A 56,610-nucleotide genomic window follows, 5' to 3' on the forward strand; every position below is an offset into this window, starting at 1 on the left:
CTTGTATGATTTTTTGTTTTTTTTTGAGGTTCCGGCGCCCCCCGAGATCCCCCTTTATGCGCTCGTCGGCAGCGGCAGATGTGTATAAGAGGCGGGGTCACGGGCCATCCGACCACTGTAGGAGGACCCTGGGCGGGCGGGAGGCCCGTGCGAGGATGGGGGCATGCAGCTGCCTGATCCCAAGTCCGCCGTCGACGGCCTCCTGACCTCCCGCGCGCCTCGCCTGTACCCGCCCTTCTTCCGTGCCGTGTTCGGCGGCATGGACGCGGAGCAGGCGCACCATCGGGGCTTCGACGCGATCCGGCTGGTCGAGCGCACCGGGGCGTCCGCCGCCCTGCGCGCCGCCTTCCGCCCGGACCCGCTGCTCGCGCGCACGGTCATGGGCCTGCGGTTCCCGACGCCCTTCGGCCTGGCCGCGGGGTTCGACAAGGACGGCCGGGGGACCGCCGCCCTGGCCGACCTCGGGTTCGGCCACATCGAGGTCGGCACGATCACGGCGCAGCCGCAGCCCGGCAACCCGCAACCGCGACTGTTCCGTCTCGTGGACGACCGGGCGCTGGTCAACCGCATGGGCTTCAACAACGACGGCGCGGCGGCCGTCGCCCCCCGCCTGGCGCGGACCCGGCAGACGCTGGAGCGCCGCTTCGGTCCGACCCGGCCGGTCCTGGGCGTGAACATCGGCAAGACCAAGGTGGTCCCGCTCGAGGACGCGGCGGACGACTACCGGGCCTCGACCCGCCTGCTCGCGCCCCACGCCGACTACCTGACGGTCAACGTGTCCTCGCCGAACACGCCGGGGCTGCGCCAGCTGCAGGAGATCGACGCGCTGGAGCCGATCCTCACGGCGGTGCGCGAGGAGGCCGACCGTGCGGTCCCGGACCGTCGCGTGCCGCTGACCGTGAAGATCGCCCCGGACCTGGCGGACGACGACGTGCGCGCCGTCGGGGCGCTCGCCGAGCGCCTCGGGCTGGACGGCGTCATCGCGACCAACACGACCGTCTCCCGGGAGGGTCTGCGCACCCCGCGTGCCGACGTGGACGCCCTGGGCGCGGGCGGCCTGTCCGGCGCCCCGCTGCAGGAGCGGTCGATGCGGGTGCTGGAGGTCCTGCGGGCGGCGCTGCCGACGGGCACCGCCGTCGTCAGCGTGGGCGGGGTGACGGACGCCGACGACGTCCAGGCCCGGCTCGACGCGGGCGCGGACCTCGTCCAGGGATACACGGCGTTCCTGTACGAGGGCCCGTTCTGGGCCGGCCGGATCACCGCCGGGCTGGCCCGGTCCCTGCGGGGCTGACGGTCTGCTCGCCGGGGACGCGACGGCCCGGACCCACCGGGGTCCGGGCCGTGGCGCGGTGTCGTGTCAGGCGGGGTACTCGCCCCGCTTGACCTGGGGCTTGGGCAGACGCAGGCGGCGGAACTGCAGGGCCCGCATGATGCCGTAGAAGCCGGTCCCGGACTCCGGCGTGCCGAAGCGCTCCGTGAGGCCCTTCTTGATGTGCCGGCTGACCAGGAAGCTCTCGATGAGCACGAGGGCCACGAGGACGTACAGGCTGATCATCAGGATCAGCTGCGCCTCGCGACCGGGGATGAACATGAGCAGGACGTAGGCGAAGACGACGGGCATGAGCCACTCGCCGATCCCGGTCCGCGCGTCCACGTAGTCACGGACCCAGCGCTTCTGCGGCCCCTTGTCGCGTGCCGGGAGACCGCGCTCGTCCCCGGTCTCCAGCGCGGCGCGCTGGCGCATCCGCTCCTGGGCCATCGCCTGGCGCTCGGCCTTGCGAGCCGCTTTGCGATCTTCGGGGACCAGAGTGCGACGGCGCGCAGCCTCCTGGTCGCGGCGCCGCGGAGTCGGGCCCTTCTTGCCCTGCGAGCGGTCGCGCGGCCCGTCCTCGGCCACGGCGGCGCCCTCGGCGGGAGCGGCCGAGGAGCCGTGAGTCGAGGGGGCGGGCGCGGTCTCGGGGGTCTTGTCTCGCTTGAACACCCGTCCAGTCTAGTGGTGGGGCGGGTCCGGACCGCCCGGGGGCACGACCCTCGGCCCGGCCGCCGTCTACGCTGGCCGTCATGACTGACATCACCTCCCGTGCGCCGCAGGACGCGGCCCTCGTCTCCGCCGTCCGTGAGGCCGTCGAGGCCCGTTTTCCGACGACCCTCCAGACCCTCACCGACCTCGTGGCGATCCCGGGCATCGCCTGGGACTCCGCGGACCGCACCCAGCTCGAGCGGTCCGCCGAGGCCGTCGCGGGCCTGCTGCGCGAGGCGGGCCTGCAGGAGGTGGAGATCGTGACCGAGACCCGCGACGACGACCGGCCCGGTGGGCCGGCGGTGATCGGCGAGAAGCCCGGCGCCTCTGACAAGCCCACCGTCTTGTTGTATGCCCATCATGACGTGCAGCCGATCGGGGACGAGGACCTCTGGGACACCCCGCCGCTCGTGGCCACCGAGCGCGGCGGGCGGCTGTACGGCCGCGGCGCCGCCGACGACAAGGCCGGCATCATGGTCCACCTCGCCGCCCTCGCCGCCCTGCGGGACGTCCTGCCCGACGCCGGCGTCGGCGTCCGCGTCTTCATCGAGGGCGAGGAGGAGGCCGGCTCGCCCACCTTCCGCACCTTCCTGGAGAAGCACCGGGCGCGCCTCGACGCCGACGCGATCGTGGTCGCGGACTCGTCCAACTGGGCCGTGGGGGAGCCCGCGCTGACCACCTCCCTGCGTGGGCTGGTGGACGGCACGGTGACCGTCCGGGTGCTCGACCACGCCGTGCACTCCGGCATGTTCGGCGGGCCGGTCCTGGACGCCGTCGTCCTGCTCTCGCGGCTGATCGCCACGCTCCACGACGCGGACGGCGCGGTCGCCGTGCCCGGCCTCGAGCCGCGGCAGACCGCGGGCCTGGACTACCCCGAGGACGTCTTCCGCGCGGACGCGGGCGTGCTGGACGGGGTGACCCTGGCCGGCCGCGGCCCGGTCGCGGACCGGCTGTGGAACGCTCCCGCGCTGAGCATCATCGGGATCGACGCGCCCTCGGTCGCGGAGTCCTCGAACACGATCCAGCCCGCGGCGCGCGCGAAGTTCTCGCTGCGCCTGGGCCCCGGCATGGAGCCCGCGGAGGCCTTCGAGGCGCTGCGCACCCACCTGGAGGCGCAGTCCGCGGCGGTGCTCGGCGCGGAGACCACGGTCACCGCGGGGGAGTTCGGTCAGCCGTTCACGACGGACACCTCGGCCCCCGCCGCGGCCGCGATGATGGCCGCCCTGGAGGACGCCTGGGGCGTCGAGCCCCGGGCGATCGGCATGGGCGGCTCCATCCCGTTCACCGCGGACCTCGCCGAGGTCTTCCCGGAGGCCACCCTCCTCATCACGGGCGTGGAGGACCCGGACACGCGGGCGCACTCGGCCAACGAGTCGCTGCACATCGACGACTTCCAGCGGGCCGTCGTGGCCGAGGCGCTCTGGCTCGCGCGGCTCTCGGCGTGAGCGCCGCCCGGCCCGTCGGTGCGGCGGGCCGGGAATGCCCCGTGGGCGGCTAGTGTTGCCCGGGAGACCACACGCGCGTGACGGCCCCGTCCGCGCCCCATGATCTGAGGAGGTCACGATGGCTCTGTCCGCAGAGGAGACCGGCGTCGAGATCGGCGCGACCCAGGACGCCGAGGGCCTGCCCCCGCACGAGGTCGAGCTGACCGACGTGGCGGCCGGCAAGGTGCGCTCGCTGCTCGAGCAGGAGGGCCGCACGGACCTGCGGCTGCGCGTCGCCGTGCAGCCGGGCGGCTGCTCGGGCCTGATCTACCAGCTCTACTTCGACGAGCGCGTCCTCGACGGCGACACCGTCCGTGACTACGACGGGGTCGAGGTGATCGTCGACAAGATGAGCGTGCCCTACCTCATGGGCGCGACCATCGACTTCGAGGACACCATCTCGAAGCAGGGCTTCACGATCGACAACCCCAACGCAGGCGGCTCGTGCGCCTGCGGCGACTCCTTCCACTGATCTGCGGGCGCCCGGAGCGCCACGGACCGCGAACCGGCGGGTCGGCCTCGGCCGGCCCGCCGTCGTCGTGCCCGGGCACCGCGCCCAGGATGCTCGGACCCGACTCCCAGACACGATCGGCACGTGTCACGGTGCGGAGAATCCGCGTGTTTCGGCTTAGACTGGCTCTGAATCATCAGGGCATACCCGTGCTCCCTGCGAGGACGCTGCGAGAAGCCGCCGAATCGCCGGGGGAGCGGGGACGCCCCTCGCACACGAGATGAAGAGGAAGGCCGTCTGTGAGAGCACAGAATGACGCCGGACGTCGGACCCGCCGCCGCTGGACCGCCGGTGCCGTGGGCACCACGGCGCTCCTGGTGCTGACCGGCTGTTCGGCAGAGGTCCAGCGCGGCTGGTACCCCGGCACCCGGGACACCACCAACCACAACGCCCAGCTCACCGACCTGTGGGTGAACTCCTGGATCGCGGCCATGGTCGTCGGCCTGCTGGCCTGGGGCGCCATGATCTGGTGCATGGTGGCGTACCGCCGCCGCAAGAACGACCAGGGCTTCCCGAAGCAGACGGCCTACAATGTGCCGCTCGAGACCATGTTCACGGCCATCCCGATCCTGATGGTCTTCACTTTCTGGGGCTTCACCGACCGCGTCCAGACCGAGGTCGACCGCCCCGTGGACGACTCGCCGCTGACCGTCACCGTGTACGGCAAGCAGTGGTCCTGGGACTTCAACTACTCCTACGAGCAGGAGAACGGCGAGGTCATCGAGGCCTACTACTCCGGCATCCAGGCCCAGCTGGACGGCACCGAGGGCGTGCGTGACACCCTTCCGGTCCTGTACCTGCCGAATGACGTGCCGGTGCACTTCGAGCTGAAGTCCCGTGACGTGGCCCACTCCTTCTGGATCCCGCAGTTCCTCCAGAAGCGCGACATGGTGCCCGGCAAGACCAACCACCTGTACCTGACCCCCCAGGAGCTGGGCAGCTACGACGGCAAGTGCGCCGAGCTGTGCGGCGAGTCCCACTCCGAGATGCTCTTCAACGTGGAGGTCGTCGACGAGGCGGAGTTCGTCCAGCGCCTCGAGGAGATGGAGCCGGGTCAGGTGGGCGACGAGTACAGCCGCAATCCCAACAACAACCCTGACGGCGCCGGGACGATGGAGCGCGATCTCCAGACCCCCCGCGGTGGAGGTAGCCACTGATGACCACTTACGAGTACGCAACGGATGAGGTGCGCTCACAGGCGCAGCCTCGTGTGGTGCCCCGTTCGCTGGGCAAGATCGTCGTCAGCTGGCTGACGACGACCGACCACAAGGTGCTCGGGTACATGTACCTGATCACGTCCTTCGTCTTCTTCTGCATCGGCGGCGTCATGGCCCTCATGATCCGCGCGGAGCTCTTCGAGCCCGGCATGCAGATCCTGCAGACGAAGGAGCAGTACAACCAGCTGTTCACCATGCACGGCACGCTCATGCTGCTCATGTTCGCGACCCCGCTCTTCACGGGCTTCGCCAACGTGCTGGTGCCGCTGCAGATCGGTGCTCCGGACGTGTCCTTCCCGCGTCTGAACGCCTTGGCGTTCTGGTTCTTCCTGTTCGGCTCCCTCATCGCGACCGCCGGGTTCCTCACCCCGCAGGGTGCGGCCTCGTTCGGCTGGTTCGCCTACGCCCCGCTCTCCAACACCACGTTCTCGCCGGGCGTCGGCGGTGACCTCTGGGTGTTCGGTCTGGTCCTCCAGGGCTTCGGCACGATCATGGGCGGCGTCAACTTCATCACCACGATCCTGACGATGCGTGCTCCTGGCATGACGATGTGGCGCATGCCGATCTTCACCTGGAACACGCTCATCACCAGCATCCTGATCATGATGGCGTTCCCGCCGTTTGCCTCCGCGCTCTTCGCGCTGGGCCTGGACCGTCGCTTCGGCGGCCACATCTTCAACCCGGAGAACGGCGGCGCCATCCTGTGGCAGCACCTCTTCTGGTTCTTCGGCCACCCCGAGGTGTACATCATCGCCCTGCCGTTCTTCGGCGTCGTGTCGGAGATCATCCCGGTGTTCTCCCGCAAGCCGATCTTCGGCTACAAGTCCATCGTGTTCGCGACGACGGCGATCGCCGCGCTCTCCGTGACGGTGTGGGCGCACCACATGTACGTGACCGGCGCCGTGCTCCTGCCGTTCTTCTCCGTGATGACCATGCTCATCGCGGTCCCGACCGGCGTGAAGTTCGTGAACTGGATCGGCACCATGTGGCGCGGTTCGATCACCTTCGAGACCCCGATGCTGTGGACGCTCGGCTTCATGGTCACCTTCCTGTTCGGTGGCCTGACCGGCGTCATCCTGGCGTCGCCGCCCCTGGACTTCCAGGTGTCCGACACCTACTTCGTCGTGGCGCACTTCCACTACGTCATCTTCGGCACCGTGGTGTTCGCGATGTTCGCCGGCTTCTTCTTCTGGTGGCCCAAGTTCACCGGCAAGATGCTGAACGAGCGTCTCGGCAAGATCCAGTTCTGGCTGCTGTTCGTGGGCTTCCACGGCACGTTCCTGATCCAGCACTGGCTCGGCGTCATCGGCATGCCCCGCCGCTATGCGGACTACATGGTGGAGGACAGCTTCCAGGCGATGAACGCGTTCTCCTCGGTCTTCTCCTTCGTTCTCGGCGCGTCGCTGATCCCGTTCTTCTGGAACGTCTACATCACCTCGCGCTATGGCAAGAAGGTCACCGTGGACGACCCGTGGGGCTTCGGCGCCTCGCTCGAGTGGACCACTTCGTGCCCGCCGCCGCGGCACAACTTCCACTCCCTGCCGCGCATCCGCTCCGAGCGTCCGGCGCTGGATCTGCACCACCCGGAGCTCTTCCCGCACTCGCCTCAGAACACGTCTGAGGCCTTCGGAGAGAAGGTGTCCCGGTGAAGGTCGCAGCGAACATCTTCTGGGTGATCGGCCTGTTCTTCGTGGCCGCAGGCACCCTGTACGGATTCTGGATCGAGTGGACTGAGTGGGCTGGCATCCCGGCCCTCTACGCCCTGAGCGCGATGTCCTGGATGATCGCCTGGTACCTGCGGGCCGCCGAGCACAAATACGGCGTCGGCCCTGCAGATGACGAGGACGGTCAGATCGTCGAGTACGCCGGCACCTACGGCACCTTCGCTCCCTGGAGCTGGTGGCCGCTGGGCCTCGGCCTGGGCTGCGCGATCATCGTGACCGGCCTGGCCGTCGGCTGGTGGGTCTTCATCATCGGCATCGTCGCCGCCGCCTACTTCACCTTCGGGTGGGTCTACGAGTTCTCTCGGGGCAAGTACGCCCACTGACCTGGCCGTCGTCGAACGCCGCAGGCCGGACCCCTCGGGGGTCCGGCCTGCGGCGTTTCCCTGGGAGCTGAGTACGGCCAGCCCGCCGTCGCGGCGGCCAGCCCCTGCGCCGCGGGGCCGGTCACGGCGACCGGCCTACTCGCCGCTCGGGGGCCAAGCGTGGTGCCCGGGTGAAGGGTTCGCCTGGTGGCCCGTCCCGCTGTCTCGTGGTCTCCGTAGGCCCGGGCATCGACCGCCGCGCAGAGTCAGCGGCGCGCCAGGAGCGCCTCACCGCGCTGCCCATGACGACGTCTGCGTGCCGCGGCGGCACTTGAATGGGCCGTCCCGTCGCGCGTCCCGTTGATGCCCGTGCCCGCGACTCCTACGCCGCTCTCAGCGGCCGGAACGAGCCTCGTCACGTAGAGACCGGGCAGGGGAGTCGCACGGGGTGCAGGCCAGCAGGGCCGTCGCTTGTGACGGTCCACGTGGCGAGGTGAGGGTGACACTTTCGGTGGGCGCCGGACGAGGCCCCCTCCGCCCCCTCTGCACCGTCCGAGGGGGCGGGGCCGGCCCGGCCTCCGGAGAGCCCGTGGCCGCGTCCGCACGGGCACCTGCCACGCACTGTCGACAGCTCCTCGGTCAGGAAGAAAGGGCTGGCCGGTGGTTGCGGCGATGGGCCTCATCATCACCATCGGTGCATCGGTGCATCGGTGCAGCGGAGTACGGCTTGGCTCTGCACCGGTGCCCACCATGTTGACCGTGACGCCGTGGCCTGCATCCGGGCCGTCGTCCATCTCGGGGCCCAGGGGTGGCGGATGGCCACCCTGCCGGGACAGCCCCCGCCGCCAGGACACACCGTCGGGCACGGGCCCGCGGCACCTGGGAGTCCGGAACCGGGCACGTGGCCGTCAGCAGGGGCCGGGCACGTCCCAGGCTGGCGGGAAACGCTGGGCAGGCCCACGGGGGTGGCCCGGGACCGGCGGGCCTGAACCCTTCGCCGTCCATGCGGGCCGATGCGCGCCGCGGCGTCGGGGCTGCTCAGGGCAGCGCGTCCTCGAGGTCACCCTGGGAACGTCGAAGGGCCCCACGCACCATGGTGCGTGGGGCCCTTCGTCAGGGAATCAGCCGCTCGGGATCAGCGATCCAGGTGAGGGGCGTGCGAGCCGTGCTCGAGCTCGACCGCGGACTCCTCGTGGCCGTGCTGGCCGTGGGTGCGGGCCTCCACCAGCTCCTCGCGGGAGACCGGGGCGACGCGATCCTGGTAGAACATGCGGTTCAGGCCGGCACGGGCCTTCTCCAGCGCGCCCACCTTGCCGTTGCGGCCGGGCATGGCCGGCACCGGGCGGCGGTCCTCGAAGGACACCAGGCGGTACAGCTCGTAGTCGGTGAGCTGGCGGTGACGCTCGTGGAAGCCGCCCTCGGGGGACATCTCGATGACGCCGGCCTCGTGGCCGTGGAGCACCAGCTCACGGTCCTTGCGCTGCAGGGACAGGCAGATGCGGCGGGTCACGATGAAGGCGATCACCGGGCCGAGGAAGAACAGCGCGCGCAGCACGTACAGCACGTCGTTCAGGGAGAGGTGGAAGTGGGTGGCGATGAGGTCCGAGGACGCGGCCGCCCACATGACGCAGTACCAGACGACGGCGGCCACGCCGATGCCCGTGCGGGCCGGGGCGTTGCGCGGACGGTCGAGCAGGTGGTGCTCAGTGTTGTCCTTGGTGATCCACCGCTCGATCCAGGGCCAGGTGCACATGCCGACGAGCAGGACGCCGACCGGGATCAGCGGCACGAGCACGCCCATGGGCAGGGACACCGAGGAGCCCCACGGCATCGGGATGTTCCAGAGGAAGGAGTAGTCGCCGATCATGCCCGGCATGAGGCGCAGGGCGCCGTCGAACACGCCGATGTACCAGTCGGGCTGGGTGCCGGCCTGCACCGGGGACGGATCGTACGGGCCGTAGTTCCAGTTGGCGTTGATCGTCACCGTGGAGGCGATGAGCGCGAGCACACCGAACACGATGAAGAAGAAGCCGCCGGCCTTGGCCGCGTACACGGGGCCCACCGGGTAGCCGACCACGTTGTCCTCGGTGCGGCCCGGGCCCGGGTACTGGGTGTGCTTGTGCACGACGACCATGAACAGGTGGATGCCGATCAGCAGCAGGATGGCGGCCGGCACGATCATGATGTGCAGGGCGTACAGGCGGCCGATGACCGAGTGGCCGGGGAACTCGCCGCCGAAGAAGAAGGCGGAGAGGTACGTGCCCACCAGCGGCAGCGACTTCAGGATGCCGTCGATGATGCGCAGGCCGTTGCCGGAGAGCACCTCGTCGGGCAGGGAGTAGCCGGTGAAGCCGGCGGCCCAGCCGGCCATCAGCAGGAAGCAGCCGACCAGCCAGTTCAGCTCACGCGGGCGACGGAACGCGCCGGTGAAGAACACGCGCAGCATGTGGACGGACATGGCCGCCACGAACATCAGCGCCGCCCAGTGGTGCAGCTGGCGCATGAACAGGCCGCCGCGCACGTCGAACGAGATGTCCAGGGTCGAGGCGTAGGCCGCGGACATCTCGATGCCGCGCAGCGGGGCGTAGGCCCCGTCGTAGACGACCTCCGACATGGAGGGGTCGAAGAAGAGGGTGAGGAACGCGCCGGACAGCAGCAGGATGACGAAGCTGTACAGGGCGACCTCGCCGAACATGAACGTCCAGTGGTCCGGGAAGATCTTGCGGCCGAAGAACTTCACGATCGGCGACATGCCCATGCGAGTGTCGACGAAGTTGGCGATGCGGCCGGTCGTGGTCGCCGGCTGGAACTCATTCACGGTGGTGCTCATAGGTGTCAGCCACGCTCCCAGTAGACAGGCCCGACGGGCTCATGGAAATCGCTCTGGGCCACGAGGTAGCCCTCATCGTCCACGGTGATCGGCAGCTGCGGCAGCGCGTGGCTGGCCGGGCCGAAGATGACCTTGCACTCCTGCGTCAGGTCGAAGGTCGACTGGTGGCAGGGGCAGAGCAGGTGGTGGGTGTGCTGCTCGTACAGGGCGATCGGGCAGCCCACGTGCGTGCAGACCTTGGAGTAGGCGAAGATCCCGTCCACGTTCCAGTCCTCGCGACCCGGGGTGATCTTCACCTTGGCCGGGTCGAGGCGCATGAGCAGGACGACGGCCTTGGCCTTCTGGTTGAGCTTGTCAGGGCCCAGGTCGTTCAGGCCGTCGGGGATGACGTGCACGGCGGAGCCGAGCGTGACGTCCGAGGCCTTGATGGGGGAGCCGGTGGGGTCGCGCACGAGGCGCACGCCCTCGGCCCACATGGTGTGACGCAGACGCTCCGGACCGAAGTTGTGGATCTCCTCATCCGAGAAGTTGTCCGAGTCGTCCAGATCGCGGAACACGGCGATGAACGGCAGGGGGGCCAGCAGGGCGGCACCGATCAGGGTGTTGCGCAGCAGGGGGCGGCGCTTGATCTGCGACTCGTCCAGGATCTCGGAGATCATCCCGGTGGCGGCCACGCGGTCGTCCTCCGAGCGGATCTCGTGACGGTCCTCCACGGTCTCGTGGTCGGGCATCAGGGTCTTGGCCCAGTGCACCACGCCGATGCCGATGCCGAACATGGCGAGGGCGGTGCCCAGGCCGAGCAGCAGGTTCTGCAGGTAGATCTTGCTGAACGCCTCGCCGTTGCCGATCTGCCCCACACCGAAGTAGCCGATGAAGAAGAGCACCGTGCCCACGATGGAGATGAGGAACATGACCGAGACCTGACGCTCGGCGCGCTTCGCAGCCTTCGGATCCTCATCGGCCAGGCGCGGACGGTGCGGAGGCAGGCCCGGGTTGTCGATCGCGTACCGGGGCGCGTCCTCGCCGGCGTGCTCGAGGGAATCCGAGCGGTGCTCGGTCCCTTCAAAGCCTTTCTCGCCCATATGTCCTGTTTCCTTTACTCGAGTGATGAATGTCGATGACGGGTGGTCGGCGCGCCTGCGCCGACGGGATCAGGAGGACCGGCTGGTGAGCCAGACCATGAAGCCGATGATCAGCGCCAGGCCAGCGGTCCAGATGAACAGGCCCTCGGAGACGGGGCCGAGCGAGCCGAGGGCGAGGCCGCCGGGGGAGCCCTGGTTCTCGATGGTCTTCAGGTAGGCGATGATGTCGCGCTTGTCCTCGGGCTTGATGTTCGAGTCGGAGAACACCGGCATGTTCTGCGGGCCGGTCTCCATGGCCTCGTAGATGTGCTTCTCCTCCACGCCCTGCAGAGAGGGGGCGTACTTGCCGCGGGTGAGCGCACCGCCGGCCGCGGCCGCGTTGTGGCACATGGCGCAGTTGATGCGGAACAGGTCGCCGCCGCGGGTGATGTCCACGTCCTCGTGGTTCACATCCAGGTACTCGTCCTCGGGGACGGCGGGGCCGGCACCCAGCGAGGCGACATAGGCGGCGAGCTGGGCCGTCTGCTCGTCGTTGAACTGGTTCGGCTTGACCTGGGCCTGCGGGCCGTTCATCTGCATCGGCATGCGGCCGGTGCCCACCTGGAAGTCGACGGAGGCGGCGCCGACACCGATCAGGGACGGGCCGGAGGGGCCCCCCGCGGCACCCGTGCCGTGGCACGAGGCGCAGTTCGCGTTGAAGAGCTTCTCGCCCTCGGAGATGTCATCAGCCGAGGCGGCCGCGGTGACCTGCGTGGCCGCCTGCGCCTGGTTCACGGTGCTCGCGACGGAGTACAGTCCGCCGGTCACCAGGAGTCCCAGCAGGAGGAGCGCCAGCCCCATCAGGGGATGGCGTCGGTTCTGCGAAAGTGCCTTCACGGGGGTTTCCTATCGTTCTCTTCCGGGGCGGGCCGCTCATGCTGCCGGCCCGGGCCTGAAGTCGGTGCGGTGAGTGGGGGGTCGTCTTACTTCAGGAAGTAGACGATGAAGAACAGGGCGATCCAGACGACGTCCACGAAGTGCCAGTAGTAGGACACGACGATCGCGGACGTGGCCTCGTGGTGGCCGAAGCGGCGGGCCATGTAGGCGCGGCCGATGATGAAGAGGAACGCGATCAGGCCGCCGGTCACGTGGATGGCGTGGAAGCCGGTGGTGATGTAGAACGCCGAGCCGTACGCGTTCGCCGCGACGGTCACACCCTCGGAGACGAGGACCGCGTACTCGTAGGACTGCACCGCCACGAAGATCGAGCCCATGATGAAGGTCAGGATGAACCACTCGACCATGCCCCACTTCCCGAACTGCAGGAAGCCGCCGGTGCGGCGGGGCTGAAGGCGCTCGGCGGCGAGGACGCCGAACTGGGCGGTGACGGAGGAGAGCACCAGGATCGTCGTGTTCACCGCGGCGAGCGGGACGTTGAGGATCGCGGTGTGCTCGGCCCAGAGCTCCGGAGACGTGGAGCGAAGGGTGAAGTACATGGCGAAGAGCCCACCGAAGAACATGAGCTCGCTGGCAAGCCACACCATGGTCCCGACCTGCACCATGTTCGGCCGGCTCGGGAGCCCCGTGGTGGGCTGATGGAGAGTGGGGTTAGCTGTGGTCACCCAGCCATTATGGCCCCAAACACCGCCCGGGCGGTAAATCGAACCTACCGTGTCGCAGGACAGGTCGTCAGCACCGTCGGGGGGGTTTCAGTGGCAGTCGGGGGGTGGCGTCCAGGGGATGTTCAGGTTCGGGGCGTGCGGCGCATGACATGGCGCGGTCCCGGGTGCGGCCGGGCCGCTAGGCTCAGTGCGTGAGCACCCCCGAGAACACCGCAGCAGTCCTGGGGACCTCCTGGCCGGAGGTCTTCCGCGCCCTCACCCTCGGTGAGGACCTCAGCGACGACGTCGCCGCGTGGGCCATGGGGGAGATGATGGCCGGCGATGCCACCGAGGGGCAGGTGGGGGGATTCCTCCTCGCCCTGGCCGCCAAGGGGGTGACGGTGCCGGAGCTGCGCGGCCTGACCGAGGCGATGGTGCAGGCGGCGAACCCGGTGCACGTGCCGGGGGAGACCCTCGACGTCGTGGGCACGGGCGGTGACCGCCTGGGAACCGTGAACCTCTCCACGATGTCCTCGCTCGTGGCCGCCGGTGCGGGCGCGCGGATCGTCAAGCACGGGAACCGCGGCGCCTCGTCCACCGCCGGCGCGGCCGACGTGATCGAGGCCCTCGGCGTGGACCTGTCCATGCCGGCCCGGAAGGCCGAGGAGTGCGCCGAGGCCGTGGGCATCACGTTCCTCTTCGCCCAGAACTACCACCCGTCCATGAAGTATGTGGCCCCGGTGCGCAAGCAGCTCGGCGTGCCCACCGTGTTCAACTTCCTCGGCCCCCTGAGCAATCCGGCCCAGGTCACCGCCCAGGCCCTGGGCTGCTCGAGTGAGGCCATGGTCCCGCTGCTCGCCCAGGTGCTCGCGGACCGAGGGGTGCGCGGCTTCGTCTTCCGCGGGGCGGACGGCCGGGACAAGATCACGACGTCGGGGCCGTCGACCGTCATGGAGGTCCGGGACGGTGTGCGCACCCACGAGCTCGATCCCCGCGAGCTGGGCATCGACCTGGCCCCCGTTCAGGCCCTGGCCGGGCGGGACGGCGCCTACAACGCGACCCTCGTCCGCGCTCTGCTGGCGGGGGAGAAGGGTCCGATCCGCGACGCCGTCCTCCTCAACGCGGCCGCGGGCCTGACGGCCTGGGACCGCGACGCGGACGCGCCGCTGATGGAGCGACTGGCGGCCAACATGACGCGGGCCGCCGAGTCGATCGACTCCGGCGCCGCGCGTGACGTCCTGGACCGCTGGGTCGCCTTCTCCCGGTCCTGATGGTGCGACGACGGGCCCTCCCCGGCGAGATGGGGCCCGTCGTGGAGAGGACGCTCAGGAGTCGAAGCCGAGCGCCCATCCCTCGCCGAGGTCCTCAGACGAGTAGGTCCGGAAGGCCAGCATGGTCTCGGTCTCCTGGATCCCGTCGACCTTGGAGAGGTGGTCGGCGATCACGTCGGCGAGGTCCTCGTAGCGGCGCACCTTGACCATCGCCACCAGGTCCCACGCGCCGGTCACGGAGTAGACCGACCCGACCCCCTCGAGCGCGGCGAGAGTCTCGGCGGTCTCCGGGATGCTGGATTTGTCGGTCTTGATCAAGACGATGGCGGTGACCACGGGCGGTCCTCATTTCCTCGATGCTGCGGGTCCGGTGTCCCCGACGATCCTAGCTGCGCGCCGGGCCCTCACCTCCGGGTGCGGCGCACCAGCCAGGCGGTCACTGCCCGGCGGCCCAGGAGCAGGACGCCCAGCACCCCGAGCGCCACGAGCACGAAGGACACCGGCGCACCACCGAGACCGAAGGCCACGCGCAGGACCATCCCGACCGCCACGGTCCCCAGCCAGACGATCACACCGTGGGGCCACACGCGGGCCCACGTCCGGTGTCCGGCGGTCACCCCGGTCATGAGCAGGAGGCCTGCCAGGAACGGCGCCGCCGCGACCAGCAGACCCAGCAGCCCGCGCTCCGTGGAGTGCTGCCCCTGACCCAGAGCCACGAAGAGGACGGTGAGCAGGAGGTCGACGGCAAGCGCAGGCAGGGCGCCGCGCGGGGCGCGATGCTCGGCGGGCACGACACGACGGGCGGTGGGGGAGGACGTCATGCATCCAGTCTGGCGCACCGAGACGTCCGGACGGAGCGTCCGGCCGAGGACGGCTCGGCAGACGGGCCCCACAACAAGACAGCGCCTTTGTCAGAGGTAGGCTCACTGCATGGTGTCCGTGCATCTGGTGCCCATCCGACCGACCGCCGCCACCGCTGACGACGCGCGGCGTCTGGCAGCCGCGCTGCTCGACGATCCTCGCCCGGACGCGGCTGTGACCGCGGCGGCGTGGCTTCTCGACGAATCCGGCCCGGGCACCGATGCGGCGTCGCACGACGGCGAGCTGGCCGTCGTCGTCGACGGCATGGCGGCCGCGGTCGGCTTGGCGCTGTGGGCCGTGCGGACCGGGTCCTGGGCGGTGCTGTTGGATCCCGAGGATGCCCTCGACAAGGATTCATCATTGTCGTACCTGACAACAGCCGAGCGGCGGCGGGCCCGGCGGGCACCGGGCCGACTCGTGCTGCCGGGCGGAGGTCGCGCGGACCGCGCCTCGGATGCCGGCCGAGAGGCTGATCTGCGCTGTGCGGAGGCCACCCTGCAGCTGGTCGCCGCGGTGGAACGGCGCCGGTCCGCTGATCAGCACGCGGCGGGACGGCTGGTCGAAGCCGGCGCCAGTCAGCGAGAGGCGGCGGCCGAACTCGGGATCAGCCAGCAGGCCGTCCATTCCCGGTTGCGACACGGGCTCTGGCACGAGAGCCGGACGGCGGTGGCGGCTGTCCTGCCGTTGCTGGAGCGGCTGTCCGCAGACCCGGGGGAGTGAACCCCGGCACGCGGTGTCGGTGCCGCCCGGCGCGGCCACCTGGGCCAGTTCACGACGCGGCGCGTGCCGTGCAGGCGGCCTCCGAAGGGGAGGCGAAGAACAGGCTAGTTGACATAATGTACATTATCGGCGCACCACAGGACGGCGGACAGGGGCGCCCTGCACGGCGGGTCTCGCGCGTAGCCTGGACCCATGACGATCATGACTGACCAGCGCGACCGCCCCCTGCACGCGACGATCGCCGTCGTCTTGGCCATCGTTACGGCGGGTTATCTGGCTCCGTGGGCCGTCGCCGCCGTCCGTGGCCGTTCCAACGTGTGGGCGGTGTTCTGGGTGAACCTGCTCACCGGGTGGACCGTCCTCGGCTGGTGCATCGCGCTGTACATGTCGCTCACCAGCCATCGCCGGCTGCGGTCCTGGGGTCCGCGCGGCCTCTGACCGCGCGGACCGCCCCTCAGGTAAGACGCGCGACGACGGCCCGCACACTGTCTCCCTCGGCGATGAGGCACCGCGGGCCGTCGACGTCCGCCTCGTCCGTCTCCGACAGCTCGACCGGCACCTCGAGCTCCCCCGTCGCATCGGCGCCGATCACGCGGAGGGTGAGATCCGGGGCGCGCGTCTCGAGGTAGGTCCCGGACTCGTCGTGCATCTCGAGCCGGGCCTGCGGAATCTCGCCGCGCACGCCCGCCGCGAGGATGCGGCGCGCGTCCGGATCGGTGGCGGCGTCCACGACCCAGCGGCGTCCCAGGACGGAGTGCTCCGCCTCGGCCACGACGTCCCCCTCGGCGGGTGCCTCGCCACGGTAGGCGAACGCGGTCTGGTAGAGCCGATCCCCCACGCGCACGAGCATCGACTCGACGCCGATCTCGCCGGCGGGATCGTCGAGCCGGTACGAGCCGACCTTCTCGGCGGTCACGTCCTCGGGCAGTCCGTGCGCCACGAGCCGGCGGCGGATCCATTCGGGCTTGTCCGGGTCCAGGCGTGCGGTGTAGATGAGAGCCATGCCCCGACCGTAGCCCCGACGTCGCTCGCCCGCGAGGGCCCGCCGGCCCGCGGCACGGCTCAGCCCTGCACGGCCCGCACGGCGTGGTCCATGGCCCGGTAGGCGTCGAGCTCGCGGGCTTCGGCGGCTCCGCCGATCAGACGCACCGACTCCGGCGCGTAGCCCGCGGCCACCAGGTCCCCGACGAGATCCGTCTCGGACTCCTGCCCGGCGCACACGACGACGTCCGTCACGTCCAGGGTCAGCGCCACGCGGGTTTCAGGGTCCTCCGGGGACGGCGCGGTCACGCGCAGGCCGTCGAGGCCGAGGCCCTCGTAGGTCACACCGGAGTGCAGGTGGACCCCGTGCCGCCGCAGCTCGGCGCGGTGCACCCAGCCGGTGGTGGGGCGCAGTCGGACGCCGATCGGTCCGGGGCTGCGCTGAAGCAGGTGGACCTCGCGTCCGGGGTGGGCCGCGGCCGGCTTGGCCAGCTGGCCCGGCGTCTGAGAGGTCAGGGCCACGCCCCAGCGGGCCCGCCAGTGCTCCTGCGTCTCTGGTGTCCCGTCCGGCCGTTCCGTGCCGGCCGCCAGGGCCTCGGCGACGTCCACGCCCACGCCGCCGGCGCCGATCACCGCGACGCGCGGACCGACGTCGACGTGCCCCAGGACCACGTCGTCGTACGCATGGACGGCGGGCGCACCCGGCTCCCCCGCCCCGGGCAGAGCGACGGACCGGGGCCGCACGCCGGTGGTGAGGAGCACCTCGTCGTAGCCCGGCCGCCCGTCGTCGGTCAGGAGTGTCTGTGCGGACACCTCCTCTCCGGTGACGAGCGTCACCCCGGATGCCGCCGCGCGGGCCGCCAGGTGCTCCAGCGCGGGACCGAACTCCTCCTTGCCGGGGATGCGCCGGGCGAGCCGGAACTGCCCGCCGGGCTCGGCGTGCCGGTCGAACAGGGTGACCTCGTGCCCGAACCGGGCCGCACGCTCCGCGGCCGTCAGGCCCGCCGGCCCGGCACCGACCACGGCGATCCGGCGACGGCGGCCGAGGGCCACCGGGACGGGCGCGGCGTACGCCGGCTCCGTCTCCCGCCCGGCGCGGGGGTTCATCAGGCACGAGACCTTGGCCCCGGTGAACACGTGGTCGAGGCAGGCCTGGTTGCAGGCGATGCACGGCGTCAGGGTCCGAGCGCGCGGGTCGCTGATCGCGGCCATCCAGTTCGGGTCCGCCAGCAGGGGCCGGGCCAGCCCGACGAGCGCGGCGGCCCCGGACGTCAGCGCCTCCTCCGCCTCGGCGGGGGTGGTCAGCCGGTTGGAGGCGATCACGGGGATGTCGACGGCGGCGGTCAGGTCAGCCGAGGCGGCGAGGAACGCGGCGCGCGGCACGGAGGTCACGATGGTTGGCACACGGGACTCGTGCCACCCGATGCCGGTCATCAGGACATCCGCTCCGGCGGCCTCGAAGGCCCGGGCGGTGTCCGCGATCTCCGCGCGGGTCTGCCCGTCGGGGACGAGGTCCGCCGCCGAGGTGCGCACCGAGAGCACGCCGCGCTCCCCCAGCGCCTCGCGCACGGCCGCGACCACCGCCACCGGGAACCGGCGTCGGCGCTCGGCGTCACCCCCGTACTCGTCCGCGCGTCGGTTCGTCGCCGGGGCGAGGAACTGGTTGAGGAGGTAGCCCTCCGAGGCCATGATCTCTACACCGTCGTATCCGGCCTCCAGGGCCAGCGTGGCCGCGCGTGCGAACGCGTTCACGGTCCGCTCGATGTCCGCGGCCGTCATCTCCCGGGGCGTGTGCCGGGAGATCGGGGCTTGCACCGCGGAGGCCGAGACCAGGTCGGCACTCGGGGCGTAGCGCCCGGCGTGCAGCAGCTGGGCCAGGATCCTGCCCCCGGCGGCGTGGACGGCGTCCGTGACGACGCGATGGGCGCGCGCGTCCTGCTCGCTGGCGAGCATCCCCCCGCCCAGCGTCACCGTGCCCTCGGGGACGACGCCCAGGCCGCCGGTGACGATGAGTCCGACGCCGCCGCGTGCCCGCTCCGCGTAGAACGCCGCCAGCTGCGGCAGGTCGTCGTGCCGATCCTCCAGTCCCATGTGCATCGAGGCCATGACCACCCGGTTGGGCAGCGTGAGGGGGCCCAGGGTGATCGGCTGGAGCAGGGGCGAGACCGCGACGGGTGTAGATGTCATGCAGCTCACATTACCGGGCGGTAGCCCCCTCCTTCCAGGACCGCCTGGGGACACGCTGTGTCCGGCGCCACTGCGTAGGGCAGGATGGGGATCACACGTCGACGCGCGGCAGACCCGTCCGCGCACCCGACACGGAGGGGAGCGCACGCATGGAGTGGATCGAGGCGAACGCGGGCTGGCTGTGGCTGGTGCTGGCCGCCGGCCTGGCCGGCGTCGAGCTGCTGACCCTCGACCTCGTCTTCCTGATGATCGCCGCCGGGGCCGGCGCGGCGGGGGTGGTCGCGCTCGTGGGCGGCCCGCTGGCGCTCCAGCTCGCGGCGTTCGCCGCCGTCGCCCTGCTGATGCTCGCCGCCGTGCGCCCCGTCGCGCTGCGCCACCTGCGCAAGGACACCGGCGCCGGCGCCTCGTACCTGGACACGCTCCCGGGGCGCCGCATCGCGGCCCAGGGCGCGATCACCGGCGACGCCGGCACGCTCGCCGTCGACGGCGACACCTGGTCCGCCCGCGTCGAGCCCGGGGCGCCCGAGGTCGCCCCCGGCGATGAGGTGACCGTCCTGCGCATCGACGGGGCCACCCTGGTGGTCCGTCCGCTCCCCCGCATCGACTGGGAGGCGGACGGCGCCTGAGCCACCCCACGTCCTCGTTCCGACCGCACCGACCCCAGAAGAAGGGACCCCGATGGAAACCCTCATCGTCCTCGTCGTCCTCGCCGTCCTCGCGGCGGTGATCGTGGCCTCCTCGGTCAAGATCATCCCGCAGGCGCGGACGGCCAACATCGAACGCCTCGGCAAGTACAACCGCACGGCCGGCGCCGGGCTGACCCTGATCATCCCGTTCGTGGACCGCATGCTCCCGATGGTGGACATGCGCGAGCAGGTCGTCTCCTTCCCTCCCCAGCCGGTGATCACCGAGGACAACCTCGTCGTCTCCATCGACACGGTCGTCTACTTCCAGGTCACGGACGCCAAGGCCGCGACCTATGAGATCGCCAACTACATCCACGCGGTGGAGCAGCTCACCACCACCACCCTGCGCAACGTCGTGGGCGGCATGAACCTCGAGGAGGCCCTGACCTCTCGCGACTCCATCAACTCCCAGCTGCGCGGCGTGCTGGACGACGCCACCACGCGCTGGGGCCTGCGGGTCTCGCGGGTGGAGCTCAAGGCCATCGACCCGCCCATGTCCATCCAGGACTCGATGGAGAAGCAGATGCGCGCCGAGCGCGACCGCCGCGCCGCCATCCTCACCGCCGAGGGCACGAAGCAGGCCGCCATCCTCACGGCCGAGGGCGAGCGCCAGTCCCAGATCCTCTCCGCCGAGGGCGAGGCTCAGGCCCGCGTGCTGCGCGCCAACGCCGAGGCCGAGGCGATCGAGGTGGTCTTCGACGCCATCCACTCCGGCGGCGCCGACTCCGAGGTCCTGGCCTACCAGTACCTGCAGTCCCTGCCCAAGATCGCCGACGGCCAGGCCACCACCATGTTCGTGGTCCCCGCCGAGCTCACCCGCGCCCTGCAGGGCCTCGGTGAGGCGTTCGCCCCCGGCGACGGCGACCGCCCCACCCCGGAGCACGCACCCCGGCGTCGGGACTCCGGGGACCGCGCGGGCGAGTCGGGAGCCGAGCACGCCGGCGTCACCCCGGAGCGCGCGCGGCGGCCGCGTGGGTCCCGGCCCACCACCGCGGACGCCCTGCGCGCCAGCGGCGTCATGGACGCGATGACCGCCGGCGCGGTGACGGCGGAGGACATGCCGCAGACCTCGCTCGACGAGGCCCTGGCCACCCCGCAGGAGATCGAGCCCGACCCGTCGGCCGGCCGCACCCCCGGCACCCGCCCGGCCGGCGAGGCGGACGGGAATGCTGTGGGACACTGAATGGTTCCATCAGTGAGGACGACCCGCCGCGCCTCGATCGGCCCGCGCCCCCGCGCGGGCCTCGGCGCGGCCTGACGAGGAGGAAACGTGAGCGATCGCAGCCTGCGGGGCATGCGCCTGGGCGCGCAGTCCCTGGAGTCCGAGGCCGGCGTCGAGCCCGCCGCCCGGCAGCGGGTGGAGTACCGCACGGAGGACGGCGAGCAGGTGTTCGTGACCTTCTCCGTGGAGGCAGACGTGCCGGCCACCTGGACCTCGAAGACCGGCAAGGAGGCGTTCCTCGTCAGCGGCGAGAAGCCGGCTGAGACCGAGGGCAAGCCCGTGCGCACCCACTGGGACATGCTGCGCGAGCGCCGCAGCCTCGAGGAGCTGGAGGAGACCTACAAGATCCAGCTCAACAAGCTGCGCGCCAGCCGCGGCGAGGACGTCAACGCCTGACCCGCCGCTCCCCCATGCACGACGGGGCCGGATCCGCCATGGATCCGGCCCCGTCGTCGTTCGGGGCTGTGCGCCTCAGAGTCCGAGGCGGGCGCGCAGGCCCTCCCAGCGCGCGGCCAGGCCCCAGCGGGTCACGTTGACCACGGCCTCGCCGATGATGCCGCCGCTCATCTTGGACTCGCCGAGCTCACGCTCCACGAACGTGATCGGGACCTCGACGATCCGCTTGCCGAGCCGGGCCGTGCGGAAGGTCATGTCCACCTGGAACCCGTAGCCCTTGGACTCGATCGCGTCGAGGTCGATCGCACGGAGCGTGTCGGCCCGGTAGGCGCGGTAGCCCGCCGTGATGTCCGTCAGGTTGAGGCCGAGCATGATCCGCGGGTACAGGGACCCGGCCCACGAGATCATCTTGCGGGAGGTCGGCCAGTTCACCATCTTGCCGCCCGGCACGCGGCGCGAGCCGATCACCAGGTCCGCGGTGCGGACGGCCTCCAGCAGGCGCGGCAGCTGCTCGGGCTGGTGCGAGCCGTCCGCGTCCATCTCGACCAGGACGTCGTAGCCGCGCTCCAGGCCCCAGCGGAACCCGGCGATGTAGGCGCCGCCCAGGCCGTCCTTGGTGGTGCGGTGCAGCACGTGCACGGAGGGGTCCTCGGCGGCGCGGGTGTCGGCCCAGTCGCCGGTGCCGTCCGGGGAGGCGTCGTCCACCACGAGAACGTCGGACTCCGGGACGGCGTCACGGAGTCGGCCGAGGGTCAGCGGCAGCGACTCGATCTCGTTGTACGTGGGGATGATGGTCAGCACGCGCATGTGCGGTTCTCGCCTTCCGGCCGGGGTCGTGGGGGCGGCCCGCCGGTCGGACGGGCCATCGCATCCGTTCGAGTATAGGAAGCGGAGGTCTCAGGCCGGCGTCGCGCCATCGCGCGCGTCGCGGGCCACGTCCTCCGCGGCGATCCGGCCGTCCACCCAGGTGGCCCGCCAGCGGGGCAGGGCGGTCTCGGCGTCGAGGGCCGGCAGCAGCGGCGTGCCGGCTCGGGTGTCCGTGCTCCACGCCGCCACCCGGCCGTCCGGCGACTGCACAGCCACCGCGTCCGCGTCCCAGACGCCGAACACGGCCGGGGCCGACACGCTCAGGCGCGGGGCGACGGACAGGCCGGCCGCCGGAGCGTCGGGCAGCGCGCGCAGCGGGGTGCGGGTCGCGGCGGCGAAGGCGGAGCGGGCGGAGATGCGCTCGTCCGGGTCGGGGTGGGACAGCGCCGACCGGACGGCGGCCCACGGGTCCCCGGCCGGGCCGGCGCCCAGGCACACGGAGACGGCGTCGGCCAGCAGGCTCGCCACGGGGGCGTGCAGCACGCCGTCCGCGTCGGGGACGACGGTGGCGCTGACCCCGGCGGCGGCCAGGAAGGCGCGGTCCTCGGCGGTGACCGAGTGGGTGACCACGAGCCGATGGCGCACGCGGCCCAGGGCGGCGGTGCCGAGTTCCTCCGCGACCGAGCGCAGGGCGGTCAGGGCCACGTCCTGGGCGGCGGGCCCGGCGTCCGCACCGCCGTCGGGGACGAGGTAGGCCTGCTCCCCCGCCTGGGTCGAGGCCGTCAGGAGACCGGCGAGCGTGGCGGGGTCGGTGCCGGTCCCGACGGGCAGCCACACCCCGGCCGCCTCGGCGTCCACGCGGTCGGCGTGCCGATAGACGACCGTCTGGACGTCCTCGTCGGCGGGCCCGGCGCCCGTGTCCTCGGGCCCGGCCAGGATCGTCACGACGGCGGTGCCGCGGCTCAACGCGTCCCGCGCGTCCGCGGGCCGGGCCAGCGGCTCGACGAACACCGGCACGACGACGGCGCCGTCGAGGTCCCGCCGTTCGTCACCCGGGTCGGCCACGCGGTCCGCGGAGTCGTCCGCGCCGAGCCAGGCGATCACCCCGTCCCGGACCAGCAGCGCCTGTGCGTACGGGTCCGTCGTCGAGTGGATGATGCCGTGGGTCAACAGGTGTGCGCTCACCCGCCCACCCTAGCCCGTGTCAGTCCTCGTCCGCGCGCGGGGCCGAGGCCGCCGGCAGCGAGGTGGCCACGACGCCGCGGGAGACGAGGTCCGCGGCCCGGCGGCAGGCACGGCTGCGACGGGCGTCCCCGGGGACGTTGGCCAGCTGGTCCAGCACGTCGATGACCTGCCGCGCCCAGCGGACGAAGTCGCCCGCGGCGAGGTCCGCGCCCTCGAGGGTGCGGCGCAGGGTGGCCCCCCGCACCCAGCGATGCATGGGCGCCACCAGCCCGGGGTCCGTCCGGGGCGTGGGCTCGAGCCGTGCCTGGGCCTCGTCCGTGCGCAGGCGCTCCTCGATGCGCTCGGCGGCCTCCGCGACGCGCGCGAGCCGCGGGGTCGGCATCGGGACCAGTCCGGGCTCGGCCTCCCCCCTGCCCTGGTACACGAGCAGCGCGGCGACGGCGGCCCACTCCTCCGGCGTCAAGCCGTCCGTGGCCGGATCCTGCAGCACCAGCGAGGTGAACAGGTCCCGCTCGCCGTAGATCCGGCGCAGGGCCTCGCCGCGCTCCGTGAGCGCCGCGCGGGGCGAGGACGCGTCCTCCTGGACGTAGCCGTAGGCGCGCAGCAGACCGACGACGCGGTCGAACGTGCGGGCGATGGTGTTGGTGCGGCCCGCGATGCGCTCCCGCAGGACGGAGACCTCCCGCCGCATGGCCCACCAGCGGTCGCCCCAGCGGGCGTGCTCCTCGCGGTCCTGGCAGCCGTGGCACGGGTGGCGGCGCAGTGCCCGGCGCAGCTCCTCGACCCGGGGCGCGGCCGGGTCCTCCCGGAGGCGGAAGCCCGCCGTGCGGCGGCCTCCGGCGGGCGGGCGGCCCGTGCGCACGGCCTCGCGCATGAGCGCGGCGACGTCCTTGCGCTGCGCGGGCGTCTTCACCTGCACCACCTGGGGCAGGGCGGCGCCGGCCACCGGCTCGACCGGCCCGGCGACGTCGTCCACCGTGATGCGGCGCAGCTGCGCCTTGTCCGTCACGACGCCGACGCGCGGGTTCTGGAGGTTGCCGGCGGGGAACACGACGACGGCCCGGCCGAGCGCGCGGCCGGCGTCGAGCTCGACGACGTCCCCGACCGCGAGGTTCGCGAGCGAGTCCTTCACGGCGGCCAGGTGGGCCCGACGGCGCCCCTGCGAGCCGGACTTCTCCGCGGCCGCGAGCTCCTTGCGCAGGGTGAGGTACTCGGCGAAGTCGCCGAGGTGACATTGCATTGCCTCCTCGTACTTCTCGAGGCTGGCCTGCTTCGAGCGGACCTCGCGGGCCAGCCCCACCACGGAGCGGTCCGCCTGGAACTGGGCGAACGAGGACTCGAGGATGCCCCGTGCCCGCTCCGCCCCGACCTGTGCCAGCAGGTTCGCGGACATGTTGTAGGTGGGCCGGAACGAGGAGCGCAGCGGGTAGGTGCGGCGCGAGGCCAGGCCCGCGACGGCGGCCGGGTCCAGCCCGGGACGCCACATCACCACGGCGTGGCCCTCGACGTCGATGCCGCGGCGGCCCGCCCGGCCCGTCAGCTGGGTGTACTCCCCCGGCGTGATGTCGACGTGGTTCTCGCCGTTGAACTTGACCAGCTTCTCGATCACCACGGAGCGGGCCGGCATGTTGATGCCGAGGGCGAGGGTCTCCGTGGCGAACACGGCCTTGAGCGCGCCGGCGGCGAACAGGTCCTCGACGGCCTCCTTGAACGGGGGCAGCATGCCGGCGTGGTGGGCCGCGAAGCCCCGGGACAGGCCGTCCCGCCACGCCCAGAACCCGAGGATCTCCAGGTCCTCGACGGGCAGCAGGCGCGCCGCCTCCTCGACCCGCTCGGCCACGAGCGCCTTCTCCCGCGCCGTGGTGAGGTCGAGCCCGGCCCGCAGGCACTGCTCCACGGCGGCGTCGCAGCCGGTCCGCGAGAAGATGAAGGTGATGCATGGCAGCAGCCCGTCGCGGTCGAGGACCCGGATCATCTCCGGACGCGACGTGGACAGCCGCGGTCCGCGCCGCGGGCCGCCGTCGTGACCGCCCGGCCGACCGGAGACCGGCCGCTCCCGGTCCAGTGCGGACGAGCCGGTCCGGCCCCGGCCGCCGTCGCGACCCGTGTGCCGGCCGCCCCTGGCCCGCCCCTTCGTGCCGCCCCCGCGCCCGTCGCGGTGCTGCTGCCGCCCGGGGCGCCCCCAGTCGGCGCGCTGGAACCGGCGCTCGGCCTCCTCCCCCAGGCGCTTGAGCTCGGGGTTGAGCAGGGCCTCCCCGTCCCGGTCCGCGGCGTCCTCGAAGGCGATGTCCTCGGCGAACAGGTCGTAGAGCCGGCCCCCGGCCATGATGTGCTGCCACAGCGGCACCGGCCGGTGTTCCGAGACGATCACGGTGGTGGCGCCCCGGACCGTGTCGAGCCAGGCGCCGAACTCCTCGGCGTTGGACACCGTGGCGGACAGGGAGATCAGCTGCACGTGCTCGGGCAGGTGGATGATGACCTCCTCCCACACCGGTCCCCGGAACCGGTCGGCGAGGTAGTGGACCTCGTCCATGACGACGAAGCCGAGGTCGATGAGGGTGTCCGACTGCGCGTACAGCATGTTGCGCAGCACCTCGGTGGTCATCACGACGACGGGCGCGTCCGGATTGACGGAGGTGTCCCCCGTGAGCAGGCCGACGTTCTCCGCGCCGTGCACGCGGGCGAGGTCCGCGTGCTTCTGGTTGCTGAGGGCCTTGATGGGGGTGGTGTAGAACGCCTTCGTGCCGCGGGCCAGGGCCAGGTGGACGGCGAACTCGCCGACCACCGTCTTGCCGGCACCGGTGGGCGCCGCGACGAGGACGCCGTGGCCGTCCTCGACCTCGGCGCACGCGCGGCGCTGGAAGTCGTCGAGGGGGAAGCCCACGCGTGCGGCGAACCGGCCGAGCTCGGAGCCGGCATGGTGCCGGGCCGCCCGGGCACGGGCGTAGCGCTCCGCCGGGCTCAGCTCGGGTTCGTCGTGCGGGGTCGCGGACGCGGGATGGTGGGCCATGGCCCCACCCTACTGGCGGGTCCGGACGCCGTCGTGGTCGTGCGTCCGGGCGGGAGGGCTGCGGCGGGCGCCGCTCAGATCTGATCGAGCGGCTTCGGGCCTTCGGCGAGCTCCGCCTCGACGTCCACCTCGCGCTGCCCCGAGCGGCGGTCACGACGACGGTCCCCCCACAGGCACAGGACGATGGCCACGCCGAAGAGGACGACGAGCGGGATCGCCATGTAGAACATGGAGATGGCGTCCGCACCGGGGGCGGCGATCGCGGCGATCAGCATGATCACGAAGACGGTGATGCGCCAGTGGTGGACGATCGTGCGGCCCGGCAGGATGCCGAGCATGTTCAGTCCCACCAGCAGCACCGGCAGGACCATGGCCACGCCGAACGCGAGGTAGAGACGCGTGACGAAGCTGATGTACACCGACGCCGTCGGGAGATTCGCGCCGCCCTCGGGAGTGAAGCCCACGAAGAACTGGACGGCCTGCGGCATCACGAGCCACCCCAGCGCGATGCCGAAGATGAACAGGGGCACGGCCGCGGCGATGAAGCCCAGGGCGTACTTCTTCTCGGCCTTCTTCAGACCCGGCACGATGAACGCCCAGATCTGGTAGAGCCAGACCGGGCTGGACAGGATGAGCCCGATGAACATGCTGACCTTGAGCATGAGGTCGAACGGCGAGGCCACCGTGTCATAGGCGACGGCCGCCGTGTGCCCCTGGCTGGCGATCTCCTTGACCGGGCGGAACAGCTCCGCCATGACCGGCTGGTAGACGAGGAAGCCGACCACCATGCCGACCGCGACGGCGAGTCCCGACTTCAGCAGTCGGTTGCGCAGCTCCGTGAGGTGCTCGCGCAGCGGCATCTCGCCGGTGGGGTTGTCCCGCCGCTTCCGGCGGCGCCGGGTGCGGCGGGCGACCTCGTCGACCTCGGTCATCGGGTGGGGGTCCTTCCGGCTCAGCGCGGGTCGCGCGGGTCGGTCTCGTCACGCTCGACGACGCGGCCCTCGACCGGCTCGTCCGCGGCGGTGGAGCCGGCGCCGGAGCGCTCGTCCGTGGTGCCCTTGCCCTCGGTGCGCATCTGCTTCACCTCGGAGGAGAAGATGCGCATGGACTGGCCGAGGTTGCGGGCCATCGCGGGCAGCTTCGGCGCCGCGAAGAGCAGGATCGCGAGCAGGATGATGATGACGAGCTGCCAGCCCTGGAGTCCAGCCATGATGAAGGGTCCTTTCGATGGGGTTCCGGGGTCCAGGCTACCGCGCCGGCAGGGCCGCGAGGGCATCGCCCAGCGCGTCCGCCACGGACGCCCGGAGGTCGGCGGGGGCCAGCACCTGGACGGCTCCGCCGTGGCGTCCGACCAGCGCGGCGGCCACGCCGGCGTCGGTCAGATGCACCCGGGTGAGCCGGTCGCCGTCGGGCAGATCGGCCTGGGCGTCCGGGCGGTAGCCGGCGGCCGCGTCGCGGACGGGATGGGCCCAGCGCAGCAGCACGGGCACCCCCGCGGCGTCGTCGGGATGGACCCGCCAGCGCGCGGGCCTTGCCCGGGCGGCGAACGTCTCCCCCGTGGGTGCGGGCGCGCTGATCCGGTCCACCCGGAACACCCGGTGGTCCTCGGCGCGACGGCACCACGCCTGCAGGTAGAGACGCGCCCCGTCCTGTACCAGGGCCAGCGGCTCCACGTCCCGCTCGGTGAGGGCGTCGGCATGCACGGAGCGGTAGGTCAGGTGCACGACGGCCCGCTCCGCCACGGCGGCCAGCAGGGTGCGCACCGTCGCGGGGTCCACGGCCACGTCCCAGTGGGCGGCGACGGCGACCGGGGGCTCGCCGGCGGTGTGCGCCTCGGCCTCCCGGAGGGCGGCGTCGTCCGCGTCGTCCGCGTCCGGGGCCCCCGCGTCCAGGACGGCGGCGCGGATCCGGCGCTGGGCGGAGCGGGCGGCCTCGCGGTCGGCCTCGTCCAACACCGGCAGGTCCGCGACCGTCTGCAGGGCGGCGACGAGGCTGTGCGCCTCGGGGCGCGTCAGCCGCACGGGACCGGCCAGGTCGGCGGCGCGCTCCACGTGGACGCGGCCGGCCACCTCCGCCACCTCGAACTGGAAGCCGGGGAAGTCGCGCTCGGGCATGCCGCAGTAGCGCAGCGTCTCGAGGTCGGCGTCGAGGCGCTCGTCGGTGACCCCGAGACGCGCGCGCAGCTCCGCCCGGTCCACCCCACCGGCCCGGTTGGCCAGCCCCACGATGTCCAGCAGGCGGCCCACGAGGTCCTCGCTCGAGTCGCGGGCGCGGCGCCGGACGGGCGCGGCGAGCGCCACCTCGAGCAGGGCCGGGTCGGCGGGACCGGCGTGGGTCTCCGCCGCGGCGGCCAGGCCCGCGCGGACGCGGTCGGTCAGGTCCGGGTGCGCGGCCGAGGGCACGGCCCGGCCCAGCAGGCCGCCGATCTCCGCGGCGAGGCCGTCCTCGCGCGGCCCGGCGGGGGCCTCCCAGAGCTCCCAGTCGGGTCCCGGTGCGGCGCCGTCCTCGACGCGGGGCTCGGCCGGCTCACCGACCGCGCGGACGCCCTGACCCCGGCCGGGCGCGAGCCACACCCGGACCCGCTCGGCGTCGGCCTGCCCGGCCAGGCGCGCCACGAGGCCGGCGTGGTCGTGGTCCTCGGGACGGCCGGGGGCGTCCGTCGCCCGCTCGACGCGGCGCGGCTCCCCCTCCATCCGGGTGAGCCGGAAGCTGCGCTCGGCGCCGCGGTCGAGGTCCCAGCCGGTGAGGTACCAGCGGCCGCGCACGAGGGTGAGGAACCAGGCCCGCACGGTGCGCCGGGTGGCCCGCCCCCGCGCGTCGCGGTAGGGGAAGCGCAGCACGGCCTCGTCGGCCACGGCCTGGGTGAGGGCCTCGAGCCGGGGGTCGGCCCGGGGCATGAGGGTGTGGTACCCGGCCAGCTCGTCATCGCCCGTGAGGTCGGTGGCCGGCTGGAACAGCAGGCCCACGGCGCGGACGACGTCGGCGCGCAGCGGCGAGTCGCCCCACAGGCGCCGCGCCCGCACGAGGGCGCGGCGCTCGTCCACGGTCAGGTCGAGGTCGCGCAGCAGCAGCGCATCGCGGACGACGCGGTGCCGCACCCCCGCCTCGCCCTCGTCGAAGCCCGCGGGTTCGAGCGTCTCCAGCGGGACCCCCACGGCGCGCAGCACGCGGCGGTCCCGCTGGAAGAGCTTCTCGAAGGCGGCGTCCGTGAGCCCCTCATAGCCGACGACCTGCCGTCGGATCCGGTCACGCTCGAGACCGTGCGGTGCCGAGAGCAGCAGCCACAGCAGCGAGATGATGCGCTCGGCGGCCTCGTCGCCGGCGCGCCGCGGGGCGGGTGGGGTCACGGGGCCCGGGGTCAGTCGACCGAGACGAGGTCGCAGACGAAGATGAGCGTCTCGTTCGGCCCGATCGCGGAGCCGGCGCCGCGGGCGCCGTAGCCCAGGTGCGGCGGGATCTCGAGGCGGCGGCGGCCGCCGACCTTCATGCCGAGCAGGCCCTGGTCCCAGCCGGCGATGACCTGGCCGACGCCGACGGTCAGGGGCAGCGGGGTGCCGCGGTTCCACGAGGCGTCGAACTCCTCGCCGGTGGACCAGGCCACGCCCACGTAGTGGACCTGCACGCGGGAGCCGGCCTCGACGGCCGGGCCGGAGCCCTCGATCAGGTCCTCCACCACGAGCTCGGTGGGCGGGGTCTCGCCCGGGAAGTCGATCTCGGGCTTGGTGCGGTCGTAGTCGCGCTGTCCGAAGGACACGGTGCTCTCCTCTTGGGTTCTCGTGGACGGGGTCAGTTCGCCGACGGGGTGGCGGACGCCTGGGCGTCCAGGATGTCCACCACGAACAGCAGGGGCTCGTTCTCGCCGATGTCCGGCGGGCTGCCCTGCTCACCGTAGGCCTTCTCGGCCGGGATCGACAGGAGGACGCGCGAGCCCACCTTCTGGCCGGCCAGACCCTCCTTCCAGCCCTCGATGACCTGGTTGAGGGAGAACGTGATGGCCTGACCCGTCTCCCAGGACGAGTCGAAGACCTCACCGTCGGACCACGTCACGCCCTCATACTGCACGGTCACGGTGTCGTCCGCGCCGACCTCGCGGCCCTCGCCCTCGATCAGGGGCTGGACCACCAGCTCCTGGGGCGCCTCGCCGTCGGGCTTCGCGATGCTCGGCCGGCCGCTCTCCTCGTCCACGGTGACGTCGGGCAGGCGCTCGTCCCGCTCGGTCACCTCTTCGCCCTCGGCCTGCTTCGGCAGGATGGCGTCGATCTTGTAGACGAACAGCTGGGCGGGCTGCGTCTGGGTGGAGGGGGAGGCACTCGGCGACGCGCTCTCGGTCTGCGGGACGGAGACGTCGTACTGGGGGCTGTACGCGGCGACGATCGTGCCGGCACCGCTGCCCACCAGCATCTCGTGGATCTCCGGGTTCATGGACTTGAGCTGGTCGTCCACGGGCACGGCCTCCGGTTCGCCGCTGAAGTTCTCGGCGACCACCTCGCCGCTGGCCGGATCGACGACGGCGATCGACATCTTCAGGACGTCGCCCTCCTGCACCTGCTCCCCCTCGCCGGCGGTCAGCACCCGCGTGGTGGGCTGGTCGGTGTCGATCTCCCCGTCGATCTCGACCGTCGGCGCCCCGCCGTCGCCCTCCGTGAAGGTGACACCCGTCAGGGCGTCCGGCTCCCCCTGGCCCTCGCCGACGGCCGCCCGCTCGGGGGCGGCCGACGTGGAGGCCGACGCGGCGTCGCTGTGGGGCTGGTCCGCGCCGTCGTCGCCGGTGGCGCAGGCGGTGGCCAGCATCAGGCCCGCGGCGCCGAGGGACAGCAGCGGCAGCAGGCGGCGACGGCGGCGGGCCGTCGGGGGCTGGGGGGTCTCGAACGAACTCATGCGGGTCACCCTAACGGCGCGTCCTGGACGCGCGCTGTCAGGCGATCCGCTCGAACAGCCGGTCGACGGCGGCCGACGACGTGTCGAACGGGTCCTTCGTCACGATCGCGTGCAGCGGATGGTCGGTGAGCTTCAGGGTCGTCCAGTCGACGGCGTAGTCCAGGCCGCGCTCCCGGGCGCGGGCCACGAAGTCCGCGCGCACGCGGGCCCGGGTGGTGGGCGGGGCGGTCTCCACGGCGGACCGGGCGGCGTCCTCGGGCAGCAGGCGCGCGACGGCGCCGCGTCGCAGCAGCATGCGGAACAGCCCCCGGTCGGGGTCGATGTCGTGGAAGGCCAGGTCCAGCTGGGCGAGGCGGGGCGCGTCCCAGCCCAGGTCGTGGCGGGCCCGGTAGTCCTCCAGCAGGCGCAGCTTGATCGCCCAGTCGATGCGGTCCTCGATGCGGGACCGGTCACCGGTGCGGACGGCGTCGAGCACCTCGCCCCACAGGGTGAGGACCTCCCCCACCCGGTCGTGGTGGGCACCCTCCGCGGCGACGAAGGCGCGGGCCCGCTCGAGGTAGTGCTCCTGCAGCTCGAGGGCGGAGGCCTCCCCCTCCCGGAGCGCGATGCGGGCCGTGCCGGTGAGGTCGTGGGAGATCTGCCGCACCGCACGGGTGGGGTGGGCGACGACGCGGTCCCCGAGCGGGAAGCCCGCCTCGATCATCCGCAGCAGCAGGTCGGTGGCGCCGAAGCGCAGCAGGTGGGTGTGCTCGGAGAGGTTCGTGTCCCCCACGATCACGTGGAGGCGCCGGTACTCGGAGGCGTCCGCGTGCGGCTCGTCCCGCGTGTTGATGATCGGCCGGGACCGCGTGGTGGAGGAGGACACGCCGTCCTGCACGAAGTCGGCGCGCTGGGAGAACGCGAAGTGGGCCGGGCCCTCGCCCTCGGGCCACGTGCCGGCGGGCACGACGCGGCCCGCGCCCACGAGGATCTGCCGGGAGACGAGGAACGGGACGAGCGCCTCGGTGAGCCGCCGGTACTCGGTGCGCCGGCGCAGCAGGTAGTTCTCGTGGGAGCCGTAGGAACTGCCCGAGGAGTCGGCGTTGTTGCGGTAGAGGTGGATCCGGCCGCCGACCCCGTCCGCGGCCATGCGCTCCTCGGCCTGGACCACGAGGTCGTGCAGCAGCAGGTCCCCCGCCCCGTCCGAGGCGATGAGCTCGTCGAGCGTCGAGCACTCGGCGGTCGCGTACTCGGGGTGGGACCCGACGTCGAGATAGAGCCGGGAGCCGTTGGCCACGAACACGTTCGAGGACCTCCCCCACTCGACCACGGGCCGGAAGAGGTAGCGGACGACCTCTTCGGGGCTGAGCGGGCGCCCCTGCGGGTTCCAGTGCTGGACGCCGTACTCCGTCTCCAGGCCGAAGATCCGGCGGGCGCGGTCCGCGTCGGTCACTGGCCGCCCTTCTGGACGAAGCCCTTGACGAACTCCTCGGCGTTGGACTCCAGCACCGAGTCGATCTCGTCCAGCAGGCTGTCCAGGCCCTGGTCCTGGGCCGCGGGCTTCACGTGCGCCTGGCCCGCCGCGGCGTCGGTCTCGTCGTCGCCGCCGGACGGGCGTGGGCGGATCTGCTCCTGGGACATGGTGGCCTCCTCGTGCGTCGACGCGGGTCGGTGTGCTCCGTCCGCGTCCACCCATCCTGCCCCACGCGCGGGCCACGTTTCAGCCCCACGTCCCCGGGTTGCCCCACGCTGGCAGGATGGGGGCATGCGCCTGTGGACCCTTCACCCCCGCCACCTCGACCGTCAGGGCCTGACGGGCGCCTGGCGCGAGGCCCTGCTCGCGCAGGCCGTCCTGGCCGGCCGCACGCGCGGGTATCGGGACCACCCGCAGCTGCTGAGGTTCCGGGAGCACCCGGACCCGTCCGGCGCCGTCGGCGCGTTCCTCTCCGGCCTCGAGGCCGAGGCCACGGCGCGCGGCTATCGCTTCGACCACTCCCGGATCGACCGGCCGTGCCCCGCCCCCGACGGCGCGGTGTGCATCCCGCCCGCCGGTCTCGCACCGATCCCGGCCACCACGGGCCAGCGCGACCTGGAGTGGCGTCACCTGTGCGCCAAGCTGGCCGCGCGCAGCCCCGCCTGGCTCGAACGGTGGTCGGACACGCCCGTTCCCGACGTGCACCCGCTGTTCACGATCGTCCCGGGGCCGGTCGCCTCCTGGGAGCGCGCCTGAGGGCGGGCCGCGGTCGGGTCCGGTCTGGCACCGTGGGGGCATGATCCGCGACGAGAGCATCGAGGGATACCTGCGCCGCCTCGCCTCCGGCGAGCCCACCCCGGGCGGCGGCGCAACGGGCGCGCTGGCGATCGCCGAGGGCGCCGGACTGCTGGCCATGGCGGCCCGGTTCAGCGCGGCCGAGGAGGACGCCCGGGCATCGGAGGGCCTGATCGCGGCGTGCCTCGGCCTCGCCGACGGCGACGAGCGGGGCTTCGGCGCCGTGGCCGAGGCGTTCGGGCTGCCCCGCGACACCCCGGAGGCCCGGTCCCGGCGCTCGGCCGCGATCCAGGCCGCCCTGGCCGAGGCCGTCCGGCCACCCCGCGGGATCGTCGACGCCGCCGAGCGTGCACTGGACCTGGCCGAGCGTGTGCTGGACGCGGCGAACCCGAACGTGCTCTCCGACGTCGGTGCGGCGCTCGGCTGCGTCCGGGGCGGCCTCACCGCCGCCGCGGTGACCCTCGAGACCAACCTGGGCCCCCTCCGCGACGAGGGCCTGGAGGGCATCGTGCGCGCCGACGTCGACCGGACGGACCGTCTCGTCGCGCGGGCGGACGCCCTGCTGGGCCGCGTGCGCGCGGCCGTCACGGGCTGAGCGCCCGCCCTCGCCTCAGGCCCGCGCGCCGAACAGCGGCGGCAGCGTGGCCACGAGCGCCTCGTCGTCGGGCCGGGGCGCGGCGGCGTCCTCCCACCAGCCGGGCAGGTCGACGGCGGCGCCGACCAGCGGCTCGGCCAGGTGCAGCCGGTGCACCCGCTCCCCCGCCCCGCGCAGCAGCAGCGTCTCCCACGCGGCGCCGGCCACGCGGTCACCGTGGCGGCCCACGAGGTTGCCGCGGGTCCACGCGCGGGTGGCCCGCGGCGGCGTGGCGACGGCGGCACGGATCTCCGCCTCATCGGCGAGCGTCCGGAGGGCGCCGGCGGCCACGAGGCGGCGGTGCAGGGAGCGGGCCGGGCGCAGGTCGGCGTACTGCAGGTCCACCATCGCGAGGCGGGGGTCGGTCCAGTCCGCGCCCGTGCGGGCCCGCAGGCCCTCGAGGACGCGCAGCTTGGCCGCCCAGTCGACGCGGTCGCTCAGGGACAGCGGATCCGCGGTGGCGTCGTCGAGGTCGACGGCCCAGGCCTCCAGCACCTCGCGCGTCTGCGGATCCGTCACCCCGAAGGCGGCGCAGTGGGCGCGGGCCGCGTCCAGGTAGGACCGCAGGATCCGCAGCCCGGTCCAGTGCCGGCGCACGGGGCCGTCCGCGGTGCGTTCGAGCAGCGGCACCGTGGCCCGCAGACCCGGGTCGTGGCTGATCGTCTGCAACGCGGCCACCGGGTCGTCCAGGGTGAGCCGGGGCGCCGTCCCGGCCTCGGCCATCGCGAGGACGAGCGCGGTCATGCCCATCCGCAGCCACGTGGCGTGCTGGCTCAGCGTCGCGTCGCCGATGATCACGTGGAGCCGGCGGTAGGCCTCGGGACGGGCGTGCGGCTCGTCCCGCGTGTTGACGATCGGCCGGTGGATCGTGGTCTCCAGTCCCACGGGCTCCTCGAAGTAGTCGGCCCGCTGCGACAGCTGGAAGCCCGGCCGCTCCCCCGCCGGGCCGAGGCCCACGCGGCCCGCGCCCACGAGCACCTGCCGCGCCGCGAAGAACGGCAGCAGGACGGCGGTGAGCTCCTCGAAGTCGAGGGACCGGGCCACGAGGTAGTTCTCGTGCGCGCCGTAGGACTGGCCCTTGCCGTCCACGTTGTTCTTGTAGACCAGCACCTCCGGGGCGCCCTCGGCCTGGCCGATGTGCTCGGCCGCCGCCTGGGCGACCAGGTCCCCGGCGGCGTCCCACACCATGGCGTCCCGCGGGGTGGTCGTCTCCGGCGACGAGTACTCCGGGTGGGCGTGGTCCACGTACCAGCGCGCGCCGTTGGCCAGCACGGTGGACAGCAGCAGGTGCACGGGCTCCCCGTCCGGGCCCACGAGCGCCTCGTCGGTCAGCTGCGAGGGGTGCGCGGCCGAACGCGGCAGCCGCCAGCCGCGGGCGTCCACGAGCGGCGACTCCCCCGTGTAGTCCCACTCCGTGCCGGCCACCGCCGATCCGGACCGGGTGACCAGGTCCGCGTACGCGTTCACGAGCTCGACCGAGAGCACGCTGTGGTGCGCCCCCGGGTTGGCCGGCGCGTGGATGCCGAACTCGGTCTCCGTGCCCATCACCCGGTGCACGCCCCAGCCGGCGGCGTCCCTCCCGTTCGGGGGCACGGCCGCGCCGTGGAACAGCCGGCGCTGGCCCTCGAAGGCGGGGGTCGGACCGACATCGACGGCGACGGCCCGGGCGAAGCCGTCCGCGGCCCCGCGGCCGAACGCGCTCATGCCCCGACCCCCCGGACCATGCGCAGCGAGCGCAGCCGAGGACCGCGCCAGCCGGAGGTGCGCGCCCACTCGGCGGGCGCGACCGTGGCCAGCAGGTCCGTCTGGTCCTCCAGCACCGCGGCCACGGCCTCGCGCAGGTGGCCCTCGCGGACGCCGAGCGCGGCCGGGGCCTGGCCGGCGGCCAGGTAGTCGCGCACCGCGTGCCGCTTGGCGCGGTCCACGACGTCGGCCACCACGGCGCCCGAGACGAGGTCGGCCAGGTGCAGGGCGTGGGTCGTGCCGGACACGTCCGTCAGCTCCGCCAGCGCGGTGTCCGCGCCGCGGTCGTAGAGGGCGGCGACCGTCCGGGCGATGAGCGTCGCGCGGGCCGCGTCCGCGGAGCCGGCCGCGGCGACGTCGTCGGCGTGCAGGGGCACGTCCGCGGTCAGGTGCTTGGCCATGATCTCCGCGGCGCCGGCGGCGTCGGGACGGTCCACGCGGATCTTCACGTCCAGTCGGCCGGGGCGGAGCACGGCCGGGTCGATCATGTCCTCGCGGTTGGAGGCGCCGATGACGATCACGTTCTCGAGGGCCTCGACGCCGTCGATCTCGGTGAGCAGCTGCGGGACGATCGTGGTCTCCACGTCCGAGGAGACGCCGGAGCCGCGCGTGCGGAACAGCGACTCCATCTCGTCGAAGAAGATGACCACGGGGAAGCCGGCGTCGGCCTTCTCGCGGGCCCGGTCGAAGATGACGCGGATCTGCCGCTCGGTCTCGCCCACGTACTTGTTCAGCAGCTCGGGCCCCTTGACGTTGAGGAAGAACGAGCGCTCACCGTCCGCGCTGCGGGCCGAGAGGGCGTTGGCCACGGCCTTGGCGAGCATGGTCTTGCCGGTGCCGGGCGGGCCGTACAGCATGATCCCCTTGGGGGCGCGCAGGCCGTGCTCGCGGTAGACCTCGGGGTGCAGGAACGGGATCTCAACGGCCTCGCGGATCCGGTCGATCTGCGGGCCGAGGCCGCCGATGTCCTCGAACGTGACGTCCGGGACCTCTTCCAGCAGCACCTCGTCCACCTCGGACAGCTCGATCCGCCGCAGCGCCCATTCGACGCGGGCGTCCACGGTGACGGCGTCCCCGTGGCGCAGGTCGACGCCCTCCAGTGCGGGCGCGCGCCGCACCACGCGCTCCTCGTCCGCCGTGCCGGCCAGGACGAGGCCGCCGTCGGGCAGCGCCTCCTTGACGCGCAGCAGCTGACCCGACCCCGTGCCCGGGGCGACGCCGACGATCGAGCTGGACTCGTCCAGCAGCACCTGGGCGCCGGGGGTGAGGCGGGCGGCGTCGAGCAGCGGGGAGACCGTCACGCGCAGCCGCCGGCCGTTCTGCACGACGTCCGCTCCCCCGCGCACCACGGCGCCGGTCTCCACGCCCTCCTCGGGCTCGCGCGGGGCGTGGACGGCCTCGAGGGTGGCGAAGGTGAACGGCGGATGCGTGACGGCGTCCAGGTTCTCCTTGAGCGTGGTGATCTCGGCGCGCGTGGCCTCGAGCAGCTCGACCATGCGCCGGTTGTTGCGGGCGGCCGTCTGCGTCTGGGCCTCGGCGGCCCGACGGCGTTCGCTCAGGCCGGCGGCGTGCCGCTGGGCGGACTGCAGCTGGTGCCGCAGCCGTTCGGCCTCGGCCTGGGACTGCCGCAGCAGCTCCCGCGCCTCGGCGAGGCGCTGCTCGGCGTGCTCCGTGCCTGATTGCGCGTGGTGGTCCACCGGTGCTCCGTCCACTCAGTCCTGCTCCCCGGTCGGGGTCCTCCCACCGTACGCGTCCACGCCCTGCTCGGCGGCGCGTGACCGCGCGGCCATGAGACGGGCCTCCTTCGCCGCCTTGCGCGCCTTCTTGTCCGTGACCGGCCGTTCGCCGAGGGCCTCGGGCGTCCACCGGGCCTCGTCGGCCGGCTGCCAGGCCTCGACGTCCTCGGCCTTGAACTCGGAGACCTTGGAGCGCTTCTTCAGACGCAGCGCCTCCTCGCCCGAGGCCAGGCGGCGGGCCGTGAGGAGGAAGCCGGTGTGCGCGACCATGCGGTGGTCGGGGCGCACGGCGAGCCCGTCCAGGTGCCAGCCGCGCACGAGGGTCTCGTTGGCCTCGACCTGCGTGAAGCGGCCCGAGTCCCGGATGGCCTCGGCCACGCGGGAGAGCTGGGTGGCGGTGGCCACGTAGTTCAGCCACACACCGCCGGGGGCCAGGACCTCGGCGACGGCGTCGAGGCACTCCCAGGGGGCCAGCATGTCCAGGACCACCCGGTCCACGGAGCCCGGCTCGTGGACCTTGGGCATCTCCTCCTGCGCGTCGCCGAGGTGCACCGACCAGGCGGGGTGCTCGGCGCCGAAGAAGGCCTCCACATTGGCCCGGGCGACGTCCGCGAACTCCGGGCGGCGCTCGTAGGAGTGCAGGCGCCCGTGGTCGCCCACGGCGCGCAGCAGGGACATGGACAGGGCGCCGGAGCCCACGCCGGCCTCGACCACGACGGCGCCCGGGAAGATGTCCGCCTGCTGCACGATCTGCGCCGCGTCCTTCGGGTAGACCACCGTGGCGCCGCGGGGCATGGACAGGACGAAGTCGTTCAGCAGGGGGCGCAGCACCTGGTACGGCTGGCCGGCCGAGTTCTCGACCACGACGCCCTCGAAGCCGCCGATCAGGTCGTCGTGCCGCAGCACGCCCTGGTAGCTGTGGAACTCCCCGCCGGGCAGCAGGGTGATCGTGTTGAGGCGGCCCTTCGCGTCCTTGATCTGCACGCGCTGGCCGGCCCGCAGGGGGCCGCGGCGCGCGCTCACGCCGGTGGGTTCGGTCATGGGGGGCTCCTTCGGTTCAGGGACGCCGCGTCGCGTCGACGGCGGCGAGGATCGTCTCGCGGGGCACCACGGAGCGCACGAGGCCGTGCGCGTCGGTCAGCACCCACACGGGGGTCTGGGGGTCGGCCAGGCGGGCGGCCAGGTCGGGACCGGCGGCGGGGACGTCGTCGCGGACGAGGACGGCCTCCGGGGCCAGCGCGACGGCGACCGCGGCCAGGGCGGTGGTCGTGCGGCGCGCCGGGGTGAGGCCCGCCGCGGCCGTGTGGTCCAGCACGCCGCGGGGCCGACCGGCCCCGTCCACGGCCACGACGGCGCGGCGGCCGCCGTCCGCCTGGGCCAGGGCCTCGGCGACGCTGAGGTGCTCGGGCAGGGCGATGGCGGGCGCCTCGACCTGCTCGAGCCGCAGGGCCTCCAGCCGGCGGCTCCAGCGCCCGTGGCGCACGGCGTCGTCCGCGCCCCGCCACAGGGTGAGGGCGACCCAGGCCACCAGGAGGACGACGAACAGGTCCGGCGCGCGGCCCGCGAGGGTCGGGGGGCCGAGCACCGCCGCGAGGACGCCCACCGCGACGACGCGCCCGGCCCAGCCGGCCGCCTCGACGCCACGGGCCCGGGAGCCGGTGGCGGCCCAGACGGCGGACTCGACCATGCGGCCGCCGTCGAGCGGGGTGCCCGGCAGCGCGTTGAACGCGGCCAGGAGGAGGTTGGCCCACACCGTGACCTCGAGCAGCAGGGCGGGAACGGACGGGCCGGGCACGGCGCGGGCCGCCAGATGGGCGAGGCCCGCGAGCACGAGGTTCGCGGCGGGGCCGGCCATCGCGGTGAGGACCGTGTCCAGCGGTCGAGCGGACGGGCTGCGGAACTGGGTGTGCCCGCCCCACAGGGTGAGCGCGATCTCCTCGGTGCGCTGGCCGAAGGCGCGGCCGGTGAGGGCGTGGGCGGCCTCGTGGACCAGGACGGAGAGGGCCAGGAGCACGGCGTACCCCAGGGCGACCCCGTAGGCGACGCTGCCGATCGCGGGCAGCGCGCGCTGGATCTGCGGGCCGAACGCGAGGGTGATGACCGCGGCGATCAGGAGCCAGGACCAGGACAGGCGCACCGGCGCGCCGGCGATCGTGCCCAGCCGGACGGAGGCGGGCCCGCTCATCCGGCCCCGTCCGCCCCGGGCCCGCGCGCGGCGGCGATCCGGCGGACCGCGGCGAGGTCGGCCGGCGTGCGGCCGGCGAGCGTCGTCCACTCGACGGTCGCGAGCCCTGCCGGCAGCGGCAGCACGCTGGGCACGCCGACCGTCGGCAGGCCCGCGGCCACGGCCGCGCCGACGCCCACCGGGGAGTCCTCGACCGCCACACAGTCGGCGGCCGTCAGCCCCGGTGTCCGCTCGGCCAGCAGCTGCAGGCCCAGCCGGTACGCCTCCGGGTCGGGCTTGCCCCGGGAGACCATGTCCCCCGAGACGACGACGTCCAGCGTGCCCGCCGGCGCCCGCTCGGCCAGCGCGCGGGCCAGCGGGGCATGGGACATCGTCACGAGGGCGCCCGGCACGCCGGCCTCGGCGAGCGCGACGAGCAGCTCCCGGGCACCCGGCCGCCACGGCACCCCGCCGACGACCCCCTGGACGACCTCGTCCATCGTCAGGTCGATGATCCGCTGCACGGGCAGGTCCAGACCGGCCTCCTGCAGGCGGCGCGCTCCCTCGTCCAGAGGGCGTCCCACGAGGGAGGCGGCCAGGTCCTCCGACCAGGTGCCGCCGTGCTCGACCACCAGCCGGCGCTGGACGGCGTTCCACAGGGGCTCGGTGTCCACGAGGGTGCCGTCCATGTCCCACAGGACGGCGCGCGGCAGGCGGCGGGCACGGTCGTCCGGGGCGGGCGCGGGGTGGCGGGGCATGGAGTGCATCCTATCGAGCGCCGCCGCCGGGGTGTGCCGGGCGGGTCGCGGGCCGTGACCCCGTCGTCGGGCCGTGTCTAGGCTGGCCGCCATGACCGACGCTACCTCCGAGGACCAGCCGGACGACGTCCTGGGCCCGCTGCGGACCCACCTGACGGCGACCGTGGACGCGCTCGAGGCCGGGCGGCGGGCCCCCACGGTCCTGCTGCTGGCCTTCGAGGGGTGGAACGACGCCGGGGAGGCCGCGACCGGGGCCCTGGGCGCGCTGCGGGAGCAGTGGGACGCGGCGGACGCGGGACGGGTGTGCGACGGCGAGTTCTACGACTACCAGGTCACTCGACCCCTGGTCCGGCGCGACGCCGACGGGCTGGGGACGCTGGACTGGCCGGCGGTCACCCTGCACGAGGCGCTCCTGGACCGGGAGGGCCGGCCCGTCGCGGGCGAGGCTGCCCCGCCGGACGGGGTGCGTGTGCTCCTCGCCGTCGGCGTGGAGCCGAACGTGCGGTGGCGCGCGTTCCTCGAGGAGCTGTTCACGGCGGCCGACGCGCGTGACGTGGACGCCGTCGTGACGCTGGGCGCGCTGCTGGCGGACGTGCCCCACACCCGGCCCCTGCGCGCCCGCCCGACCTCGCCGCTCGTGGACGTGCGGGTGGCCGTCGGCGCGGACCGTCCGGTCTACGAGGGGCCCACCGGGATCATCGGCGTCATCGCGGACGAGGCCGCACGCCGCGGCCTGCCGAGCCTCTCACTGTGGGGGACGGTGCCCCACTACGTGGCCCAGGCGCCCTCCCCCAAGACGCTGCTCGGGCTGGTCGAGGCGGTCGAGGACCTGCTGCACGTGAGCGTCTCCACGCGCGGGCTGGAGGACGACGCGAGGGCATGGCAGCGCGGCGTGGACGAGCTGGCCGCCGAGGACCCCGACGTCGCCGCCTACGTCCGGCAGCTCGAGGAGGCCCAGGACACCCAGCAGCTGCCGGAGGCCTCGGGCGAGTCGATCGCGCGGGAGTTCGAGCGCTACCTTCGCGGGCGCGGCGGACGCTGACGCCCGGCCCCGCCCGGCGGGGTCAGCGCAGGCGCAGACCCAGCAGCGCCGCCACGACGTCGACCACCGGCACCGGATCGGCGGCGGCCTCGGCCAGGCCCGGCAGGGTACCGGCCGCCCATGCGTCGAGGGCCTCCAGCGCAAGGGGGGCGTCGAGGTCGTCCGAGAGCGCCGCGTGGACCGCGTCCAGCACGGCGACGCCGGCGGCGGCATGCGGTCCGTCCAGGGCGGCGCGCCAGCGGGCCACCCGCGCCTGGGCGTCGGCCAGCACCTGCTCGGACCACTCCCAGTCCGACCGGTAGTGGTGCGCGAGGATCGCCGCGCGGACGGCCACCGGCTCGACGCCCCGCGCCCGCAGGCGGGAGACGAGTTCGAGGTTGCCGAGGGACTTGGACATCTTCTCGCCGTCCAGGGCCACCATGCCGGTGTGCGCGTAGGTGTGCGCGAGCGGCAGGCCGTCGACGGCGGTGGCGTGCGCGGCGGAGAACTCGTGGTGCGGGAACCGCAGGTCGGAGCCGCCGCCCTGCACCGTGAACGGCGCCGGCAGGTGGGCCCGGGAGATCACGGAGCACTCGATGTGCCAGCCGGGCCGGCCGGAGCCGAGCGACCGACCGTCCCAGGCAGGCTCGCCCTCGCGGTGCACGCGCCACAGCAGCGGGTCCAGCGGGTCGCGCTTGCCGGGGCGGTCGGGATCGCCTCCCCGCTCCGGGAACACCGCGGCCATCTCGTCCAGGCCCATCGCGGAGACCTGTCCGAGGCGCCAGTCGGTCGCGGACTGGGCCGCGCGGACGTCGAAGTAGACGTCCCCGTCGGGTTCGCCGTCGCCGCCCGGCACGCGGTATGCCCGGCCCGCCGCCAGCATCGTCTCGACGGCGTCCACCACCAGGCCCACCGCCTCGGTCGCGCCGACGTAGTGGTCCGGGGCGAGCACCTCGAGGGCGGCCATGTCCGCACGGAACAGGTCGGTCTGCTCCTCGGCGAGCGCGCGCCAGTCGACGCCGGTCGCCTCGGCCCGCTCGAGCAGGGGGTCGTCCACGTCGGTCACGTTCTGGACGTAGGCGACCTCAAGACCGGCCGCGCGCCAGTAGCGGTGCAGCAGGTCGAAGGCCACATAGGTGCTCGCGTGGCCGAGATGCGTCGCGTCGTACGGGGTGATCCCGCAGACGTACAGCGAGGCGCGCTGCGCGTCGTTGCCCGGATGCCGAGTCCGTCCCGTGGCGGTGTCGTGCAGCCGCAGCCGGTCGGGGCGGCTCGGCACGGCGGGCGGGGCGGGGGTGCTCCAGGACTTCACGGGACTCCTCAGATCGGGGTGGTTCGGCGGTGCCGGGCCGCCATGCCCGGCGGCGGGAGCGGGCTCAGGCGCTGATGACGCCCGCGCCCAGCAGGGCGAACAGGACGCCGCCCAGGAGGATGCGGTACCAGACGAACGGCAGGTACGAGTTGGTGCTGATGAAGCGCATGAGCCAGGCGATGACCGCGTAGGCCACCACGAAGGCGATCGCGGTCGCGACCAGCGTCTCCCCCATGCCGTACGGGCCCTGCGTGCCGGGATCGGTGAGCGAGGTGTACAGCTTGTACAGGCCGGAGGCGAACACGGCGGGCACCGCCAGCAGGAACGCGTAGCGGGTGGCGGCGGGCCGGGTGTAGCCCATGGCCAGGCCGGCCGCGATGGTGCCGCCGGAGCGCGAGACGCCCGGGATCAGCGCGAGGGCCTGGGCCAGGCCGTAGAGGACGCCGTCCCGCACGGTGAGCTTCTCGAGCGGCTTGGTCTGACGGCCGAGCCGGTCCGCCAGGGCGAGCAGGACGCCGAACACGATGAGCATGGTCGCCGTGATCCACAGCGACCGGAACTCCGTGTCGATCCAGTCCTCCAGCAGCAGGCCCAGGACCGCGATCGGGATCGAGCCCACGATGATCAGCCAGCCCATGCGCGCATCGGGGTCCGAGTGCGGGATCCGCCCCGTGACCGCGGCGCACCACCGGCCGATGATGCGGGTGATGTCGCGCCAGAAGTAGATGAGGACCGCCAGCTCCGTGCCGAGCTGCGTGATGGCCGTGAAGGCCGCCCCCGGGTCGGTCGCGGAGGGCAGGAACTCGCCCACGATGCGGATGTGGGCGGAGGAGGAGATGGGCAGGAACTCCGTGAGGCCCTGCACCAGGCCCAGGATGATGGCTTCGATCCACGTCACGGAGGGTCACTGTACGCCACGGCCCCGGGTGGGAACCCGGGGCCGTGCGATCCGTCACGAGCAGGACGGTCAGTCGTCGTCGTCCTCGTCGTCGAAGAGGTCGAGCGGGGTGACCTCCTCGGTGTCCGCGTACAGGGCGTCCTCGTAGGCCTCGAAGGCGTCGGCCACGGCGAAGAAGGCGGCTTCGACGGCGGGGTCGTCCTCGCCCCGCTTGTTCTGCGCGGCCACGAGGTGTTCGTTCAGGGCGGTGGTGAGGGCCTCGAGGGCCATGCGGGCGTCAGAGCTCATGGGTGAACGGTAACCCGGTGGCCGGTGACGCGGCCAGGGGTGGGCCGTACGGGACCGGCCGCCGGACCCGACGCCGTCTGCCAGGATGGGCGGGTGCGTGAACAGCTGATGTCCTCGACCCTCGACGCGATCTCTCGCGGACAGAAGTGGGAGTACCTGGTGATGACGGTCGCCCCCCACGAGTCCCTCGCCGACGCCCGGCGGCGCCTCGTGGAGCACGCGGAGTACGGCCAATGGGAGCTGCAGCGCTCCGTGCACTACCGTGACGGGGCGCGCCGCTACTGGATGCGCCGCCGCGTGATGCGCGTGGCCTCGACCCTGCAGACCCTCTGAGGCGCGGGCGCGACGACGCCGCCCCGGCCGTCGTCGCCGCCCGCGGCCCGGATCAGCGCGGCTCCAGCATCCGCTCGAGCACCCGGCAGCCGAACTCGAGCGCGTCCACGGGCACCCGCTCGTCGATGCCGTGGAACAGGGACGTGAAGGCCAGGTCGGCGGGCAGGCGCATGGGCGCAAAGCCGTAGCCGGTGATGCCCAGCCGGGAGAGGGACTTGTTGTCCGTGCCCCCGCCGAGCATGAACGGCAGCACCTGGGCCTCGGGGTCCTCCGCCTGCAGCGCGGCGATCATCAGCTCCACCAGGTCCCCGGAGAAGGGGGTCTCCAGGGCGACGTCCCGGTGCTCGGGCGCGATGGTCACCTCGGGGCCGGCGAGCTCGGCGATCGTGGCGAGGGCGGACTCCTCCTCCCCGGGGATCAGGCGGACGTCCACGGTGCCGGTGGCCGAGGACGGGATGACGTTGTGCTTGTAGCCGGCGGTCAGCCCCGTCGGGTTGGACGAGGTGCGCAGGGTGCCGGCCACCCAGGACCGGGCCTGCCCGAGCGCGTCGAGCTGCGGCGTCGGGTCCGTCTCATCGAAGTCCACGCCCATGATCTCGGCCACCTGTTCGAGCAGCGCGCGCGTGGTCTTGGTGTACACGAGCGGCCACTCGTGCCCGCCGATGCGGGTCATGGCGCCGGCCAGCCGGGTGACCGCGTTGTCCGGGTGCGGGGCCGAGCCGTGCCCGGGGGCGCCCTCCGCGGTGAGGTTCAGCCAGGCGAGCCCCTTCTCCGCGGTCTGCACGAGGTAGGCGCGCGAGCCGTGCACCTCGGTGGAGAAGCCGCCCACCTCGGAGATCGCCTCGGTGCACCCGTCGAACACCTCGGGGTGGTGGTCCACGACCCAGCGTGCGCCGTAGACGCCGCCGGCCTCCTCGTCGGCGAAGAACGCGACCGTCAGGGGGCGCCGCGGCCGGCGGCCCGTGCGGGCCAGGTGCAGCAGCACCGCGAGCACCATGGCGTCCATGCCCTTCATGTCCACGGCGCCGCGCCCCCAGATCATGCCGTCCTTGAGCTCGGCGCCGAACGGGTCCACGCTCCACTCGTCCGCCTCGGCGGGGACCACGTCCGTGTGCCCGTGGATGACGAGCCCCGGCGCCTCCGGATCCCAGCCCGGCAGGTGCCCGACGACGGACACCCGGCCCGGCGCCGACTCGAAGAAGCGGGGGGTCATCCCCGCCTCGGCCATGAGCCGGGCGCAGTACTCCGCGGCCTCGGGCTCACCGACGGAGACGTTGCCCCCGCGGTTGGTCGTGTCGATCCGGATGAGGTCGCGGCAGATCTCCACGACGCGGTCCTCGGGGCGCGAGCGGGCGGGGTTCACGATGTTCTCGACCATGGTTTTGAGCCTAGCCCGAACCCGTGCTATCTTTCTCGAGTTGCCCGGAGCGGGACGGACCGGACAGGACCGGAACGCGGTGGGCGACGGAGCCTCTCCCAGGGCTCCACCGATGAGCGCGAGTGGCGGAATTGGTAGACGCGCAGCGTTGAGGTCGCTGTGTCCGCAAGGACGTGGGGGTTCAAGTCCCCCCTCGCGCACCGCTCGTCGAGCAGCAGGGCCCCGGTCGTCATGACCGGGGCCCTGCGTGTTCCCCGTCCGGGGTCCCCTCTAGAGTGGTGTCCGTGCGACGGCAGGCGCCGTCGGTGGAACCGCACGACGGCATGGAGGACCCGATGGCCCTGGAAGCCCCCGCACTGCTGCACCGGCTCGCGCGAGCCCACGGGGTGCAGCCCGAGTACGTCGGGCAGGACGGCTCGGCCCAGACCGTGCCGGACGAGGCCCTCGTGAAGGTGCTCGCCGCCCTCGGCGTGTCGGTCCGTCCGGACGGCGTCGCCGCCCTGGCCGAGGCGGTGGAGGAGGCGGAGACGGCCCCCTGGCGGGACGTGCTCCCGCCCACCGTGGCCGCCCGGTCCGGTCACCGCCTGTCCGTGCCGTGCCACGTGGCCGCGGGCGAGCCGGTCGTGGCCCGCGTGCACACGGAGGACGGGCGGACCCTCGAGGTGAGCGTGAGCGAGCCGGTGTCCGAGGTCCGCCTGGTCGACGGCGTCGAGCGCGAGCGCGTCCACGTGCAGATCCCCGCCGACCTCGCCCCGGGCTGGCACCGGCTGGAGGTGACCAGCGGCTCCGGCTCCACCGCCTCCGCGGTCCTGGTCTGCGCCCCGTCCCGGCTGAGCACGGCGCGTCCCTTCCTCGAGCGCCGCGGCTGGGGCGCGGCCGCGCAGGGCTACTCGGTGACCTCGGCGGATTCGTGGGGCATCGGCGACGCGGCGGACATGGCGTCCCTGGCCGAGATCGTCGCCCGGCACGGCGCCGACTTCCTGCTGCTGCACCCCCTGCACGCGGTCGAGCCCGGCCCCCATCCGGCGGACTCGCCCTACTCCCCCGTCTCCCGTCGGTTCCTCTCGGCGCTGGTCGTGCACGTGCCCTCGATCCCCGAGTTCGCCGACCTGCCCGCCGCGGAGCAGGCGGAGCTGCGGTCGGCCGGCGCCCGCGTCCAGGCGGAGCTGGAGCGCACCGGCCGGATCGACCGGGCCGCCGTCGCCGCCGTCCTGTGGCCCGCGCTGCGCCGCGTGCACGAGGTGCCCCGCTCCCCCGAGCGCGAGGCCGCCTACGCGCGGTTCCGCGCCGAGGCCGGCCCGGGCCTGGACGACTTCGCCCTCTGGTCCGTCCTGCGCCTGGACGGCGACGGCACCGGGCCCGATCTCGCCGACCCGGCCTGGGCGCCGGGCGGGGTCGAGGCCGAGCGGGTCCGCGTCGAACGCGCGACCGACGTCGACCTGCACCGCTGGGTGCAGTGGATCGCCGCCGAGCAGCTCGCCGGCGTGCAGGAGCGGGCCCGGTCGGCCGGCATGCGCATGGGCGTCATGGTGGACCTGGCGGTCGGGGCGACCCGCGAGACCGCGGACGCGTGGATGCTCGGGGACGTGCTGGTGCCGACCATGTCCGTCGGCGCGCCGCCGGAGCTGTTCAACCAGCTGGGCCAGGACTGGTCGCAGCATCCCTGGCATCCGCGCCGTCTGGCCGAGACCGGCTACGCCGCGTTCCGGGACATGCTGCGCACCGTGCTGCGCGGCGCGGGCGGCATCCGCATGGACCACGTCCTGGGGCTGTTCCGCCTGTGGTGGATCCCGGAGGGCGCCGGCGCCACCCAGGGCGCGTACGTCGAGTACGACCACGAGGCGATGCTCGCCGTGCTCACGCTCGAGGCCGAGCGGGCCGGCGTCGTCGTGGTGGGCGAGGACCTCGGCACCTTCGAGCCGTGGGTGCAGCGCCGCCTGGCCGAGGCCGGCGTGCTCGGCACGTCGATCCTCTGGTTCGAGCAGGAGGACGGCGAGCCCACCCCGCCGGAGCGCTACCGGCGGCTGGCCATGGCGGCGGTGAACACGCACGACCTGCCGCCCACGGCCGGCTACCTCGAGGGCGTCCAGGTGGACCTGCGCGAACGGCTGGGCCTCTACACCGTGGACGTCGCCCAGGAACGCCGGCGGTCGGCGGAGGAGGTGCGCGCCTTCCTCGCCGCCGCGGCCCGGCGCGGGCTGCTCGCCGAGGCGGACGTGGACGTCCCCGAGGCCGGCCCCGAGGTGCGGGAACGCCAGATCGTGGCCCTGCACCGCCTGCTCGCGCAGGCGCCCTCGGCCCTGCACAGCGTGGCGCTCGTGGACGCCGTGGGCGAGCGGCGCATCCAGAACCAGCCCGGCACCCTCCAGGACCAGTACCCGAACTGGACCGTACCCCTCGGCGACGGCGCCGGACGGATGGTCTCCGTCGAGGACCTGGCGGACTCGGCGTCGGCGGCCCGGCTGTTCGACGCCGTGGACGCCGAACTGCGCGCGTCCGTGCCGGTGGGGATCGGGGTCAGCCTGCACACCTCCCCCCTGGCCCAGCCCGGCCGCGGCGACGCCGGCGGCATGAACGTCTACGTGCGGCAGGCCGCCGTGGCCCTGGCCCGCCGGGGCGTGCGGATGATCCTGCTGACCCGGGCGGAGGAGCCGGTGGGAGCGGATGGCGCACGGGTCCGGATGGTGGACGCCGGCGGGCAGGCCCCGCCGGTCACGGTCGTGGACCTCGCCGCCGGGCCGTCCGCTCCCGTGCCCAAGGAGGAGCTGGCGGGACTCGGCGCCGAGTTCACCCGCGCGGCCCTGGACTGGCTCGCCTCGGACGCCGTGCCGGGCGGTCCCGTCCTCGGTGGCGCGGACGCCCCGCCCGTCGCGTTCGTGCACGGCCACTACTGGCTCTCCGGGTCCACCGCCGCGGCGCTGGCGCGGGCGGCCCACGCCCCGTACCTGCAGACCATGCACACCACGGCGGCGGCGAAGATGCTCGAGGACCCCGAGCTGCGCGAGCCGGACGCCCGGGTCGAGGCCGAACGCGGAATCGTCGAGCGGGCCGACCTGCTCGTGGTCAACTCCGCCGCCGAGGTCGCCGACCTGCGCGAGCTGCTGGACGTGCCCCGCGCCCGCACCCGGGTGCTGCCCCCCGGGGCCGACCTCGAGACGTTCACGCCGGACGGCGCCGCGCAGTGGCCGGGCGCGCCGGAGGACGACGGGGCCCTGCGCGTCCTGTTCGCCGGTCGCGTGCAGCGTCACAAGGGCCCGCACCTGCTCGTGTCCGCCCTCGGGGTGCTGCGCGAGCGGGCCGGTGGCGCGGGCGTCGACCCGGGCGTGCGCCTGCATGTGAACGGGGCCGCCTCGGGGGACAACGGACTGGACCTGGCGGGACTGGCCGCGCGGGAGGGGGTCGCCGACCTGGTGACGTTCTCCGGGCCGGTGCCCGCGCCTGCCCTGGCCGCCCAGTTCCGGGCGGCGGACGTCGTGGCGATGCCGAGCGCGTCCGAGACCTACGGCCTGGTCGCCCTCGAGGCACAGGCCTGCGGCACGCCCGTGCTGGCGCACCGGGTCGGCGGACTGGTCTACGCGGTCCTCGACGGCGTGTCCGGCCGCCACGTGACGGCAGGCACCCCCGAGGCGTGGGCCGAGGCCCTGGCCGAGATCCTGGCGGATCGTGATGCCTGGGCGGCACTGGGGACCGGCGCCGTGCGCCACGCCGCCGGTCACTCGTGGGAGGCCTACGCGGACGGGCTGCTCGAGGCCGTCGCCGCCGTGCCGCGGCGGTCGCCCGGGCTGGACGCCTGACCGCCCGAACGCACCGGCCCGCCGAGACAGCGAGTCTCGGTGGGCCGGTGCGCGGGCCCGGTGGCCGTCAGGACTCGAGCGGAGTGATCTCCCCGGAGAAGTGCGGGCGCCGGCGCCGCGCATCCCAGCCGTACACGCGCGTGCCGCCGTCGGGCCCGGGCTCGTAGCGGACGGCCACGGTGGTCGGCAGCACGACGGGCGCCTCGAAGTCGATGTGCCAGCGGAACCCGGCGCCGGCCGGCTCACGGCCCTCGAGCATCCGGGCGGCCAGGAACATCCCGTGGGCGATCGCGCCCTTCATGCCGAACAGTCGAGCCGAGACGCCCGTCAGGTGGATCGGGTTCCAGTCCCCGGAGACGCCCGCGTACCGGCGCCCGGCCCCCGTGCCGAAGCGCCACTGGGCGGTCGGCGTCGGGGGCACGAAGTCCGGGCGGGCGGGCCGCTCGGGACGCAGGCCGGAGAGGTGGACGCCCTTGGCGAGGTACCGGGAGACGCCCTCCCACAGCAGTGCCTCCTCGCCGTCGTCGCCGGGCCCCTCGACGGTCACGACGACGTCCACGGCGGTGCCCGCGTGGTGCGGGACGAGACCCACCGCACGTGCGGTGACGCGCAGGGCGGTCTCCGCCGCGACGGGCCGGTGGTGCAGGACGGTGTTGCTCAGGTGCACCAGCCCGGGCAGGGGCAGCGGGAACTCGGGGTCGGCCATCAGCTCCATGGCCGCGCCGAACACCTGGGTGTGCACCAGGACCGAGGGCAGGTCCGCCGGATTGGCGGACCCGACGGCCCCGCGCCACGCGGTCACGGCCTCGGCCGGGATGCGGTGGCCGGTCACGACCACCTGACGGTCCGGGAGCTCGCGGGGACGGCGCCGACGGACGACGGCGTCCGTGGCGGCCCGCCCGGCGGCCCGGACGTAGAGCCGGCCGAGGGAGGGCGGGGCGGACAGCTGCGTGGTCTGCATCCTCACGCCCCCAGCTTCGACTGGCCGCAGACCCGCAGTGTGGCCCCGTTGGTGCCGCCGGCGGCGTCCGAGGCGAGCCAGGCCACCGTCTCGGCCACGTCCTGCGGCAGGCCGCCCTGCTGCAGCGCGTTGAGCCGCCGGCCCACCTCGCGCGTGGCGAGCGGGATCTTCGCGGTCATCTCGGTCTCGATGAAGCCCGGGGCCACCGCGTTGATCGTGCCCCCGCGGGCCGCGAGGACCGGGGCGGACGCCGCAGTCAGGCCGATGACCCCGGCCTTCGAGGCCGCGTAGTTCGTCTGGCCGCGGTTGCCCGCGATGCCGGAGATGGAGGCCAGGCCCACGATGCGCAGCCCCTGACCCGCCACGTCCCGGGCGTCCTCGGCGAGGAAGGCCTCGTTCATGGCCAGCTGGGCCGTGGTGTTCACGGCGAGGACGGAGTCCCAGCGCGCGGCGTCCATGTTGGCCAGCATCCGGTCCCGGGTGATCCCGGCGTTGTGCACCACCACGTCCATCCGGCCGTGCCGGGTGCGGCAGTGCTCGAGGATGCGCGCGCCGGCGTCCGGCGCCGTGATGTCCAGGGCGAGCGCGGTGCCGCCCACCTCGTTCACGACCTCGGCCAGCGCCTCGCCCGCCGCCGGGACGTCCACGCCGACGACGGCGGCCCCGTCGCGGGCGAGCGTCCGCACGATGGCGGCGCCGATGCCGCGGGCGGCGCCCGTGACCACGGCGACCTTGCCGGCCAGCGGGCGCGCCGCGTCGGCGGGGATCGCGCCGTCGGCGGTGGCGACGGGCACGAACTGGCCGGAGACGTACGCCGCGCGACCGGAGAGCAGGAACGCCAGCGCGCCGGCCGCACCGGGGGCGGTGAGCGGCACGCCCTCGCCCAGGACCAGGCCGTTGGCCGTGCCGCCGCGGCGCATCTCGTGCGCGATGGAGCGGGTCAGGCCCGTGACGCCCTGGCGGGCGGCGCGCAGGGTCGGGTCCGTGGCGGCCTCGGGGTCCTCGAACACCGTCACCACGCGCGAGGAGGAGCCCAGCGAGCGCAGCGCGCCGCCGATCTCCAGTGCCACCGCGCCGAGGTCCGAGGGCGTGGCGACCCCGTCGAAGCACGCGACGATCGCCGCGTGGCGGGCGCCCTCCCGGGGGGCGTCGGCGACCTCGAGGCCCCACGAGGCCAAGAGGGTGCGGGCGTCCTCGGCTGCGGGGGTAGTGCCCAGGACGAGCACGGAGCCGGGCAGCACGGGGTCGCCGGGGGTGTGCCGGCGCAGCTCGACGGGCTGAGGCAGGCCCAGGGCGCCGGTGAGGCGGCGGCCCAGGGGCGAGGCGACGAAGGTGCCGTAACGGTCGGTCATGGTCGGTCCTCTCGGGTCGGGTCGGTCGGGGCTCAGCGGCCGCGGAGCAGGGCGACGATGCCCTGGCCGCCGGCGGCACAGACGGAGATGAGGCCGAGGGAGCCCTCCCCCTTCTCGTGCAGCATCTTGGCCAGCAGGGCGACGATGCGGCCGCCGGTCGCGGCGAAGGGGTGGCCGGCCGCCAACGAGGAGCCGTGCACGTTGAGCCGGGCGCGGTCCACCGAGCCCAGCGCACCCGGCAGCCCGAGGCGCTCGCGGCAGTACTCCTCGTCCTCCCAGGCGGCGAGGGTGGACAGGACGGTGCCGGCGAACGCCTCGTGGATCTCCACGAAGTCGAGGTCGTCGAGGGTGAGCCCGTGCCGGGCCAGCAGGCGCGGGACGGCGTAGGCGGGGGCCATGAGCAGGCCCTCGTGCCCGTCGACGAAGTCCACGGCGGCGTTCTCCATGTCCACGAACTCGGCGAGCACGGGAAGCCCACGCTCGGCGGCCCACTCCTCGGAGGAGAGCAGCACCGCGGAGGCGCCGTCGGTGAGCGGGGTGGAGTTGGCGGCCGTCATGGTCGCCTCGTCCCCCAGCTGGCGACCGAACGCGGGCTTCAGGCCGGCCAGCTTCTCCGGCGTGGAGTCGGGGCGGAGGTTGTTGTCGCGGGCCAGGCCGTGGAACGGGGTCACCAGATCGTCCATGTACCCGGCGGCGTACGCGGCGCCGAGGTTCCGGTGGGAGGCCGCGGCGAGCTCGTCCTGGGCCTGACGGGTGATGCCCCACTTGTGGGTGGTCAGGGCCTGGTGCTCGCCCATGGACATGCCGGTGCGCGGCTCGCCTGCGCCGGCCGGCTCGGGCACGAGCTGCCCGGGGCGCAGCTGGGCGAGGGCGCGCAGGCGGTCCTTCGTGGTCTTGGCGGTGTTGAGCTGCAGCAGCACGCGGCGCGCACCGTCGGAGAGCGAGACGGGGGCGTCCGAGATCGAGTCCACGCCGCCGCCGATGGCGGAGTCGAGCTGGCCGAGCCGGATCTTGTTGGCCAGGGTGCCCAGGGCCTCCATGCCGGTGGCGCAGGCCACCTGGACGTCGGCGGCGGGGGTCGCGGCGGAGAGCGCGGAGCCCAGGACGGCCTCGCGGGTGAGGTTGAAGTTGCGCGGGTGCTTGAGGACGGCGCCGGCGGTGACCTGACCGAGGCGCTCGCCCTGGAGCCCGAACCGCGCGACGAGGCCGTCGAGCGTGGCCGTGAGCATCTCCTGGTTCCCGACCTCGGCGTAGGCGGTGTTGGCACGGGCGAACGGGATGCGGTTGCCGCCCAGGATGACGGCGGGGCGCAGCGCTCCGCCGGCGACGGCGGGGCGGGAGGCGGTCTCGGACGCGGGGGTCTCGTGGTGGGTCATGACGGTCCTCTCGACGGCGGGCCCGCCGCCGACGCGGCGGGGGGCGTTTCCACCCCGGACGATACGGACGTCGGCGGGGTGGGTGACTGTGACCCACAGTACCTGATACGCTCGGTTTCGTGAACACCGTCACGTCCACCGCCCGGGACGGTCGCAGCGTCCGCTGGGACCGGCACCGCGCCGAGCGCCGTCTGGAACTGGTCCGGGCCGCCCGGTCGGCCGTGCACGTCCTGGGCGCACACGCCTCGATGGAGGAGATCGCGTCCCACGCGGGCACCTCCAAGACCGTCTACTACCGCTACTTCGGCGACCGCGAGGGCCTGCGCCTGGCGGTGTCCGAGCGGGTCACCGCCCACATGGAGCGCCGCCTGCTCGAGGTCGCGGACGAACCGGTCTCCGAGCCCGAGGCGCTGCGTCGCATGGTCGAGGTGTACCTCACGGTCGCGGCGACGTCGCCCGAGGTGTACGCGTTCGCCGTGGCCCCGTCCCCCGCCACGGCCGAGGCCCCTGTGCTGGGTCCGTTCCTCGAGCGCGTCTACGCCGTGCTCGAGTCGGGCCTGGCGCGCGGGATGGCCGCGCGGGGCCACGCCCCGGCCCCGGCGGACCCGCTCGCCCTGTGGCCGCGCGCCGCCGTCGGCCTCGTCCGGGCCGCCGCCGAGACCTGGCTGCGAACCCCGGCCGCCGGTCGCATCCCGGTCGAGACGATGGCCCGCGCCATCGCCGACTGGCTGCTCACCGGCCTCATCGGCGCCGCGCCCGGCGCCTCCCTCGAACCCGCGGCGGCGGACGCCGACCGTGCCCGCCCCCACTCACGAACAGGAGCATCGTCATGACCGTCCACGAGAAGCTCGCCCCCCAGTCCCCGACGCACAGCACCGAGGTCCCCTCCGACGTCGCCGAGATCGCGCCCGAGCGGCCGACGCCCGGCTCCCTCGACGCCGCGGCCCTCGAGGAGGCACTCCTCGGCCGCTGGGCCGCGGAGCGCCGCGAATCCCGCGAACTGGCCAAGGACCCCGCCGTGTGGCGCGACCCGCTGCTCGGCATGGACGAGCACCGCGCCCGCGTCCTGCGGCAGCTGGGCGTCCTCGTGGAGCGCAACGCGGTCCACCGTGCCTTCCCGCGCGAGTTCGGCGGCGAGGACAACCACGGCGGCAACATCTCCGCCTTCGGGGACCTCGTGCTGGCCGACCCCTCCCTGCAGATCAAGGCCGGTGTGCAGTGGGGCCTGTTCAGCTCGGCGATCCTGCACCTGGGCACCGCCGAGCACCACCGTCGGTGGCTGCCGGGGGCGATGGACCTGAGCGTCCCGGGCGCCTTCGCCATGACCGAGATCGGGCACGGCTCGGACGTCGCCTCGATCGCCACGACCGCCACGTACGACGAGGCGACCCAGGAGTTCGTCATCCACACCCCGTTCAAGGGCGCCTGGAAGGACTACCTCGGCAACGCCGCGCTGCACGGCAGGGCGGCCACGGTCTTCGCGCAGCTGATCACCCGGGGCGTCAACCACGGCGTGCACTGCTTCTACGTCCCCATCCGGGACGAGGAGGGTGCCTTCCTGCCCGGCGTGGGCGGCGAGGACGACGGCCTCAAGGGCGGACTGAACGGCATCGACAACGGCCGCCTGCACTTCACCCAGGTCCGCATCCCGCGCACCAACCTCCTCAACCGCTACGGCGACGTGGCGGAGGACGGGACCTACTCCTCGCCCATCGCCTCCCCCGGGCGTCGCTTCTTCACGATGCTCGGCACGCTCGTCCAGGGCCGCGTCTCCCTGTCCCTCGCCGCCACCACGGCCTCCTTCCTCGGCCTGCACGGTGCGCTGGCCTACGCGGAGCAGCGCCGCCAGTTCAACGCCTCCGACCCGCAGCGGGAGGAGGTGCTGCTGGACTACCAGAACCACCAGCGCCGCCTCATCGACCGCCTCGCCCGCGCCTACGCGGACGCCTTCGCCTCCAACGAGCTCGTCGAGAAGTTCGACGACGTCTTCTCCGGCCGCTCCGACACGGACGTGGACCGGCAGGAGCTCGAGACGCTCGCCGCGGCCGTGAAGCCGCTGACCACGTGGCACGCCCTGGACACCCTGCAGGAGGCCCGCGAGGCGTGCGGCGGCGCCGGGTTCCTCGCCGAGAACCGGGTGGCCCAGATGCGTGCCGACCTGGACGTGTACGTCACGTTCGAGGGCGACAACACGGTGCTCCTGCAGCTGGTGGGCAAGCGTCTGCTGACCGACTACTCGAAGGAGTTCGGACGTCTCAATGTGGGCGCCCTCTCCCGCTACGTGGTCCATCAGGCCTCGGACGCCCTCCACCGTGCGGGCCTGCACAAGGTCGTCCAGTCCGTGGCCGACGGCGGGTCCGAGCGCCGCTCCGCGAACTGGTTCAAGGACCCCGCCGTGCAGCATGAGCTGCTCACCGAGCGCGTCCGCGCCAAGACCGCCGACGTCGCCGGCACCCTCTCGGGGGCCCGGGGCAAGGGCCAGGCGGCTCAGGCGGAGGCGTTCAACACGCGCCAGCACGAGCTCATCGAGGCCGCCCGCAACCACGGCGAGCTGCTGCAGTGGGAGGCCTTCACCCGCGCCCTGGACGGCATCACGGATGAGACCACGAAGACTGTCCTGACGTGGCTGCGCGACCTCTTCGCGCTGCGCCTCATCGAGGACGACCTCGGCTGGTTCGTGGCCCACGGCCGCGTCTCGAGCCAGCGCGCCCGGGCCCTGCGCGGCTACGTCAACCGGCTCGCCGAGCGGCTGCGCCCCTTCGCCCTCGAGCTCGTCGAGGCGTTCGGCCTCGAGCCCGAGCACCTGCGCATGGCGGTGGCCACGGACGCCGAGACCCAGCGCCAGGAGGAGGCCCACGCCTGGTTCACGGCCCGCCGGGCCGCCGGCGAGGAGCCGGAGGACGAGAAGGCCGTGCGCGCCCGCGAGAAGGCGGCGCGGGGTCGCCGCGGCTGACCGCGACCGTCCCCCGGACGCACACGGGCCCCCGTCACCTCGCGGTGGCGGGGGCCCGTCTGCGTGGCCGGGCGGGCTCAGCGCAGCACGGCCTCGTAGACCTCGATCGTGCGCTCCGCGATGGTCTCCCACGAGAAGTGCTCGATCGCACGGGCCCGGCCGGCCTCACCCATCGCACGGGCGCGCTCCGGGTCCTCCACGACGCGGGTGAGCGCGGCCGCGAAGTCGGCGGCGAACCCCTCCTCGTCCACGGGCGCCCCCGTGCCGTCGTCGACCTGCTCGAAGGGGACGAGCAGGCCGGTCTCGCCGTCCTGCACGACCTCCGGGATGCCGCCCACGGCGGAGGCGACGACGGCGGTGCCGCACGCCATCGCCTCGAGGTTGACGATGCCCAGCGGCTCATAGACCGAGGGGCAGGCGAACACGGTGGCGGCCGTGAGGATCTCCATCACCTCGTGGCGCGGGATCATCCCCTCGATCACGACGACGCCCTGGCGGGTGCGCCGCAGCTCGGCGATCAGCCCGTTGACCTCGTGCGCCAGCTCCGCGGTGTCCGGGGCGCCGACGCACAGCACGAGCTGGACGTCCTCCGGCAGCCGCAGGGCCGCACGGAGCAGGTGCGGCACGCCCTTCTGGCGCGTGATGCGGCCGACGAACGCGACGGAGGGCTTGTCCGGGTCGATCCCGTGCTTCTCCAGTGCGGCGGT

51 protein-coding genes and 1 tRNA gene (1 of these 52 only partly in view) are annotated in these 56,610 nt (G+C 73.6%); 20 read left to right on the plus strand and 32 right to left on the minus strand.

The features are described from left to right. The first annotated feature begins 163 nt into the window (after positions 1-163). Positions 164-1,291, plus strand: a complete 1,128-nt coding sequence (locus FLM69_RS02240) for a quinone-dependent dihydroorotate dehydrogenase (RefSeq protein WP_061867292.1) — start codon at positions 164-166, stop codon at positions 1,289-1,291. Positions 1,292-1,357: 66 nt separating this feature from the next. On the opposite strand, the gene FLM69_RS02245 is transcribed toward FLM69_RS02240, so the two are convergent. After that, on the minus strand, positions 1,358-1,981 hold the full coding sequence (locus tag FLM69_RS02245) for a DUF3043 domain-containing protein (RefSeq protein WP_061867291.1): 624 nt from the start codon (positions 1,979-1,981) through the stop codon (positions 1,358-1,360). Between the two features lie 80 nt (positions 1,982-2,061). On the opposite strand from FLM69_RS02245, the gene FLM69_RS02250 reads away from it, so the two are divergent. The 5 genes from FLM69_RS02250 (at position 2,062) to FLM69_RS02270 (ending at position 7,279) form a co-directional block, all read left to right on the plus strand. After that, on the plus strand, positions 2,062-3,465 hold the full coding sequence (locus tag FLM69_RS02250) for a dipeptidase (RefSeq protein ID WP_061867290.1): 1,404 nt from the start codon (positions 2,062-2,064) through the stop codon (positions 3,463-3,465). Positions 3,466-3,583: 118 nt separating this feature from the next. Further along, positions 3,584-3,976 (plus strand): iron-sulfur cluster insertion protein ErpA, encoded by a 393-nt coding sequence (gene erpA, locus FLM69_RS02255; protein WP_002854644.1) that lies wholly within the window; start codon positions 3,584-3,586, stop codon positions 3,974-3,976. A gap of 335 nt (positions 3,977-4,311) precedes the next feature. Continuing rightward, positions 4,312-5,172, plus strand: a complete 861-nt coding sequence (gene coxB, locus FLM69_RS02260; protein ID WP_065423799.1) for a cytochrome c oxidase subunit II — start codon at positions 4,312-4,314, stop codon at positions 5,170-5,172. Beyond that, positions 5,172-6,881, plus strand: coding sequence for a cytochrome c oxidase subunit I (gene ctaD, locus FLM69_RS02265; RefSeq protein WP_052007134.1), 1,710 nt, complete (start codon positions 5,172-5,174; stop codon positions 6,879-6,881). The genes coxB and ctaD overlap by 1 nt, the downstream gene beginning before the upstream one ends. Next, positions 6,878-7,279, plus strand: a complete 402-nt coding sequence (locus tag FLM69_RS02270; protein WP_036384748.1) for a cytochrome c oxidase subunit 4 — start codon at positions 6,878-6,880, stop codon at positions 7,277-7,279. The genes ctaD and FLM69_RS02270 overlap by 4 nt, the downstream gene beginning before the upstream one ends. Before the next feature lie 1,114 nt (positions 7,280-8,393). Here FLM69_RS02270 and FLM69_RS02275 read toward each other — a convergent pair. The 4 genes from FLM69_RS02275 to FLM69_RS02290 all read right to left on the minus strand — a co-directional run bounded on the left by FLM69_RS02275 (position 8,394) and on the right by FLM69_RS02290 (position 12,711). Further along, positions 8,394-10,088 (minus strand): cytochrome bc complex cytochrome b subunit, encoded by a 1,695-nt coding sequence (locus FLM69_RS02275; protein WP_036384751.1) that lies wholly within the window; start codon positions 10,086-10,088, stop codon positions 8,394-8,396. 5 nt (positions 10,089-10,093) lie between these two features. Continuing rightward, on the minus strand, positions 10,094-11,170 hold the full coding sequence (locus FLM69_RS02280; protein WP_036384754.1) for a ubiquinol-cytochrome c reductase iron-sulfur subunit: 1,077 nt from the start codon (positions 11,168-11,170) through the stop codon (positions 10,094-10,096). 69 nt (positions 11,171-11,239) lie between these two features. Then, entirely contained in the window at positions 11,240-12,046 is an 807-nt protein-coding gene (locus tag FLM69_RS02285; RefSeq protein ID WP_036315101.1) for a cytochrome c, read from the minus strand. Positions 12,047-12,132: 86 nt separating this feature from the next. Continuing rightward, the gene (locus FLM69_RS02290; protein ID WP_020625607.1) at positions 12,133-12,711 is read right to left on the minus strand and encodes a cytochrome c oxidase subunit 3; all 579 of its coding nucleotides are present in this window, start codon (positions 12,709-12,711) and stop codon (positions 12,133-12,135) included. Between the two features lie 251 nt (positions 12,712-12,962). On the opposite strand from FLM69_RS02290, the gene trpD reads away from it, so the two are divergent. Then, on the plus strand, positions 12,963-14,021 hold the full coding sequence (trpD, locus tag FLM69_RS02295; RefSeq protein WP_002854528.1) for an anthranilate phosphoribosyltransferase: 1,059 nt from the start codon (positions 12,963-12,965) through the stop codon (positions 14,019-14,021). Between the two features lie 54 nt (positions 14,022-14,075). Here trpD and FLM69_RS02300 read toward each other — a convergent pair whose 3' ends face one another. Further along, positions 14,076-14,357 carry an Lrp/AsnC family transcriptional regulator gene (locus tag FLM69_RS02300; protein WP_134416997.1) on the minus strand — a complete coding sequence of 94 codons (282 nt, stop codon included), beginning with the start codon at positions 14,355-14,357 and terminating at the stop codon, positions 14,076-14,078. 68 nt (positions 14,358-14,425) lie between these two features. After that, positions 14,426-14,842: a DUF3054 domain-containing protein gene (locus FLM69_RS02305; RefSeq protein WP_134416996.1), complete on the minus strand. Its 417-nt coding sequence runs from the start codon at positions 14,840-14,842 to the stop codon at positions 14,426-14,428. Between the two features lie 109 nt (positions 14,843-14,951). Between FLM69_RS02305 and FLM69_RS02310 the strand changes: the two genes are divergently transcribed. Further along, the gene (locus tag FLM69_RS02310) at positions 14,952-15,602 is read left to right on the plus strand and encodes a hypothetical protein (RefSeq protein ID WP_141842875.1); all 651 of its coding nucleotides are present in this window, start codon (positions 14,952-14,954) and stop codon (positions 15,600-15,602) included. A gap of 192 nt (positions 15,603-15,794) precedes the next feature. Beyond that, a complete protein-coding gene (locus FLM69_RS02315) occupies positions 15,795-16,040 on the plus strand; it encodes a superinfection immunity protein (RefSeq protein ID WP_036384763.1) in 246 nt (81 codons plus the stop codon). A 16-nt stretch (positions 16,041-16,056) separates the two neighbouring features. Here the strand turns inward: FLM69_RS02315 and FLM69_RS02320 are convergent, their stop codons facing one another. After that, positions 16,057-16,605, minus strand: a complete 549-nt coding sequence (locus FLM69_RS02320) for a hypothetical protein (protein ID WP_036384770.1) — start codon at positions 16,603-16,605, stop codon at positions 16,057-16,059. A gap of 59 nt (positions 16,606-16,664) precedes the next feature. Next, a complete protein-coding gene (locus FLM69_RS02325) occupies positions 16,665-18,770 on the minus strand; it encodes an NADPH-dependent 2,4-dienoyl-CoA reductase (protein ID WP_141842877.1) in 2,106 nt (701 codons plus the stop codon). A gap of 149 nt (positions 18,771-18,919) precedes the next feature. On the opposite strand from FLM69_RS02325, the gene FLM69_RS02330 reads away from it, so the two are divergent. The 3 genes from FLM69_RS02330 to FLM69_RS02340 all read left to right on the plus strand — a co-directional run bounded on the left by FLM69_RS02330 (position 18,920) and on the right by FLM69_RS02340 (position 21,074). Next, on the plus strand, positions 18,920-19,396 hold the full coding sequence (locus tag FLM69_RS02330; protein WP_036384775.1) for an NfeD family protein: 477 nt from the start codon (positions 18,920-18,922) through the stop codon (positions 19,394-19,396). 52 nt (positions 19,397-19,448) lie between these two features. Then, a complete protein-coding gene (locus FLM69_RS02335) occupies positions 19,449-20,639 on the plus strand; it encodes an SPFH domain-containing protein (RefSeq protein ID WP_141842879.1) in 1,191 nt (396 codons plus the stop codon). Between the two features lie 87 nt (positions 20,640-20,726). Beyond that, positions 20,727-21,074 (plus strand): RNA polymerase-binding protein RbpA, encoded by a 348-nt coding sequence (locus FLM69_RS02340; RefSeq protein ID WP_141842881.1) that lies wholly within the window; start codon positions 20,727-20,729, stop codon positions 21,072-21,074. 75 nt (positions 21,075-21,149) lie between these two features. Here FLM69_RS02340 and FLM69_RS02345 read toward each other — a convergent pair whose 3' ends face one another. The 10 genes from FLM69_RS02345 to FLM69_RS02390 all read right to left on the minus strand — a co-directional run bounded on the left by FLM69_RS02345 (position 21,150) and on the right by FLM69_RS02390 (position 32,574). Continuing rightward, positions 21,150-21,881: a polyprenol monophosphomannose synthase gene (locus FLM69_RS02345; protein ID WP_141842883.1), complete on the minus strand. Its 732-nt coding sequence runs from the start codon at positions 21,879-21,881 to the stop codon at positions 21,150-21,152. 90 nt (positions 21,882-21,971) lie between these two features. Continuing rightward, positions 21,972-23,066 (minus strand): hypothetical protein, encoded by a 1,095-nt coding sequence (locus FLM69_RS02350; RefSeq protein WP_141842885.1) that lies wholly within the window; start codon positions 23,064-23,066, stop codon positions 21,972-21,974. Between the two features lie 19 nt (positions 23,067-23,085). Beyond that, on the minus strand, positions 23,086-26,076 hold the full coding sequence (locus tag FLM69_RS02355; RefSeq protein WP_141842887.1) for an RNA helicase: 2,991 nt from the start codon (positions 26,074-26,076) through the stop codon (positions 23,086-23,088). A 74-nt stretch (positions 26,077-26,150) separates the two neighbouring features. Beyond that, the gene (tatC, locus tag FLM69_RS02360; protein WP_020627219.1) at positions 26,151-27,008 is read right to left on the minus strand and encodes a twin-arginine translocase subunit TatC; all 858 of its coding nucleotides are present in this window, start codon (positions 27,006-27,008) and stop codon (positions 26,151-26,153) included. Positions 27,009-27,028: 20 nt separating this feature from the next. Then, positions 27,029-27,286 (minus strand): twin-arginine translocase TatA/TatE family subunit, encoded by a 258-nt coding sequence (locus FLM69_RS02365; RefSeq protein WP_002855080.1) that lies wholly within the window; start codon positions 27,284-27,286, stop codon positions 27,029-27,031. Positions 27,287-27,323: 37 nt separating this feature from the next. Continuing rightward, positions 27,324-29,423: a YafY family protein gene (locus FLM69_RS02370; protein ID WP_141842888.1), complete on the minus strand. Its 2,100-nt coding sequence runs from the start codon at positions 29,421-29,423 to the stop codon at positions 27,324-27,326. Between the two features lie 11 nt (positions 29,424-29,434). Next, complete coding sequence (locus FLM69_RS02375; protein WP_010078659.1) at positions 29,435-29,830, minus strand: FKBP-type peptidyl-prolyl cis-trans isomerase; 396 nt, start codon at positions 29,828-29,830, stop codon at positions 29,435-29,437. Positions 29,831-29,862: 32 nt separating this feature from the next. Next, entirely contained in the window at positions 29,863-30,954 is a 1,092-nt protein-coding gene (locus FLM69_RS02380) for an FKBP-type peptidyl-prolyl cis-trans isomerase (protein WP_141842891.1), read from the minus strand. A 37-nt stretch (positions 30,955-30,991) separates the two neighbouring features. After that, positions 30,992-32,386, minus strand: coding sequence for a Pup--protein ligase (gene pafA / locus FLM69_RS02385; RefSeq protein ID WP_141842893.1), 1,395 nt, complete (start codon positions 32,384-32,386; stop codon positions 30,992-30,994). Then, positions 32,383-32,574, minus strand: a complete 192-nt coding sequence (locus FLM69_RS02390) for a ubiquitin-like protein Pup (RefSeq protein WP_115164939.1) — start codon at positions 32,572-32,574, stop codon at positions 32,383-32,385. Before FLM69_RS02390 ends, pafA begins: the two co-directional genes overlap by 4 nt. A gap of 124 nt (positions 32,575-32,698) precedes the next feature. Between FLM69_RS02390 and FLM69_RS02395 the strand changes: the two genes are divergently transcribed. Beyond that, entirely contained in the window at positions 32,699-33,163 is a 465-nt protein-coding gene (locus FLM69_RS02395) for a pyrimidine dimer DNA glycosylase/endonuclease V (protein WP_098092764.1), read from the plus strand. A gap of 40 nt (positions 33,164-33,203) precedes the next feature. Then, complete coding sequence (locus tag FLM69_RS02400) at positions 33,204-33,797, plus strand: cyclodeaminase/cyclohydrolase family protein (RefSeq protein WP_141842895.1); 594 nt, start codon at positions 33,204-33,206, stop codon at positions 33,795-33,797. Between the two features lie 15 nt (positions 33,798-33,812). Here FLM69_RS02400 and dop read toward each other — a convergent pair whose 3' ends face one another. Genes dop through FLM69_RS02425 form a run of 5 tightly spaced genes read right to left on the minus strand, consistent with a single transcriptional unit; the run spans position 33,813 to position 40,237 of the window. After that, positions 33,813-35,540 carry a depupylase/deamidase Dop gene (dop, locus tag FLM69_RS02405; protein WP_141842897.1) on the minus strand — a complete coding sequence of 576 codons (1,728 nt, stop codon included), beginning with the start codon at positions 35,538-35,540 and terminating at the stop codon, positions 33,813-33,815. Continuing rightward, the gene (gene arc / locus FLM69_RS02410; protein WP_141842899.1) at positions 35,537-37,291 is read right to left on the minus strand and encodes a proteasome ATPase; all 1,755 of its coding nucleotides are present in this window, start codon (positions 37,289-37,291) and stop codon (positions 35,537-35,539) included. Before arc ends, dop begins: the two co-directional genes overlap by 4 nt. Beyond that, entirely contained in the window at positions 37,292-38,356 is a 1,065-nt protein-coding gene (locus tag FLM69_RS02415; RefSeq protein ID WP_012750880.1) for a tRNA (adenine-N1)-methyltransferase, read from the minus strand. Between the two features lie 16 nt (positions 38,357-38,372). Beyond that, the gene (locus FLM69_RS02420; RefSeq protein WP_049147714.1) at positions 38,373-39,500 is read right to left on the minus strand and encodes a site-2 protease family protein; all 1,128 of its coding nucleotides are present in this window, start codon (positions 39,498-39,500) and stop codon (positions 38,373-38,375) included. Next, positions 39,497-40,237 (minus strand): HAD family phosphatase, encoded by a 741-nt coding sequence (locus FLM69_RS02425; protein WP_141842901.1) that lies wholly within the window; start codon positions 40,235-40,237, stop codon positions 39,497-39,499. The genes FLM69_RS02420 and FLM69_RS02425 overlap by 4 nt, the downstream gene beginning before the upstream one ends. Before the next feature lie 91 nt (positions 40,238-40,328). On the opposite strand from FLM69_RS02425, the gene FLM69_RS02430 reads away from it, so the two are divergent. Next, positions 40,329-41,279, plus strand: a complete 951-nt coding sequence (locus FLM69_RS02430; protein WP_052833426.1) for a proteasome assembly chaperone family protein — start codon at positions 40,329-40,331, stop codon at positions 41,277-41,279. A 22-nt stretch (positions 41,280-41,301) separates the two neighbouring features. Here FLM69_RS02430 and mshC read toward each other — a convergent pair whose 3' ends face one another. From mshC to FLM69_RS02445, 3 genes are all read right to left on the minus strand, one after another. Further along, a complete protein-coding gene (gene mshC / locus FLM69_RS02435; RefSeq protein ID WP_141842903.1) occupies positions 41,302-42,570 on the minus strand; it encodes a cysteine--1-D-myo-inosityl 2-amino-2-deoxy-alpha-D-glucopyranoside ligase in 1,269 nt (422 codons plus the stop codon). A gap of 64 nt (positions 42,571-42,634) precedes the next feature. Next, positions 42,635-43,468, minus strand: a complete 834-nt coding sequence (locus tag FLM69_RS02440) for an undecaprenyl-diphosphate phosphatase (RefSeq protein WP_036315183.1) — start codon at positions 43,466-43,468, stop codon at positions 42,635-42,637. A gap of 69 nt (positions 43,469-43,537) precedes the next feature. Continuing rightward, on the minus strand, positions 43,538-43,756 hold the full coding sequence (locus FLM69_RS02445; RefSeq protein WP_036315190.1) for a hypothetical protein: 219 nt from the start codon (positions 43,754-43,756) through the stop codon (positions 43,538-43,540). Positions 43,757-43,849: 93 nt separating this feature from the next. Between FLM69_RS02445 and FLM69_RS02450 the strand changes: the two genes are divergently transcribed. Beyond that, on the plus strand, positions 43,850-44,089 hold the full coding sequence (locus FLM69_RS02450; RefSeq protein ID WP_010078677.1) for a DUF5703 family protein: 240 nt from the start codon (positions 43,850-43,852) through the stop codon (positions 44,087-44,089). A 52-nt stretch (positions 44,090-44,141) separates the two neighbouring features. On the opposite strand, the gene FLM69_RS02455 is transcribed toward FLM69_RS02450, so the two are convergent. Continuing rightward, positions 44,142-45,467 (minus strand): M20/M25/M40 family metallo-hydrolase, encoded by a 1,326-nt coding sequence (locus tag FLM69_RS02455; RefSeq protein ID WP_126860685.1) that lies wholly within the window; start codon positions 45,465-45,467, stop codon positions 44,142-44,144. Positions 45,468-45,583: 116 nt separating this feature from the next. Here FLM69_RS02455 and FLM69_RS02460 point away from each other — a divergent pair. Together FLM69_RS02460 and malQ are read left to right on the plus strand one after the other, a co-directional pair. Continuing rightward, positions 45,584-45,667 (plus strand) — tRNA-Leu (locus FLM69_RS02460). Positions 45,668-45,751: 84 nt separating this feature from the next. Then, positions 45,752-49,261 (plus strand): 4-alpha-glucanotransferase, encoded by a 3,510-nt coding sequence (malQ, locus tag FLM69_RS02465; RefSeq protein ID WP_141842905.1) that lies wholly within the window; start codon positions 45,752-45,754, stop codon positions 49,259-49,261. A gap of 67 nt (positions 49,262-49,328) precedes the next feature. Here malQ and FLM69_RS02470 read toward each other — a convergent pair whose 3' ends face one another. Genes FLM69_RS02470 through FLM69_RS02480 form a run of 3 tightly spaced genes read right to left on the minus strand, consistent with a single transcriptional unit; the run spans position 49,329 to position 52,950 of the window. Then, on the minus strand, positions 49,329-50,222 hold the full coding sequence (locus FLM69_RS02470) for a MaoC/PaaZ C-terminal domain-containing protein (RefSeq protein ID WP_141842907.1): 894 nt from the start codon (positions 50,220-50,222) through the stop codon (positions 49,329-49,331). A gap of 2 nt (positions 50,223-50,224) precedes the next feature. Further along, complete coding sequence (locus FLM69_RS02475) at positions 50,225-51,574, minus strand: 3-oxoacyl-ACP reductase (protein WP_141842909.1); 1,350 nt, start codon at positions 51,572-51,574, stop codon at positions 50,225-50,227. Between the two features lie 32 nt (positions 51,575-51,606). Beyond that, positions 51,607-52,950, minus strand: a complete 1,344-nt coding sequence (locus FLM69_RS02480) for an acetyl-CoA C-acetyltransferase (protein ID WP_041103821.1) — start codon at positions 52,948-52,950, stop codon at positions 51,607-51,609. Between the two features lie 119 nt (positions 52,951-53,069). On the opposite strand from FLM69_RS02480, the gene FLM69_RS02485 reads away from it, so the two are divergent. Together FLM69_RS02485 and FLM69_RS02490 are read left to right on the plus strand one after the other, a co-directional pair. Next, entirely contained in the window at positions 53,070-53,783 is a 714-nt protein-coding gene (locus FLM69_RS02485) for a TetR/AcrR family transcriptional regulator (protein ID WP_141842911.1), read from the plus strand. After that, positions 53,780-55,903 (plus strand): acyl-CoA dehydrogenase, encoded by a 2,124-nt coding sequence (locus FLM69_RS02490; protein ID WP_141842912.1) that lies wholly within the window; start codon positions 53,780-53,782, stop codon positions 55,901-55,903. The genes FLM69_RS02485 and FLM69_RS02490 overlap by 4 nt, the downstream gene beginning before the upstream one ends. A gap of 77 nt (positions 55,904-55,980) precedes the next feature. Here FLM69_RS02490 and glgA read toward each other — a convergent pair whose 3' ends face one another. Beyond that, a protein-coding gene (gene glgA, locus FLM69_RS02495; protein WP_141842914.1) for a glycogen synthase crosses the window boundary here: on the minus strand, positions 55,981-56,610 show its 3' portion. It continues 567 nt past the right edge of the window; only the last 630 of its 1,197 coding nucleotides appear in the window; the start codon falls outside the window, past its right edge — the gene reads right to left on this strand; its stop codon occupies positions 55,981-55,983.

It is taken from the genome of Micrococcus sp. R8502A1, assembly GCF_006704135.1.
GTDB lineage: Bacteria > Actinomycetota > Actinomycetes > Actinomycetales > Micrococcaceae > Micrococcus > Micrococcus luteus.

Bases quoted from the DNA above. Each gene is read 5' to 3' on its own strand.
- FLM69_RS02420 (WP_049147714.1), bottom strand. From the start codon at position 39,500: ATGAGCGGGCCCGCCTCCGTCCGGCTGGGCACGATCGCCGGCGCGCCG.
- FLM69_RS02470 (WP_141842907.1), bottom strand. From the start codon at position 50,222: ATGCAGACCACGCAGCTGTCCGCCCCGCCCTCCCTCGGCCGGCTCTAC.
- FLM69_RS02425 (WP_141842901.1), bottom strand. From the start codon at position 40,237: ATGCCCCGCCACCCCGCGCCCGCCCCGGACGACCGTGCCCGCCGCCTG.
- FLM69_RS02315 (WP_036384763.1), top strand. From the start codon at position 15,795: ATGACGATCATGACTGACCAGCGCGACCGCCCCCTGCACGCGACGATC.
- FLM69_RS02325 (WP_141842877.1), bottom strand. From the start codon at position 18,770: ATGACATCTACACCCGTCGCGGTCTCGCCCCTGCTCCAGCCGATCACC.
- FLM69_RS02400 (WP_141842895.1), top strand. From the start codon at position 33,204: ATGATCCGCGACGAGAGCATCGAGGGATACCTGCGCCGCCTCGCCTCC.
- dop (WP_141842897.1), bottom strand. From the start codon at position 35,540: ATGAGCGCGTTCGGCCGCGGGGCCGCGGACGGCTTCGCCCGGGCCGTC.
- FLM69_RS02250 (WP_061867290.1), top strand. From the start codon at position 2,062: ATGACTGACATCACCTCCCGTGCGCCGCAGGACGCGGCCCTCGTCTCC.
- FLM69_RS02305 (WP_134416996.1), bottom strand. From the start codon at position 14,842: ATGACGTCCTCCCCCACCGCCCGTCGTGTCGTGCCCGCCGAGCATCGC.
- FLM69_RS02490 (WP_141842912.1), top strand. From the start codon at position 53,780: ATGACCGTCCACGAGAAGCTCGCCCCCCAGTCCCCGACGCACAGCACC.
- FLM69_RS02395 (WP_098092764.1), top strand. From the start codon at position 32,699: ATGCGCCTGTGGACCCTTCACCCCCGCCACCTCGACCGTCAGGGCCTG.
- erpA (WP_002854644.1), top strand. From the start codon at position 3,584: ATGGCTCTGTCCGCAGAGGAGACCGGCGTCGAGATCGGCGCGACCCAG.
- FLM69_RS02335 (WP_141842879.1), top strand. From the start codon at position 19,449: ATGGAAACCCTCATCGTCCTCGTCGTCCTCGCCGTCCTCGCGGCGGTG.
- FLM69_RS02355 (WP_141842887.1), bottom strand. From the start codon at position 26,076: ATGGCCCACCATCCCGCGTCCGCGACCCCGCACGACGAACCCGAGCTG.
- FLM69_RS02430 (WP_052833426.1), top strand. From the start codon at position 40,329: ATGACCGACGCTACCTCCGAGGACCAGCCGGACGACGTCCTGGGCCCG.
- FLM69_RS02365 (WP_002855080.1), bottom strand. From the start codon at position 27,286: ATGGCTGGACTCCAGGGCTGGCAGCTCGTCATCATCATCCTGCTCGCG.
- FLM69_RS02380 (WP_141842891.1), bottom strand. From the start codon at position 30,954: ATGAGTTCGTTCGAGACCCCCCAGCCCCCGACGGCCCGCCGCCGTCGC.
- ctaD (WP_052007134.1), top strand. From the start codon at position 5,172: ATGACCACTTACGAGTACGCAACGGATGAGGTGCGCTCACAGGCGCAG.
- FLM69_RS02390 (WP_115164939.1), bottom strand. From the start codon at position 32,574: ATGTCCCAGGAGCAGATCCGCCCACGCCCGTCCGGCGGCGACGACGAG.
- FLM69_RS02320 (WP_036384770.1), bottom strand. From the start codon at position 16,605: ATGGCTCTCATCTACACCGCACGCCTGGACCCGGACAAGCCCGAATGG.
- FLM69_RS02445 (WP_036315190.1), bottom strand. From the start codon at position 43,756: ATGAGCTCTGACGCCCGCATGGCCCTCGAGGCCCTCACCACCGCCCTG.
- FLM69_RS02480 (WP_041103821.1), bottom strand. From the start codon at position 52,950: ATGACCCACCACGAGACCCCCGCGTCCGAGACCGCCTCCCGCCCCGCC.
- FLM69_RS02310 (WP_141842875.1), top strand. From the start codon at position 14,952: ATGGTGTCCGTGCATCTGGTGCCCATCCGACCGACCGCCGCCACCGCT.
- FLM69_RS02275 (WP_036384751.1), bottom strand. From the start codon at position 10,088: ATGAGCACCACCGTGAATGAGTTCCAGCCGGCGACCACGACCGGCCGC.
- FLM69_RS02475 (WP_141842909.1), bottom strand. From the start codon at position 51,574: ATGACCGACCGTTACGGCACCTTCGTCGCCTCGCCCCTGGGCCGCCGC.
- FLM69_RS02290 (WP_020625607.1), bottom strand. From the start codon at position 12,711: ATGGTGCAGGTCGGGACCATGGTGTGGCTTGCCAGCGAGCTCATGTTC.
- FLM69_RS02330 (WP_036384775.1), top strand. From the start codon at position 18,920: ATGGAGTGGATCGAGGCGAACGCGGGCTGGCTGTGGCTGGTGCTGGCC.
- FLM69_RS02415 (WP_012750880.1), bottom strand. From the start codon at position 38,356: ATGACCGAACCCACCGGCGTGAGCGCGCGCCGCGGCCCCCTGCGGGCC.
- FLM69_RS02240 (WP_061867292.1), top strand. From the start codon at position 164: ATGCAGCTGCCTGATCCCAAGTCCGCCGTCGACGGCCTCCTGACCTCC.
- tatC (WP_020627219.1), bottom strand. From the start codon at position 27,008: ATGACCGAGGTCGACGAGGTCGCCCGCCGCACCCGGCGCCGCCGGAAG.
- FLM69_RS02280 (WP_036384754.1), bottom strand. From the start codon at position 11,170: ATGGGCGAGAAAGGCTTTGAAGGGACCGAGCACCGCTCGGATTCCCTC.
- FLM69_RS02345 (WP_141842883.1), bottom strand. From the start codon at position 21,881: ATGCGCGTGCTGACCATCATCCCCACGTACAACGAGATCGAGTCGCTG.
- FLM69_RS02455 (WP_126860685.1), bottom strand. From the start codon at position 45,467: ATGGTCGAGAACATCGTGAACCCCGCCCGCTCGCGCCCCGAGGACCGC.